Consider the following 47857-nt stretch of genomic DNA (forward strand, 5'->3'; position numbering starts at 1 on the left):
GCCGAGGGCGGGGGGGAGGGCCGGCAGCCGGTGGGCGAGCGGGTGGAGGCCGTCGGCGACGCGGCGGGCGCCGGCGGCCAGCTCCTGCGTCCCGTCGGCGGCCGCGGCGGCGCCGTCGGCGGCGTCCCGCAGCCCACCCGGCAGCGGCTGCACGCGGGTGGCGAGCTCGGCCGCACCGTCGGACAGGTCGGCGGCCCCGGCCGCGAGCGGCGCGGTGCCCTCCTCGGCGAGCCGGTCGTAGCCGGCGGCGACGCCCGTGGCGAGGGTGGCGAGGTCGGCGAGGTCGGAGCAGTCGGCGGCCGGGTCGAGGCCGCACTGCTCGAGCGCACCGGCCAGGCCGGCGTCGAGCCGCCCGAGGTTCGCGTTGAGCTCGCGCAGGCCCGCGTCCACCTCGGTCGCGCCGTCGGCGACCTGGGCGGCGCCGTCGGCGAGCGCCCCGGTCCCGCCGGGCAGGCCGGCCGCGCCGGTGGCCGCCTCGTCGACGCCGTCCGCCAGCTGCCCGAGGCGCCCGGCGAGCTCCTCGGTGCCGTCGGCCACCTGGTCGGCACCGTCCGCGAGGGCGCGCGTGTCCCGCGGCAGCGTGGCCGCACCGGCCGCGAGCCGCTGCGTCCCGTCGGCGAGCTGCCGGGCGCCGTCGGCGCTCGCACCCGCGCCGTCGGCGAGCCGACCCGTCCCGCCCGCGAGCTCCTGCGAGCCGTCCGCGAGCTGCTGCGTGCCGTCGGCGAGCTGCCGGGCGCCGTCGGCGCTCGCACCCGCGCCGTCGGCGAGCCGACCCGTCCCGCCCGCGAGCTCCTGCGAGCCGTCCGCGAGCTGCTGCGTGCCGTCGGCGAGCTGCCGGGCGCCGTCGGCGCTCGCACCCGCGCCGTCGGCGAGCCGACCCGTCCCGCCGGCGAGCTCCTCGGTGCCGTCGGCGAGCTGCTCGACGCCGTCGGCGAGCTGCCGGGCCCCGTCGTCGGTCTGCGAGAGGCCGTCGGCGAGCTGTTCCGTCCCGTCGCCGAGCTGCCCCGCGCCGTCGGCGGCCTCCGTCAGCGCGCCGCCGAGGGTGTCGAGGCCGAGGTAGACGTTCTCCACGACCGTGCTCGACAGCTCCTCGGCGAGCGCGGCGGCGACGACGTCGCCCACGAGCCCGGCGAGCGCGCTGTCGGCGACCGGGCCCTCCTCGGCGGTCTGCAGGTCGATGACGGCCCGGCGGGCCTCGTCGGGGTCGTCCGAGCCGACGCTGGTGGCCGCGGCCGAGAAGTCCTCGGGGATCGTGGCCACGGCGGCCCAGCGCCCGCTCGCGAGGCCGGCCTCGGCGCCGTCGGTGTCGGTGAGCACCCACGTGAGGTTCGTGCCGGTCGCGGCGAGGTCGAGCGGCTCGCCGTCGACCCCGACCCCGGCGGTGAGGGCGGCCACGACCTGCCGGCCGAGCGGCGTGTACTGCCCGTCGACCGTCACGGGCTCGTCGAGGTTGACCACGGCCGCCTCGATCCGGTCCAGCCGGCCGACCGGGTCGTACAGGCCCCACGTGAGGCCGCCGGCGACGACGGCCGGCACCAGGGCGAGGCCGAGGAGGCGCAGCAGGCGGGTGCGTCGGCGGGGACGCGCGACGTGCGCGCCGGCCGGGGTGTCGGGGTGGCTCATGCGGGGTCTCCAGCGGGCAGCGCGGCCACGGGGGCGGCGGCGTGGCGGGGGTCGGCGGGGGTGTCGGGGCGGTCGAGCGAGACCGTCGTGGTGGGCGCGTGCACCGGCAGCCGCAGCGCGGCGGCGGCCTCCCGGCCGGCCGTCACGACGACGGCCGTGCCGCCGGCGGCGGCCACGCCGAGGCGGTCGAGGACGAGCTGGCGCTCGCGCGGGTCGGCGAGGCGCTCGAGGTTCTCCACCACGACGACCACCGGGGGCCGGCGCGAGGCGAGGGCGGCGTCGACGGCGCCGAGCAGCGCGTGGCCGTCGCGGTGCTCGACCGCCCGGAGCAGCGCCGTGCGGCGGCGGGCGGCGGCCGACTGCTGCGGCAGGACCGCGCCGGCGACCTTGACGTCCCCGCCGTCGGGGCGGGTGCGGCCGGTGAGGGCCATGGCGAGCGCGGTGCGGGCGACCCGCTCGCCGCCCTCGACGAGCAGCAGCCCGCCCGGGTCGACGGCCAGGTCCACGGGGCCGAGCAGCACGCGCTCGCCGTCGCGGACCTCGAGGCCGCGGGCGTGCACGCCGGGGCCCGCGTCGGGCCCCGGCCAGTCCGCGAGGCGGAGCTGGTGCGCGATGCCCTCGCCCTCGACGTCGAAGGACGGCAGCGCCCGGTCCAGCCAGCGGGGCAGGTACCACGCGCGCTCGCCGAGCAGCGTCATGACGGCCGGCACGAGGGACATGCGCACGACGAAGGCGTCGACGAAGACCCCGACCGCGAGACCGAGCGCGATGGGCTGCAGGGTCGCGTCGCCCTCGGGCACGAAGGCCGCGAAGACGGCGAACATGATGACGGCGGCCGCGGCGACGACCTTCGCGGCCGAGGCGAATCCGGTCCGGACCGCGGTCCGGGCGTCCTCGCCGTGGACGTGGTGCTCGCGCATCCGCGAGACGAGGAACACCTCGTAGTCCATCGCGAGGCCGAAGAGGATGCCGAGCAGCAGGATCGGCATGAAGCTGATGACGGGACCGGTCGACACGGTGTGCAGCGGGCCCTCGAGCCAGCCCCACTGGTACACCGCGACCACGGCGCCGAGGGCGGCCCCGATCGACAGCAGGTAGCCGAGGGCGGCCTTGACCGGCACCCACACCGAGCGGAAGACCATCGCGAGCAGCACGAGCGACAGCCCGACCACGAGCAGCACGAAGGGCAGCAGCGCGCGCAGCAGCAGGTCGGAGATGTCGATGGCGACGGCGGTCGCGCCCGTCACGGCGATCTCGACGCCGTGCTCCGCCTCGATCTGCGGGCGCAGGTCGCGGATGTCCTGCACGAGCCGGCGCGTGGCGTCCGAGCTCGGTCCCCCCTCCGGCACGACCTGCACGACCATCGTGTCGGCGCCCGCGTTGGGCGTGGCGACGGGCACGGCCTCGACGCCGTCGAGCGCCTCGAGGTCGTCGGCGACGGCCTCGACGAGGCCGAGGGGGTCCGTGCTCGCGACGATGTCCCCGGTCACGACGAGCGGGCCGGAGAAGCCGGGGCCGAACTCGTCGGCGAGCAGGTCGTACGTCTCCCGGGCGGGGGTCCCCTGCGCGGCGCTGCCGGCGTCGGGCAGCGCGAGGCGGAGGTCGAGCGCCGGCACCGCGGCCACGAGCAGGCCGGCGGTGAGGAGGACGACGGTGACGAGCGGGCGCGCGGTGACGACCCGGACCCACCGCTGCCACACGGTGGTGCGGGGCCGCCGCGCCGCCCCGCCGCGGCGCGCACGGGGCGCCCGCGGCACGAGCCGGCGCCCCAGCATGCCCATGACCGCGGGGAGCAGCGTGAGGGCGACGACCACCGCGACGCCGACGGTGAGCGCCGCCGCGACGCCCATCACGGTGAGGAAGGGGATGCGCGCGACCGCGAGCCCGGCCAGCGCGATCATGACGGTGAGGCCGGCGAAGACGACGGCCGAGCCGGCGGTGGCGACGGCCCTGCCGGCGGACTCCTCCGGGTCCATGCCCTCGGCGAGCTGGTCGCGGTGGCGCGCGAGGACGAACAGCGCGTAGTCGATGCCGACCGCGATGCCGATCATGACGGCGAGCATCGGCGCGGTCGCCGACAGGTCGACGACGGCGGTGGCCGCGAAGACCGCGGCCATGGACACCCCGACGCCGACGAGCGCCGTGAGGATCGGCATGCCGGCGGCGAGCAGGCTGCCGAGGGTGAGCGTGAGCACGAGCAGGGCGACGGCGACCCCGACGAGCTCGGTGGCCCCCAGCGCCGGCGTGCCCGCGCCGAACGCGTCGCCGCCGACGGTCCACGTGACGGCGCCGTCGCTGCCGCGCTCGCCGACCGCGAGCAGCTCGTCCTGCAGCTCGGTGGTGACCTGGTCGCCGCCCACCTCCAGCTGGGCGCTCAGCAGCAGCGTGTCGCCGTCGGCGGACACCTGGGCGTCCTCGCCCAGCCCGCCGGTCCCGTCCAGTGGGGTGGCGACCGCGGCGACGCCGCCGAGGTCCTCGAGGTCGGCCACGACCCCCGCGACCGCGTCGAGCACGGCCGGGTCGCTCACGTCACCGCCCGCGGCCCGCGCGACGTACTGCACGGACGCGCCCGACACCTGCGGGAACGTGGCGTCGAGCCGGTCCAGCGCGCGCTGGGACTCCGTGCCGGGGATCGAGAACGAGGTCGTCGTCCCCTGCGACAGCGTGAGCGCGGCCGTGCCGACCAGCCCGACGACGAGCGCCCACACGAGCAGGACGAGGCGCCAGCGGCGGTGGGCGAGGCGCCCGAAGGAGTACAGGTGCGACGACATGAGCGGTCCTCGTGCGGTGTCGGGGCGTACGGGGCGGCGGGACGGAAGGGTCGGGGGGGTCTCAGGCGGGCGCGGGGCCCGCCCCGAGGACCGCGACGGCGGCCTCGACGGCGAGCTCCTGGACCTGGGCGGGCGGCAGGTCGCCGAGCGGCGCCTGCGGCTCGAGGGTGAGCAGCGCCGTGTTGGCGACCAGCTGCAGGGCCATCACGGCCCGCAGCCGGTCGTGCGGCTCGGCGAGGTCCTCGGTGAGCGCGGCGAGCAGGTCGTGGGCGAGGGCGTCGAGGCGGTCGGCGTGCGGCAGGTCCGCGCCCTCCTGCAGCGCCTCGATCATGAGCAGGACGACTCCGGGCCGGGCGAAGGCCGCGGCCGCCGCGGAGGCGAGGAAGCCGCGCCGGCGGGCCGGGCCCTGCCCCTCGAGCCGGCCGCGGAGGGCGCGGACCTCGGTCGTCACGTGCTCGACGGCCGCGTCGTACAGCGCCTGCTTGGACGGGAACCGCCGCAGCAGGCCCGTCTTGGAGTAGCCGACGGCGTCCGCGACCTGCTGCACGGAGGTGCCCGCGAAGCCGTGCCGGGCGAAGACCTCCGCCGCCGTGTCGAGGATGGCGGCGTCGATCTGCTCCGGGGACGGGCGGACGGGGGCGCGACGGGAGACGACCGGCGAGGTCGTGTGCATGACCATGGTGGTCCGATGGTGGACCGTTCTGGTCCGCCCGGTCAAACGCGTCACCCGGTCGCCCGCTCCGGCCCGCCGTCACGCGTGCCGACCCGTAGGAGGTGGACCGTGTTCTCGGCGTCCTGCTCGGCGCCGTCGCCCTCGGCGTCCTCGGGTACCCCTTCCTGCCCGTGGACGGCCGGGCCTCCGACGTCGCCTACCCCGCCCTGGCCGTCGGCTCCCTCCTCGTCGGCTGGACCGGGCTGGCGCTGCGGCGCCCGGTCCGGGTGCTGCCGTGGACCCTGCTGCTCGCGGGGTACTCCGCCTGGGTCGCGGGCGACCTGCTGTTCGTCCTGGAGACGGAGGTGTGGCGGCTCGGCTACTGGCCGGCCTGGTCCGACGTGCTCTACCTGTCCGGCTACGGCCTGCTCGCGCTCGGCGCCCTGCAGCTCGTGCGCTCGCGCCGGCAGCGCCGCGACGGCACCGCCCTGCTCGACGCCGCGATCGTCACCATCGGCGTCGCCGTGCCCACGGTCGCCTTCGTCGTCGTGCCGGCGGCCACCGACACGACCGCGAGCCTGCTCGGCAAGCTCGTGTCGTCCGCCTACCCCGCCGGGGACCTGTTCCTGCTCGCGATGCTCGCGCGGCTCGCCACCACACCGGGCGCCCGCACGCTGTCCTTCCGGCTGCTGGTCGCCTCCCTCGGGGTGACGCTCGTGACCGACGCGGCGTGGAACGTCGCCGCGGTGTCGACGGGCTACACCGACGTCAACCGCTGGATGGACCTCGGCTGGCTGGCCGGCTACGTGCTCATCGCCGGCGCCGCGCTGAGCCGGGACATGCGCGTGCTCACCGAGCGGCCGCCGGACCGCGAGCAGGCGCCCGGCCGGGTACGCCTGGCGATGCTCGCGGCCGCGCTCAGCCTGCCGGGGGCCACCCTCGTGGCCGACGGGGTGCAGGACGGCGACGTCGCGTGGGCGACGATCGGCGTCGGCGCCATCGTGCTGTCGCTGCTCGTGCTCGTCCGCATGGCCGGGCTGCTGGACCAGGTGCGGGTGCAGGCGGTCCAGCTGGCCGCGGTCGCGCGGCTCGACCCGCTCACGGGCACGCCGAACCGGCGCACGTGGGACCTCGAGCTGTCCCGGGCGGTGCACGACGCCGACGCGTCCGGCGAGCCGCTGTGCGTGGCGATGCTCGACGTCGACCACTTCAAGCGCTGGAACGACACCCACGGGCACCAGCGGGGCGACGAGCTCCTGCGCGAGGCCGCGACCGCGTGGACGGCGGGCCTCGGCGAGGGCCGGCTGCTCGCCCGCTACGGCGGGGAGGAGTTCGCGGTCCTGCTGCCGGGGTCGGACCTTGTGGCCGCGCGGCACGCCGTCGACCGGCTGCGCGCGCTCACCCCGCACGGGCAGACCTTCTCCGCCGGCGTCGCCCGCTGGCAGCCGGGCACCGAGCCCGGCGCCGCCGTCGCCGCCGCCGACCAGGCGCTGTACCAGGCCAAGCGGCGGGGACGCGACCGCGTCGCGGTGCACGGCGAGAGCTCCGCCCGCCTGCTGCCCACCTGGGTCGACCACGTGGCGGTGGCCGTGCAGCCGGTCGTCGACCTGGCGACGGGGGCGGTCGTGGCGCACGAGGCGCTCGCGCGCTTCCCCCACTCCGGCGACGTGACGGGCGTGTTCGAGGCCGCGTGGGCCGAGGGCTTCGGCGACCTGCTCGAGCTCGAGACCGTCGGTCGCGCCCTCACCCTGCCCGGGCGACCGCCCGGCACGGCGCTGCACGTCAACGTGTCCGGCGCGGCGCTGGCGAGCGAGCGCTTCTGGTCCGGGCTGCCCGCGCGCCTCGACGACGTCGTCGTCGAGCTGGGCGAGGACCACCGGGTGCCGGACTGGGCCGTGCACGCCGACGCGGTCCGGGCGCTGCGCGAGCGGGGCGCACGCGTGGCCGTCGACGACCTCGGTGCGGGCGCGGGCGACCTCGCGCGCGTCCTCGCGATCCGGCCCGACCTCATCACGCTGGACCGCGGCGTCGTCACCGGCTGCGGCACCGACCCGGCCCGGGAGGGCCTCGTCCGCGCCCTGCTGCAGCTCGCGCGCTCCGACGGCGCGCGCGTGTGCGCCGAGGGGGTGGAGACCGAGGCCGACCTCGACGTGCTCCGGGCGCTCGGGGTCGACCTCGTCCAGGGGTTCCTGCTCGGCCGGCCGCGCCCGGCCTGGTGCGCCGACGCCGACCTGCCGCACGTCGCGCGGCCGGGCTCCCTCAGCCCGTCATGAAGCGTTTTGCATGACTCTGCATAGTCATGCAAGACTCGCGTCGTGTCCAAGGTCCTCATGCAGCTGCCCGTCGGCGAGCGGGTCGGCATCGCGTTCTCCGGTGGTCTCGACACGTCCGTCGCCGTGGCGTGGATGCGGGAGAAGGGCGCGGTGCCGTGCACGTACACCGCCGACCTCGGCCAGGCCGACGAGCCGGACATCGCCTCGGTCCCGACCCGCGCGCACGACTACGGCGCCGAGGTCGCGCGCCTGGTCGACTGCCGCGAGGCCCTCGTCGAGGAGGGTCTCGCCGCGCTGACCTGCGGTGCCTTCCACATCCGCTCCGGCGGCCGGCCGTACTTCAACACCACGCCGCTCGGCCGGGCCGTGACCGGGACGCTCCTGGTCCGGGCGATGCTCGCCGACGACGTGCAGGTCTGGGGTGACGGCAGCACGTACAAGGGCAACGACATCGAGCGGTTCTACCGCTACGGCCTGCTCGCGAACCCGTCGCTGCGCATCTACAAGCCGTGGCTCGACCCGGCCTTCGTCCACGAGCTCGGCGGGCGCACCGAGATGTCGCAGTGGCTGCAGGCCCGCGACCTGCCGTACCGGGCGAGCACCGAGAAGGCGTACTCGACCGACGCCAACATCTGGGGCGCCACCCACGAGGCGAAGGCGCTCGAGCACCTCGACAACGGCATCGAGCTCGTCGAGCCGATCATGGGCGTGCGGTTCTGGGACCCCGCGGTCGACGTCGACCCGGAGGACGTGACCGTCACCTTCGAGCAGGGCCGTCCCGTCGCCATCGACGGGCAGCACTTCGACTCCCCCGTCGACCTCGTGCTCGCGGCCAACGCGGTCGGCGGCCGGCACGGGCTCGGCATGTCCGACCAGATCGAGAACCGCATCATCGAAGCGAAGAGCCGGGGCATCTACGAGGCGCCCGGCATGGCGCTCCTGCACGCGGCCTACGAGCGGCTCGTCAACGCCGTCCACAACGAGGACACCCTCGCCACGTACCACTCCGAGGGCCGCCGGCTCGGCCGGCTGCTGTACGAGGGCCGCTGGCTGGACCCGCAGGCGCTCATGCTCCGCGAGTCGCTGCAGCGCTGGGTCGGCACGGCCGTCACCGGCTCGGTGACGCTGCGGCTGCGCCGCGGCGAGGACTACTCGGTGCTCGACACCCAGGGACCGGCCTTCAGCTACCACCCCGACAAGCTGTCGATGGAGCGGACCGTCGACTCGGCGTTCGGCCCGGTCGACCGGATCGGGCAGCTGACGATGCGCAACCTCGACATCGCCGACTCCCGCGCCCGCCTCGAGCAGTACGCCTCCCTCGGCATGGTCGGCGACGGCCACGCCGCCCTCATCGGCGCCTCGGCGGGCCCCGGCTCGCTCATCGGCGACCTGGAGTCCGGCGGCGCCGAGGCCATCGCCTCGCGCGGCCGGGTGAGCGAGGGCGACGCCCTGCTCGACCGGGCGGCGATGGAGGCCGGCACCGACTGACGCGCGCCCCCTCGGCGCCCGCGGCGCACCGCCTGGACCTCAGCGCGCCGCCTCCGGGGCCGCGAGCGGGAGCCGCACGACGAAGGCCGCGCCGTGCCCGCGCCGCGGGCACTCCACGGTCCCGCCGTGCGCCCCGACGACGGCCGCGACGATCGACAGGCCGAGGCCGGTGCTGCCGGACTCGCGGGACCGGGAGCTGTCCGCGCGCGTGAAGCGCTCGAAGACCGTCGCCCGCAGCTCCTCGGGCACCCCGGGGCCGTCGTCGGCCACGACGAGGACCGCCTCGCCCGCCTCGCGTGCGAGCGACGACCTGACGGTGGTCCCGGGCGGGGTGTGGACGCGGGCGTTGCCGAGCAGGTTGGCGACGACCTGCTGCAGCCGGGCCTCGTCGCCGGTCACCACGACCGGCTCGTCGCCGGCAGCGTCGAGGTCGAGGAGCCAGCGGTGCGCGGGCGAGGCGGCGTGGGCGTCGGAGACCGCGCTCACGACGAGCGGGACGAGGTCGACGGGCTCGCGCGCGAGCGGGCGGCCGGAGTCGAGCCGGGCGAGCAGCAGCAGGTCGTCGACGAGCACCCCCATCCGGCGCGCCTCGGACTCGACCCGGGCCATCGCCGCGGCGACGTCGTCGGCGACGGGCTCGGGACGGCGGCGGACCAGCTCGGCGTAGCCGCGGATGGACGCCAGCGGCGTCCGGAGCTCGTGGCTGGCGTCGGCCACGAGCCGGCGCATCCGCGTCTCGCTGCGGTGCCGCTCCCCCAGCGCCGCCTCCACGTGGTCGAGCAGCCGGTTGAGGGCGGAGGCGACCTCGCCCACCTCGTCGTCGGTCGCCGCGACGTGCCCGGGCACCCGGTCGGGCACGGCGACCTCGCCGTTGGCGAGGTCCAGCGCTCGCACGCGCGTGGCGGTGCGGGTCACCTCCCGCAGCGGCCGCAGCGCCCGGTGCAGGACGGCGCCGCCGAGGACGACCACGACGAGGACCCCGACCGCGGTCGCCGTCACGCTGATGAGCAGCAGGCTGGACGAGGTGCCCCTGACCGCGGCCAGCGGCAGACCGGTGACGAGCGTGCTGCCGTCCGGGGTCGTCGTCGCCACCACGCGGTAGCGACCGAGCCCCCGCAGCAGCACGGTGCGGGGCGGCGCGCCCGGCTCGACGGCGGCCACCACCTTCCCGGCCGGCTCGGGCAGCCCGCGGGCGCGGCCGCGGCCGTCCAGGACGGCCGCCGCGGTGACCTCGCCGTCGTCGACCTCGGCCCCGAGCGTCCCCTCCGCCTGCCCGGGGACCAGGAGGAAGCCCGGGCCACCGGGCCCGGGGCCCGGTCTCCCCTGCTCGTCGGCGTCGTCGGCGCCCGGGCCGGACCGCGGCGGTCCGAGCTCGCGGGCGGTGCTCGCCCGCTGCACGGCGGCGGCGAGCTGGTCGTCGAGGCGGCCGACGAGGAAGGCCTGCAGGAGGGCGACGCTCACGGCCCCGACGGTCAGGGACACGACGGCGGTGACGGCCACGAGGGTGAGCAGGAGCCGACGCCGCAGGGTGAGCCGGCGCGGGCGCACCGCCCCGCCCGTGGGCGCGGTCACCTCACCCGGCCGCAGCGGGCTTGAGCACGTACCCGGCGCCGCGCAGCGTGTGGATCATCGGCGCCCGGCCGGCGTCGACCTTCTTGCGCAGGTACGACACGTACAGCTCGACGACGTTCGCCTGGCCGCCGAAGTCGTAGTGCCACACGCGGTCGAGGATCTGCGCCTTGCTCAGCACCCGGCGCGGGTTGCGCATGAGGAAGCGCAGCAGCTCGAACTCCGTCGCGGTGAGCGTCAGCTCGTCGCCTGCGCGCGTCACCTCGTGCGAGTCCTCGTCGAGCACGAGGTCGCCGACCACGAGCCGCGCGTCGGCCTTCGCCGACGCGGCCCCGCTGCGCCGGACGAGGCCCCGCAGGCGGGCCACCACCTCCTCGAGGCTGAAGGGCTTGGTGACGTAGTCGTCGCCGCCGGCCGTCAGCCCCACGACGCGGTCCTCGACTGCGTCCTTGGCCGTGAGGAACAGGACGGGCACGTCGTCACCGCTGCCCCGCAGCCGCCGCAGCACCTCCAGCCCGTCGATGTCCGGCAGCATGACGTCGAGCACGACGGCGTCGGGGCGGAACTCCCTGGCCGTGCGGACGGCGGGGACGCCCGCGTCCGCGGTCCGCACCTCCCAGCCCTCGTAGCGCAGGGCCATGGCGAGCAGCTCGGTCAGCGACCGCTCGTCGTCGACCACGAGGACCCGGACGGGCGAGCCGTCCGGCCGCTGCAGCGGGGCGGGCGCGGCTGCCCGGGCGGGGGACGTCATGCGCCCAGCATGCTCGTCCCCGCTGTGCGACGGGGGTCGGTTGCCTGTGAGCCGGCTGTGCGACACGCACGTCGACAGGAACGCAGACGGACGCCGCGTCCGTCGACACGAACGCAGACGGACGCCCCGCCCCTCGACACGGACGCGGACGGACGGGGCCCCGGCGTGGCGGGCGCGCCGCCACGCCGGGGAAGCCGGTCAGACGTCGAGCGTGCTCGTCGTGCTGCCGTCGGTGCTGCCGTCGGTGCTGCCGTCGGTGCTGCCGTCGGTGCTGGCCTCGGGCATGTCGCCCAAGCCGCCGAACCGGCCCGGGCCGCGGTCGGGCAGCTCGGCGTCGAGGAGCTCGTCGACGCGCGTGCTGATCTCCTCGGCGAGGGCGTCGGCGCGCTCCTGCGTGAGGTCGCCCTCGTCGACCTCCTCCGCGAGCCGCTCCTCGGCGTGGGCGACGAGCGCGTCGACGAGCTCCTGCCGCTCGACGCCCTGCTCGGCCGCGACGCCGGCGAGCGTGGCGCCGTCCGCCTGCAGGGCCGTCCACAGCTCGGGCACGGTGAGGCCGAGCGTGTCGGCGGCAGTGTCGAGGGCGAGCAGCCGGCCACCCGGCCCGAGCCCGCCGGGTCCGCCGAACCCGCCGGGTCCGCCGTGACCGCCCGGGCCGTGCCCGCCCGGCCCGGGTCCGTGCAGGGCGTCGGCGTCCGCGAGCGTCTCGGCGACCGCGTCGGCCTGCTCGGCGTCGATGGTGCCGTCGTCGACGAGGCCGCTCAGCGCGTCCGCGATGGCCTCCACGCGCTCGGCGACGCGGTCGGCGACCGAGCCGGTGGCGCCCTCCTCGTCGGTGGCCGTCGTGGCGGCCGCGGCCCCCACCCCGAGCAGGGCGGCGGCCACCGCGCCGGTGACCCCGACGACGGCGATGGTGGTGGTGCGACGGGACATGACGACCTCCTGGTCTGCGAGGCGGGACCGTCCCGCTCGTGACCCGAGGTTCGACGCGGTGCCTGTCAGGACCCTGTGGTGGGCACAGGGCCCCGCTGTGACCCGTTCGCCGCCCGGCGGCTAGGCCGCGGCGCGCTCGGCGAGCTCGCGCGACAGCAGGTCGACGAGGGCCTCCAGCTGGACGTCCACGGCCCCGGTCACCTCGTCGTCGGACCCGTCGAGGGCCCGGGCCGCGAGACCGGCCTTGCTGTCGATGAGCTCGGCGACCCGCGTGTCGACGGTCTGCGAGGCGATGACGCGCCACGCGGTGACCGGCCGGTCCTGCCCGATGCGGTGGACGCGGTCGATCGCCTGCGTCTGCTCGGCCGCGGTCCACGACAGCTCGGCGAGGACCACGTCGGAGGCGACCTGCAGGTTGAGGCCGACCCCGGCCGCGGTCAGCGAGCAGACCGCCACGGCGACCTCGGGGTCCTGCACGAACGCGTCGACGTTCTCCTGGCGCGCGGTCCGCGTCTGGTCCCCGCGCACCGAGGCGTAGCGGATGCCGCGCCGCGCGAAGGTCTCCTCCGCGGCGTCCATGACGTCGACGTGCTTCGCGAAGAACACGACCTTGCCGACGTTGTGCGACAGCTGCGCGGCGTAGTCCGCGGCCAGCCCCGACTTGGCCCGGCCGATCCGGCGCATGAGGGCGAAGACGTTCTCCCCCGCCGCCTCCTCGCCGCCCTCGCGCTCCCACTCGGCGACCTGCCGCACGAGCGCGGTGTCGGCGGGCAGCCGCGCGACGTCCGCGCCCTCGCCGAGGCGCGCGAGCAGCGCGGCGTCGTAGCGGCGCACGAGCCGGCGCGCGAGCCGCCGCTCCGCGGCGCGGATGTCGCGGCTCGCCTCGTCGTCCAGCTCCACGGGCAGGTCGGCGACGCGGCGGGCGGGGATGTCGGCCGCGACGTCGACCTTGCGCCGACGCACGATGCCGAGGTCGACGACCGCCTGCCGCGCGGCCGGGTAGAAGGCCCGGTCGGCCGGTGTCAGGCCGGTCTCCTCCAGCGCCCGCATGAGCGGGCCGAGGGGACGCTCCTCGTCGATCCAGCCGAGCAGCTCCCAGATGGCCTGGAAGTCCTCGATGTCGTTGATGAGGGGCGTGCCCGTCAGCGCCATCACGAGGGGGCGCATGATGCGGGCGCGCACGCGGTCGGCGAGGTGCAGCACGTTGCGCGAGCGCTGCGAGCCCTTGTTCTTGATGAAGTGCGCCTCGTCGACCACGATGCCGCGCAGCCCGAGGTCGGCGAGCCAGTCGACGTGCCGGTCGAGGATGTCGTAGTTGACGACGACGACGTCGGCGAAGCCGTCGACGTCCTCCCCGTCACCGTGGACGACGGTGACCTGCCGCTGCGGCGTCCACAGCCGTGCCTCCCGGGCCCAGCTCGTCTTGACGACGTTGGGGACCACCGCGAGCAGCGGGTACGCGTCGGCAGCCTGCGCCGCGAGCAGCGCCTGGGCGGTCTTGCCGAGGCCCGGCTCGTCGGCGAGCAGGAACTCGCGGTGCCCGGCGCGCGCCGCGGCGACGACGCGGGCCTGGTGCGGCATGAGCTCCAGGGAGTCCGGCAGCGCGACGGGCGCCGGCTCCGGCAGCTCCATGCACGAGGACCCGCCGCCCTCCTCGAAGGCCCGGAACAGCGGCTCGAGCAGCTCCCAGCTGCTGAGGCGCCCGAGCACCGGACGCCGGCGCTCCGCGGCCTCGTGGTCCGGCAGCAGGAAGGGGTTGGCGAGCTGGCGCGCGACGACCGACGGCGGGACCGTGCGACGCTCCTGGGGCTCCTCGGCGCCGTCGGCACCCGGCCGCTCCGGGCGGCGGTCGGTGCGCCGGTCGCCCCGCCGGTCGCCGGGCAGGGGCGTCGCCTGCAGCCCGGCCGCCTCGTACATCTCGCGGCGCTGGATGCGGGCGTCCTCGCTCACCTCGGCGTCGTCGCCGAGCAGCTGGATGACGGAGGTGTCGAGCGCCGCGGTCTTCGCCAGGATCGTCGCGACCCCGTCGAGGCGCTTCAGCTGCTCGGTCCGCCAGGCCTCGCCGAGCTCGGTGTCGGCCTTGACCCTCGCCCGCTCCTCGCGGACGAGCAGCGCGACGACCTGGAACGTCGTCCGCGCCGAGGGGCGTAGCCGCCCGCGCCGCGCGGCGCCCTCGACCTCGCGGACCGCCTTGGCCAGCTGGGGGATGATCCCCTCCTGGTCGCGGTCCCGGCGGCGCTCGCGCACGGCCGTCCCGCCGCGCGCGCCGCCGCGCTGGGGCTGCTGGGCTCGTCCGGCCAACTCGTCAACTCCTCCGGTGCACCGCACCGCCGCCCGCCGCGGCGGGCAGCCCGGGGACGGCCGTTGCCGTCCCCTCCGACTGCGGCGCACGGACCGGGTCATCGCCTGGGCAGGCGGTCCCGGCCGGTGCGCCTCGGCCAGTGTAGGCGCCCGCGGGGTGCGCCGTAGGCGACGTCGGCTACGTGGCGAGCCCGTTGCGCAGTCGGCGCGTGCGGCCCCGGCCGGCGGGGACCGGAGGGCCCAGCTCCAGCACGCGGACCGGGTCGGCCACGAGCCGCGCCGCGAGGTCGCGCACCTTGACGTTGTGGTCGCGGCTGTGCCGCACGAGGCGACGGAAGGCCTGCTCGGCGTCGCACACGTCGTGCCCCATGACGATCCCCTTGGCCTGGTCGATGACCGGCCGGGACCGAAGCGCCTCGCGCAGCTGCTCGCCGGTCTCCTCCAGCTCGGTCCGCTCGTGCAGCACGCCGAGCAGGGCACCCAGGGCACCTGCGAGCACCTGGGCCGTGCACACGGACTCCGCGCCGACCGCCGCGCCGGCCTGCCCGTACACGTTCAGGACCCCGACGACACGCTCGTGCACGAGGACCGGGGTCGCCACGACACCTACCAGTCCGACACCGGGGGCCCTGGCGGCGAGGACAGGCCAACGACCGTCGCGGCGGACGTCGCCGGACAGCACCGGTGCGCCGTGACGGTAGGCCTCCACGCACGGCCCCTCGAGGCGGAGGACCTCGAGGCCGTCGACACGCTGGCTGAACTCGCTGTCGCCCAGCTGCAGCCGGGGGGCAGCGGGGTCGCCGAGCGTGAGGCCGCTGCCCGCGGCGCCCGGCACGACCGGCGTCACGAACGACACGGCCGATCGCAGGACGGCGCGCGTCCGTCCGGTCGGGTACGCCTGCGACAGGGCGGCCGTGTGCGCGACCGCCTCGGCGACGGCGAGCGCGCGCTCCGGGTGGGCGGTCGCAGCGTCGTGGGTCAGGAGGAACCAGCGGGTCCGCTGCTCGCCCGCCCCCCGCTCGGGCAGGCCGACGAGGGTCGCCCGGTGCTCCTCGCCGTCGCGGCTGCGGAGCCGCACCTCCTGGCGCCGGGTGTCGGCGTCCCGACGCCGCGGGGAGCGGACGAGGCGATCCTGGTCGGCCGGCGACACGAAGGCGCCCATCGGGGCGCCGAGCAGCCGGTGCAGCGGCACGGCGAGCAGCGCCGAGGAGCGGGCGTTCGCCTCCACGACCCGGCCGCCGGCGTCCGTCACGACCGCGGGGAGGGGCAGGCCCGCCGTCAGCCTCTCGACCCACGACCGGGGCCCCGCCCGGTCCGAGGACAGCTCCGCGGCCGTGCGGCCCCGCCCCGCCGGCTCGTCGACCGCGGCGCGCAGCTCCTCGTAGACGACGTCCCCGTCCGCGGGGTCGACGAGCAGCGTGAGCGTCTCCTGACCAGCGGTCGTGAGCCGGATCAGCTGCTGTTCGCGGCGCTCCTCGCGGCCCGACATGCGGCGCCCTCCCGTCGTCTGCTGCCATCGTGTTGTCCGCCCGTACCCGTGTCACGACCCGGCACGCACGGCCGGACCCGATCGCGGGCGCGCGGCCCGCGCAGCGCCGCAGGTCGTCCGTGGCTGGTGGCTGGTGGCTGGTGGCTCGTGGCACGCCGCCGCCGTCGCGTGACCGCGCCGCGGGCACCGCGCCGCGGCGGCTCCGTGGACCGACCGGCCGTGGGGGCGGCTCAGCCGGCCGGCGCGGGTGCGGCGGCCAGCAGGAGCACGGCCACGTCGTCGTCGAGCGGCCCGCCGTGCCACTCGCGGGCCACCCGCTCCAGCAGCGGCGGGACGGCGTCGAGGTCGGCCGGGTCGCAGCCCGCGAGGGCCTCGGCCAGCCGCTGCGCCCCCAGCTCGGCCCCGCCCGGGTCCCGGGCCTCGACGAGGCCGTCGGTGAACAGGCACAGCAGCTCGCCGTCGCCGAGGTCGACCCGCCGCTGCGCCAGCTCCGGGTCCGGCACGAGACCGAGCGCCGTGCCCGGCTCCCCGACGGTCTCCACGCGGCCGTCGCGCCGGCGCACCAGGGGCTGCAGGTGGCCCGCGAGGACGACGTCGACCGCGGCGCCGAGCGGGCCCGGGCGCACGAGCAGGTGCGCGAGGGTGCAGAAGCGCTCGTCGTCGCCGACCGCGGTGAGGGCGGCGTTGACGCCGCGGAGGAGCTCCGGGGCCTGCGCGGCGCCGGTCGACAGCGCCCGCAGGGTGAAGCGCACGCGTGCGGTGACCGCAGCCGCCTCCGCACCCTTGCCCGCGACGTCGCCGAGGACCGCGCACCAGCGCCCGTCCGGCACCGGGAACACCTCGTAGAAGTCGCCGCCGATCTCGCGCCCGTGTCCGGCGGGGCGGTACAGGGCCGCGAGGCGGAGCCCCGGCACCTGCGGCAGGACCGCCGGCAGCAGCGCGGTCTGCAGCGCGGCGGCCACCCGGGTCCGCTCCTGCAGGAGCCGGTCGATGCGGGCCTCGGCGAGCAGCCGCTCCGTCACGTCGCGCAGCAGCAGCGCCTCGCCGGCGTCAGCGCCCGCGCGGTCCAGCAGCGGGTACCGGCGCACCTCCAGGACCCTCGGTCCGGCGGGGCCCTCGACGCGCACGAGCGCGGCCGGGTGCAGGGGCAGCAGGTCGGTGACGAGGGTCCCGACCGGGGACGCCCCGTCGCTCAGGAGGCGCGCGGCGGCGGGGTTGGCCTCCACGACGCGGCCGAGCGGGTCGACGACGAGCACGCCGTCGGACAGCGAGTCCAGCACGACGTCGCGCCCGACGCGCGCGAGGACGAGCAGGCGGCCCTGCCACAGGCCGACGACGAGGACGGCGCCGGTGAGGACGAAGAGGAACGGCGTGAGGTCGAGCCGCGCGAACGGCCCCACCTGCAGGTTGAACAGGACGTTCGCCGACCACGGCAGCAGCGCGGCGACGAGCAGCGCGACCGACAGCGGACGGTAGGCGCGGCTCGCGCGCAGCAGCGCCCGCACGAAGGTCGCCGTCGCCACGACCACCAGCAGGTAGCCGTAGGCGGCGTGGACCCAGAACAGCGGACCTGTCGCCACGACGGGGAACGCCTCACCGGCCTCGTCGGCCGGCAGGTACCGGAAGAGGTCGTGCGTGCCCGGGAGCGCGAGCACCAGCACGACGAGGAGCGGCTCGACGGCGAGCAGCGCGAGGCGCCGCCGCGTCACCCAGGCGCGCCGCCCGGTGAACATGAGGACGAACACGAGCCACGCGGGCGGGACGACGACGATGCCGACGTACTTGAGGTCCCCCCACAGGACCACGCGCTGCGGGTCGTCGACCGCGAGCTCGACCGCTCCGGCGAGCCCCCACCACGCCGCCGCGACGAGCAGGACCGCCAGCGGTCGGCCGGCGTGGGCGCCGCGCCGGCGCGCCACCCAGAGGGCCAGCCCCGCCAGCACCACACCGGCGACGACCAGCAGCCCCGCGACCCACCGCGCCGTCACGACCACATGGTGACGTGTCCCGTGCACGCCGCGTAGCCCATTCACCCCTGCGCGCCACGGGGACGCCCTGCGCGGGGCGCCGGTCCCGCCGCCCGGGCCGGGAATGCGCGGCGGGACGGGCGAGTTGGCCGCTTCCGTGCCCACCTCCTCCGTGCCCGCGCGCCTGGGCAACGTGTGGCACCTCAGCGAGCGCCTGCACGTGGACCTGCTCCGCGTGACGACGTGCGGCTGTCGGGACGCCTAGGACCGCCGGTCCTGCACGACCCGTCCCGCTCGACCAGCCCGCACAGGAGACACCCATGTCCGCACGCACCGCCGCGCCGTCCGGCGCCGCTCCGACCGCCCCGGCGCGCCGCCGGTCGCGCTTCCCCTTCGCCGCCCAGGTCCTCGCGGCGCTCGTCGTCGGCGTCCTGCTCGGCGTCGTCGCCCGCGAGCTCGGACCGGGCAGCCCGCCCGACAACTGGCTCGCCACCCTGCTCGCGACCGTCGGCTCCACGTTCGTCGCGCTGCTGCGCGCCATCGTGCCGCCGCTGGTCTTCCTCGCGATCGTCGCGAGCATCGCGAACCTCCGGCAGGTCGCCAACGCCGCGAGGCTCGCGGGCCAGACCCTGCTGTGGTTCGCGATCACCGCGCTGGTGTCCGTCGGCATCGGCATCGGCCTCGGCCTGCTCACGCAGCCCGGGCGCGCCACGAGCGTCGACGCGGCCGCGGCGGCCGAGCCGTCCAGCACCGGGTCGTGGCTGGACTTCCTCACCGGCCTCGTGCCCGCCAACGTCCTCGGCCTGCAGGCGTCGACCTCCCAGGCGGACGACGGCGCGCTGTCGACCGGGCTCAGCTTCAACGTGCTGCAGATCATCGTCGTCGCGATCGCCGTGGGCGTCGCGGTGCTGCGGACCGGTGCGGCCGCCGAGCCGTTCCTCGCCTTCTCCCGCTCGGCGCTCGCGGTCGTGCAGAAGGTGCTGTGGTGGGTCATCCGGCTCTCGCCGATCGGCACCGTCGGCCTGCTGGGCAACGCCGTCGCGCAGTACGGCTGGGACGCGATCGCCCCGCTCGGCACCTTCGTGGGCGCGGTGTACGCGGGGCTCGCCCTCGTGCTCCTCGTGCTGTACCCCGTGCTGCTGCGCGCCCACGGCCTGAGCCCGCTGCGGTACTTCGCCGGGGCGTGGCCCGCCATCCAGCTCGCCTTCGTGTCCCGCTCCAGCGTCGGCACCCTGCCGGTCACCGAGCGCGTGACGGTGCGCAACCTCGGCGTGCCGCGCTCGTACGCCTCCTTCGCGGTGCCGCTGGGCGCCACGACGAAGATGGACGGCTGCGCCGCGATCTACCCGGCGCTCGCCGCGATCTTCGTCGCGCAGTTCTTCGGCGTGGAGCTCGGCCTCACCGACTACCTGCTCATCGCCTTCGTGTCGGTGGTCGGCTCGGCGGCCACCGCGGGACTCACCGGGGCCGTCGTCATGCTGACGCTCACCCTGTCGACGCTCGGCCTTCCGCTGGAGGGCGTCGGGCTGCTGCTGGCGGTCGACCCGATCCTCGACATGGGCCGTACGGCGGTGAACGTCGCCGGCCAGGCGCTCGTCCCGACGATCGTCGCGAAGCGTGAGGGCCTGCTCGACGAGCGGCGCTACGCCGCCGCGAACGCGGCGGACCCCTTCGCCGACGACGCCGACACGGACGACGAGCCGGTCGCCGCGACCAGCCCGGACGGCCCGGACGGCCCGGACGGCCGGGTCGGCGCGGCCGGCACCGGCGGGCACGAGGGCGACCCGGCCGTCGACGTCCGGGAGGGCGAGCCGGCCCGCGTCTGAGACGCGTCGTCCGGGCCCGGCCGTCGGGCCCGGGCGGGCAGGTGGCCCCCGCGCCCCTGCCCGTCCGGGCCCCTCCGTGTCCCCAGCCGGGCTCGTGAGCCCCCCGTCACGCCCTGGCCGGCGTGCCGGCCCGGCTGAGGAAGTCGGTGAGCAGCCGCCGGGTCTCGGTCGGCTGCTCCACCACCGGCGCGTGCCCGCAGCGACCGAGCACGTGCAGGCGCGCGTCCGGCAGCGCCTCCAGCAGCGGCAGCGCCGTCTCGCGCACCGGGGTGACCCGGTCCTGCGCGCCGCTGACGAGCAGCACCGGGGCGCGGACGGCCGCGAGCGCGGCCGGGGTGAGCGCGAGGTCGTCGTTCCAGCGCTGCCGCGGCGGGGGGAACAGGCGGGCGAACTGCTCGGACCCCGCCTCCATCGCCCGGGCCCGGGCTGCAACCGCCTCGTCGGTGACCAGGGCGTCGTCGAGCACGAGCCGCCGCAGCATGTCGCGGGCGCCCTCCGGTCCCGGCGGCGCCGCCCACAGGGCGTCGAGGTCGGGCGACAGCGGCGCACCCGGCGCCCCCATGGCGGAGACCCCGACCACGTGCGTGACCCGGTCGGGGTGCGCGGCGGCGACGGCCAGCGCCACGGCGCCTCCCATCGAGTGCCCGACGACCGCGTACCGGTCGAGGCCGAGCGCGGCCATGAGCCCGGCGGCGGACTCCGTCCACGCCGCGAGGCCGCCCCGGCTCCCCGGGGCCAGCGGCGTCCCGCCGAAGCCGGCCTGGTCGGGCGCGACGAGCCGGAACCGGTCCGCGAGGGCCTCGACCGTCGTGCCCCACGACCCGGCCCCGGTCGTGCCGGGGCCGGAGCCGTGGAGCAGCAGCACCGCCGGCCCGTCGCCTGCGTCGAGGTGGCGGACCGGGAGGGAGCCGACGGACGTCGTGCGAACGTCCGTCACCGGGCCGGCGGCTGCGTGCTCACGCCGGGACGGGCGCGGCCGCGCGGTCGAAGACCTCCATGAGGACCCGGCCGAACTGCGGCATGTCCGGCCAGCCCCGGCACGAGACGAGGTTGCGGTCGACGACGTCGGGGGCGTCGACGACCGTCGCGCCGGCGTTCTCCATGTCGCCCGCGATGGGCGGGAAGCACGCGGTGCGGCGGCCCTTGAGCAGGCCGTACACGGCGGGGACCTGCGCGCCGTGGCAGATGAGCGCGATGGGCAGGTCGCGGGCGAAGAAGTGCTCGGTGATCCGGCGCACGTCCGCGTCGACGCGGATCCACTCCGGCGCCCGCCCGCCCGGGATGATGAGGGCGTCGTAGCGCTCGAGGTCGACCTCGCTCCACGGCACGTCGACGGGCAGCTTGCGCCCGTTCTTCTCGACGTAGGCGTCGCTGTTCGGGTCGAACTCGTGGATGACGAGCTGGACGTCGCGCAGGGTGCGCGAGGCCACGTCGACGTCCCAGCCGCCCTCCTGCACGCGGTAGTAGGGGTACATCGTGTCGAGCTCCTCGGCGGCGTCGCCGGTCAGGAGCAGCGCTCTGGGCACCTGCGTCTCCTCGCACTCGTCCTCGGGGCGGGATCCGATCCGATCTGATCGGATGCGAGGGCAAGAGTGGCCCGGCTCGCGCCGCGCGTCAAGGCCGTGTCCGCGACCGGCCCGGGGCCGGCCGGACGTCGGCCGGACCCTCAGGCCGCGCCGTCCGGGGCCGGGGTCCCCTCGGCCGCGTCGAACAGCCGGGCGAAGCGCTCGCCCGACAGCAGGATGTGGCGCCGCATGGCGTAGGCGGCCCCGTCGGGGTCGCGTCCGGCGACCGCGGCGAGCACCTGCTCGTGCTCGCCCATGGCGAGCGAGGTGGCCTGCGTGTCGTGGTGCAGCCGGAACAGGTGCACGTGCGTGTGCAGGCGCGCGAGCGCCTCCCGCACCAGCTGGTTGCCCGCCCCCAGGGCCACGAGGTCGTGGAAGGCCGCGTCGCGCCGGCCGAAGGCCCCGTAGGCCAGCGTCCCCTCGCCCTGGGCGAGCCGCGCCATGTCCACGAGCACCTCGCGCATGCCCCTGACCTGCTCCGACGTCGCGCGCTCCGCCGCCCGGCGGGCCGCGGGCGGCTCGAGCAGCAGACGGAGCTCGAGCATCTCCTCGAAGCGGGAGCGGGTGATCTGCGGCGGGATCCGGTAGCCGGCGTGGTGCACGCGCACGACGAGGCCCTCGGCCTCCATCCGGTTGAGGGCGTCCCGGATCGGCGTCTGCGAGACCCCGAGCTCGCGGGCGAGGGCGTCGATGGTGACGCGGGAGCCCGGCACGATCCGCAGCGACATCAGCTGCGCGAGCAGCGTGTCGTACACCTCGTCGGCGAGGCGCTTGCGCGGTCTCGGGTCGCCGCCGGCCGGGCCGCGCGCACGGGACGGGGTGGGCGCGGGCGCGAGGTCGGGCACGGCGGTGGGGACGAGCAGCCTGTCGATGTCCACCGCGGGGTCCTCCAATTCGGTCACGCCCCCGCCTATTGACAGGCGGTCAGGGGCTGCCCCATGCTCTGGCCGCTGGATCGTATAGGAAACGACCGGAGCGGTCACCGCCCACGACGGCGTGGGTGGCGGCTCCGGGTCGGAGCCTCACCTCCTACCCCTGGAGCTCACTGATGAGCATGCTCGGTGTCCTGCGCTCGCCGCGACAGGTGCTGCTCGGTGCCGGTCACCGGCACTCCCTCGGCACCGTCACCGCGGCGCTCGGCCGCCGTGCGCTGGTGTGCACCGACGCGCGCTTCGGCGCGACCGAGGAGTTCGCCGAGCTCGTCGCCTCGCTCGAGGCGGCCGGCGTGACGGTGACGGCGTTCACCGAGGTGCTCCCGGACGTGCCCGTCGAGCAGGTCGTCCGGTGCGCCGAGCTCGCGGCGGCCGCCCAGCCGGACGTCGTCGTCGGCATGGGCGGCGGCAGCTGCCTCGACCTCGCGAAGGCGGTCGCCGTCCTCCTCACCCACGGCGGTGAGCCCTCGGACTACTACGGCGAGCTGCGGGTCCCCGGGCCGGTGCTGCCGCTGGTCGCCCTGCCCACGACGGCCGGGACCGGCTCGGAGGTCACGCCTGTGGCGGTCCTCACCGACCCCGCCCGGACGAGCAAGGTCGGCATCTCCAGCCCGCACCTCGTCCCGCACACCGCGCTGTGCGACCCCGAGCTCACCCACGGCTGCCCGCCCGGGCTGACCGCGAGCGCGGGGGCCGACGCGCTGTCGCACGCCGTCGAGGCCTTCACCGCCGTCCGGCGCGACCCGGCGCCGACGCTGCCCGGCGAGCGGGTGTTCGTCGGCAAGAACGCCCTCGCCGACACGTGGGCGCTGCTGGGCGTCCGGCTCATCGGCGCGCACCTGCACCGGGCCTGGTCCGACCCGGGCGACGCCGCGGCCCGCGAGGCCATGATGCTCGGCGCGACCGCCGGGGGCTTCGCCCTCGGCACCGCGGGCACCGCGGCCGCGCACGCCATCCAGTACCCGGTGGGCGCGCTCACGCACACGCCGCACGGGGTCGGCGTGGGTGCGCTCCTGCCCTACGTCATGGAGTTCAACCGCCCCGTCCGCGTCCCGGAGCTCGCCGCGCTCGCGCTGGAGCTCGGGGCGGCCCCCGGGGCCTCCCCGGAGGACCTCGCCGACGAGGCCATCGAGCGCGTCGCCTCGCTGCTCGCCTCGGTCGGCATCCCCCGCACGCTCGCCGAGCTCGGGCTGCCCGCGGACCGGCTGCGCTGGACCGCCGAGCAGTCGACGAATGCGGCCCGCCTGGTGGAGAACAACCCGCGCCCGCTCGACGTCGACGCGCTCGAGCGCATCGTCCGGGCGGCGCACGCCGGGGACCGCGGGGCGCTCCGCGACGAGGTGGCCTCCCCCGACGTCGATCTCGCGGCGTCCGCAGCGGCTGCCGTCCCCGCGGGAGGTGCGCGGTGACCGTGCTCGACCACGCCCTCGCCCCCCTCGTCGACACCCTCGCGGTCCCGACCGACCTCCTCGTCGGTGGCTCGTGGCGGCCGGCCACCGGCGCCCGCCGGCTCGAGGTGGCCGACCCCGCCACCGGGACCGTCCTCGCGAGCGTCGCCGACGCCGACGTCGAGGACGCCCGGCACGCCCTCGACGCCGCCGCAGCCGCAGCCCCCGGCTGGGCCGCGACGTCCCCGCGCGAGCGCTCGGAGGTCCTCCTGCGTCTCTTCGAGGCCGTCCGGGAGCACAGCGAGGAGCTCGCGCTGCTCATCTGCCGCGAGAACGGCAAGGCGCTCGGTGACGCCCGCGGCGAGGTCGCCTACGCCGCGGAGTTCTTCCGCTGGTACGCCGAGGAGGCCGTCCGGCTGCGCGGCCACCTGGGCCACGCACCCAGCGGCGCGAACCGGATCCTCGTCGGGTACCAGCCCGTCGGGGTCAGCGTGCTCGTGACGCCGTGGAACTTCCCGGCCGCCATGGCCACCCGCAAGCTCGCGCCGGCGCTCGCCGCGGGCTGCACCGTCGTGCTCAAGCCCGCCGCCGAGACCCCGCTGACGGCGCTCGCCGTCGCGGCGCTCGCCGAGGAGGCCGGCGTGCCGCCCGGCGTCGTCAACGTGCTCACCACGTCGCAGCCGGGTCCGGTCGTCGGGGCCCTGCTCGCCGACCGGCGCACGCGGATGCTGTCGTTCACCGGCTCCACCGAGGTGGGGCGCGTGCTGCTGCGCGCCGCCGCGGACAACGTCCTCAAGTGCGGCATGGAGCTCGGCGGCAACGCCCCCTTCGTCGTGCTGGACGACGCCGACGTGACGGACGCCCTCGACGGGGCGATGGTCGCCAAGATGCGCAACGGCGGCCAGGCGTGCACCGCCGCGAACCGCTTCTACGTCCACACCGACGTCCACGACGAGTTCGTCGCCGGCCTCGCGACCCGCATGGGCGCGCTCCGGGTGGGGCCCGGGGCGGACCCCTCGACCGGCTGCGGGCCGCTCATCAACGCCGCCGCCGTCGCCAAGGTCGACGGGCTCGTGCAGGACGCGCTGCGTCGTGGCGCGCGGGCCCTGGTCGGCGGCAGCGCCCCCGACGGCCCCGGCTCCTTCTACCCCCCGACCGTCCTCGTGGACGTCCCCCACGACGCAGCCCTGCTGCGGGAGGAGGTCTTCGGCCCGGTCGCGCCCGTCGTCCGCTTCGACGACGTCGAGGACGTGCTCACTCACGTCAACGACACCGAGCACGGTCTCGTCGGCTACCTCTACACCGGCGACCTCGCCCGCGGCCTGCGCCTGGCGGAGCGGTTCGAGAGCGGCATGGTCGGGCTCAACCGCGGCCTCGTCTCCGACCCGGCGGCGCCCTTCGGCGGCACCAAGCAGTCCGGCCTCGGCCGCGAGGGCGGCACCGAGGGGCTCCTGGAGTTCCTCGAGACCCAGTACGTGGCGACGTCGTGGTGAGCGACGGCACGCCCCGGCACGCACCCACCCGCACGTCCCGCACCACCGGCTCCCGCACCACCGGCTCCACCTGCTCCCGCACCACCGGCTCCCGCACCACCGGCTCCCGCACGACAACCCCGACCGCACCATCCGAACCTGACCCAGGAGGCACCATGCCGACACCCACCCGACCCCGACGGGCCGCGCGCCGCCTGCGCGGCCTGCGCGCCTCGGCCACGGCCGCGCTGGTGGTGACGGCGCTGGCCGCGTGCGGGGCGGGCGGCGGGGACACCGCCGCCGCCCCCGCCGAGATCCCGGAGCTCACCGACGAGCCCGTCACCCTCAGCTTCATCTGGTTCGAGTGGCCGCCGGCGCAGCTGCTCGAGGACTTCGCCAACGAGAACTACGGCGCGGAGCGGCCCAACGTCACCATCGAGGTCAACACCGTGCCGAACGCCAACTGGCACGACGCGATGTTCACGCAGTTCGCCGCGCGCGAGACCGACTTCGACATCGCCATCCTCGACTCCCAGCACATCGGTGAGGCGGTGACCAACGGCAACATCGTCGACCTCACGGACTTCATCGAGAACAACATCGAGACCGACGCCTACGACCCCTACCTGCTCGCCGCGTACGGGCAGTACCCGCAGGCGGAGACCGGCCAGCGCGACGAGGACGCGAGCCTGTACGGCCTGCCGCTGCTCGGCGACACCTGGACGATGATCTACCGCAAGGACCTCATCGGCGACGAGCCGCCGCAGACCTGGGACGAGATGATCGAGGTCGCGGGCCAGTGCCAGGAGGACAACCCCGGCGTCAGCGGGCTCGCGTTCCACCAGTCCAACGGCTCCGACGCCGCGGCCGTCACGTACAACACCGTCAACTGGGTGTACGGCGGCGAGCTGTGGAACCCCGACGAGGGCCAGATCGAGGGCGTCATCAACGACGAGGCCGGCCAGAAGGCGATGGACGTCCTCGTCAACGAGATGAAGCCGCTCACCGCCCAGGGCTCCGGCAACTGGTTCATCGACGAGGTGAACGCCGCGGTCGCGCAGGGCCAGGCGTGCATCGCCTTCCAGTGGATCGCCGCCAGCGGCGGCCTGCTCGACCCCGCGCAGTCCACGCTCGGCGAGACGCGCGAGGAGATCGAGGAGGTGCTCGGCTTCGCGCCGCTGCCCAGCCAGGAGACCGACGTCGTCCCGCTCGGCGGCATGGGCATGCACCTGTCGGCCTACGCCCCCGAGGCCGACCAGGCCGAGGCGCTCAACTTCATGCGCTGGTTCGAGCAGGCCGACGTGCAGCGTGCGTGGGCGGCCGCGGGCGGCGTCCCCGCCCGGACCGACGCCCTGGAGTCGCCGGAGTTCCTCGAGGCGGCGCCGTTCAACCCGGTGTTCGCGGAGTCGGTGTCCCGGATGCGCGACATGTGGAACGTGCCGGAGTACGCGCAGCTCATCGACATCGAGAACACGAACGTCAACGCGGCCCTCAACGGCGCGAAGTCGCCCGAGCAGGCGATCGACGACATCGCGCGCCAGCAGCAGGAGGTCCTCGACAACAGCGGTGGGCTGGGCTGAGACCGGTGGCCACCACGACGGACGCCCCGGTGCGGGCGGCGGCAGCGTCGCCGTCGCCCGCCCCGGGGCGTCCCCCTCGCCTCACCGACCGCCGGCTCGCGGTCGCGTTCATCTCCCCGGCGATGCTGCTCCTGCTGACGATGTCGGTGTTCCCGCTGCTGTGGGCGCTGTACCTGTCGTTCACGGAGTACTCGGTCACCCGCGACGTCCCGCCCGCGTGGGTCGGATTCGCCAACTACGCCGACGTCGTCACGAGCTCGGAGGTGCACGGCCGCGCCCTCACGACCCTGCTGTACGTCGTGTGCGCGGTCGGGCTGCAGACGGTGCTCGGCTTCACGATCGCCTACCTGATCTCGCGGCGGAAGCGGGGCCAGGGGCTCCTCACGCTGCTGTTCCTCGTGCCGATGATGCTGTCGCCGGTCGTGGTCGGGCTGTTCTGGCGCTTCATGCTCGACACCCAGTTCGGCGTGGTCAACAGCCTGCTCGACTCCGCAGGGCTCGGTCGCGTCGAGTGGCTCACGCAGCAGCGCACCGCCCTGCTCTCGCTCATCGTCGTCGACACGTGGCAGTGGACGCCGTTCATCATGCTCATCGCGCTCGCAGGCCTCACTGCGGTGCCGAAGTACCTCTACGAGGCGGCGTCCATCGACCGGGCCTCGGAGTGGTTCCGCTTCCGCAGCATCACGCTGCCGCTGGTGTGGCCCCTGCTGCTCATCGCCGTCATGTTCCGCGCGATCGAGGCCTTCCGGCAGTTCGACCTCGTCTTCATCCTCACCAACGGCGGCCCGGGGGTGTCGACCGAGACGCTGTCCTTCCACGTCTACAAGGTCGCCTTCCTCGGCTTCGACACCGGCACCGCGTCGGCCTACGGGATCCTCATGGTCGTCGTGGTGATCATCCTCGCGCAGTTCTACCTGCGCTACCTCGACCGGATCAAGGAGCGCTGAGCGCCGTGGCCACCACCGTCGCCGAGGCCGTCCCCGCGGACGGCGCCGGCTCCCGCCCCCGCCGCTCCCGGCCCGCCCGGCCCGCCGGCGCGCGCGTGCGCGGCGCCGTGGAGATCGTCCTGCTGCTCGTGCTCGCCGTCGTCATGGTCTTCCCCGTCGTGTGGATGATCGAGACCTCCATCAAGGAGGGGCGCGACGTGTACGCGGTGCCCGCCCAGTTCTGGGGCTTCGACGTGACCCTCGAGCACTACCGCGACGTGTTCGTGCAGCGCGGCGGCACCGGCGCCTCCGACCTCGCCGTCGCCTTCCGCAACTCGATCCTCGTCGCGGGCGCCTCGACGCTGCTCGCCACCGCGCTGGGGGTCCCGGCCGCGTGGGCGTACTCGCGCTTCGACGTCAAGGGCAAGAAGGACCAGCTGTTCTTCATCCTGTCGACGCGCTTCATGCCGCCGATCGTCGTCGTCATCCCGATCTTCCTCATGTACCGCGAGCTCGGCCTCATCAACACCCAGCTCGGGCTCATCCTCATCTACGCGGCCTTCAACGTGCCCTTCACCATCTGGATGATGAAGGGCTTCGTCGACGAGGTGCCGGCGGAGTACGAGGACGCCGCCATGCTCGACGGGTACACCCGCCTGCAGGCGTTCTGGAAGTTCACCCTGCCGCTGCTCGTGCCCGGCATCGCCGCCACGGCGGTCTTCGCCCTCATCTTCTCGTGGAACGAGTTCGTGTTCGCCATCTTCCTCACCTCCAGCGGCGACGTCCGCACCGCGCCGCCCGCCATCGCGGGCCTCATCGGCGGCACGACCGTCGACTGGGGCCTCATCGCGGCCTCCGCCGTCGTCTTCGCCGCGCCCGTGCTGCTGTTCGCCTACCTCGTGCGCCGGCACCTCGTCGCCGGCGTCACGCTCGGGGCGGTGCGTCGCTGATGGCCGGCATCGAGATCACCGAGCTGCACAAGCGCTACCCCGACGGCACCGTCGCGGTCGAGCGCGTCGACCTCTCGATCGGCGACGGCGAGCTGTTCGTCATGCTCGGGCCGTCCGGCTGCGGCAAGACGACGACGCTGCGGGCGATCGCGGGGCTCGAGCGGCAGACCTCCGGCGACATCCGCATCGGCGACACGCTCGTCAACGACCTGCCGCCCGCCGAGCGCGACATCGCGATGGTCTTCCAGTTCTACGCGCTGTACCCGCACCTGCGGACCCGCGACAACCTCGCGTTCCCGCTGCGGGCGGAGGGGCTGCCGGAGAAGGAGGTCCGCGCCCGTGTCGAGGAGGGTGCCCGCATGCTCCGCCTCGAGGAGCTGCTCGACCGTCGCCCGTCCCGGCTGTCCGGCGGTGAGCAGCAGCGCGTGGCGCTCGCCCGCGCGCTCGTGCGGCGTCCCCGGGCGTTCCTCATGGACGAGCCGCTCACCAACCTCGACGCCGAGCTGCGCGCCGACATGCGCACCGAGATCAAGCACCTGCAGGCCCAGCTCGGCACGACGATGGTCCACGTCACCCACGACCAGGTCGAGGCGATGTCGCTCGGGCACCGCATCGCGATCCTCAACAAGGGCCGCGTCGAGCAGGTCGGCACCCCGCTGGAGGTGTACGACCGTCCGGCGAGCCTGTTCTGCGCGGCGTTCATCGGCTCCCCGCCCATGAACCTCCTCGAGGTGGAGGTCGCCGAGGGCGCCCTGCAGGCCCCCGGTGGTCTCTCGCTCGTGCCGCCGGCCGACACCCCCCGGGGCCGCCCGCTGGTGGCGGGCGTGCGGCCGGAGTCGCTCGAGGTCGTGCCGCCGGGCGCCGAGCGCTCGGTCGACGGCCGCGTGGTCTCCGCCGAGGCGCTCGGCGACGAGATCATCTACGTGGTGAGCAGCGGCGGGCGGGACCTGCGGGTCCGGATGCCGCCGACGGCCCGCTTCGCCCCCGACGCCCTGGTGGGCGTGCGCCACACCGGCAGCGCCCCGCCCGTGTACGACCCGACGACCGAGGAGCTGGTGGCCTGATGGGGACCGTGAGGGCCGAGGGCCTGCGCAAGGCGTTCGGCGACGTGCAGGCGATGGACGGGGTCGACCTCGACGTGCCCGACGGCTCGTTCTTCGTCGTGCTCGGACCGTCCGGGGCCGGCAAGACGACGACGCTGCGGGCGCTCGCGGGCCTCGAGCAGCTCGACGCCGGCGCGGTCCACCTCGACGGGCGCGACGCGACCGGCGACACCCCCGCGGCACGCGACCTCGCGATGGTGTTCCAGAGCTACGCGCTGTACCCGCGCAAGACCGCGTACGAGAACATCGCGTCGCCGCTGCGCGCGCGCAAGGCGTCGGCCGGCGACATCCAGTCGGCCGTCGAGCGCGTGTCGGGGCTGCTCCACATCGAGCGGCTCCTGCAGCGCCGGCCCGCCCAGATGTCCGGCGGCGAGCAGCAGCGGGTGGCGCTGGCCCGGGCGCTCGTCCGCACCCCGCGCGCGTTCCTCATGGACGAGCCGCTCACCAACCTCGACCTCAAGCTGCGGGTGGAGATGCGGACCGAGCTCACCCGCATCCACCGCAGCCTCGGCGCGACCTTCGTGTACGTGACGAACGACCAGGTCGAGGCCCTGTCGATGGCCGACCGGATCGCCGTCCTGCGCGAGGGCAAGGTGCAGCAGGTCGGCACGCCGACCGAGGTGTACGAGCGTCCGGCCAACCGCTGGGTCGCCGGGTTCGTCGGCAGCCCGCGGATCAGCCTGCTGCCGTGCCGCCCGGAGGGCGACCGCCTCGTCGGCTCCGACGGCTGGTCGCTGCCGCGCCCGCGCTGGGCGACCGCGGAGGAGGGCCGGCCGCTGCTGCTCGGCCTGCGCGCGGAGGACCTCTCGGTCGAGCGGCGCAGCGAGGCGAGCCTGCCGGGGCGGCTGTACGGCCTGGAGCCGCTCGGCGACCGGACCATCGTCGACGTCGAGGTCGGCGGCGAGGTGCTCAAGGTCAAGGCGCGCCCGACCGTCACCGGGACGCCGGGTGAGTCGGTGTCCGTCGCCGTCGACCTCGACCGTGCCCACCTGTTCGACGCCGGCACCGGGGAGGCGCTCGCGACGACCCGGTGACGGGCGGCCTCAGCGGGGCGACCTCAGCGGGGCTCGGCCTCAGCGGGGCTCGGCCTCAGCGGGGCGACCTCAGCGGGCGACCTCAGCGGGGCTCGGCGGCGCGGCGGAGCCGGTCCATGACGGCGCGGCCGACGCCGTCCTCCGGCACGGCCTCGACGACGACCGCGTCGACCCCGACGTCCTCGGCCTCCCGCAGCAGGGCGTAGAGCCGGCGGCCGAGGTCCTCGGCGCCGTCGACGGAGGCGAGGTGCTCGACCCCGTGCGGGGCCTCCGGCGGTCCGACGAGGGCGACCCGGCGGCCCTGGGCGACCAGCGCCGCGGCCGTGGCCGCCCCCTCGCGGGGGTCGGCCACGACGACCTCGCAGCGCGGCGCGTAGTGCCGGTGCCGGGTGCCCGGCGACGCCCCCAGCTGCGGCCCGGCGCCGGCGACGGCCCCCAGCTCCTCGGCGCCCACGCTGCCCTGGCGCAGCACGACCGGGACCTCGCCCCGGGCGTCGACCACCGTCGACTCGAGCCCCACGGTGCACGGCCCGCCGTCGAGCACCGGCACCGTGTCCCCGAGGTCGGCCCGCACGTGCGCGGCGGTCGTCGGCGAGGGGCGGCCCGACCGGTTCGCGCTCGGCGCCGCCAGGGGCAGCCCGGAGCGCCGCAGCAGCTCCAGCGCGAGCGGGTGCGCGGGGACCCGCACGGCGACGGTGCCGAGCCCGCCGCGGGTCACGGCGGGGACGACGACCCGGGCGTCCAGCACGACGGTGAGCGGCCCGGGCCAGTACCGCCCGCCCAGCCGGCGGGCGAGCGGCGTGGGGACGGCCACGCGGTCGACCTCGTCGAGGGACGCGACGTGGACGATGAGGGGGTTGTCCGCCGGCCGCCCCTTGACCTCGAACACGCGGCGGACGGCCCGCTCGTCGAGGGCGTGCGCGCCCAGGCCGTACACCGTCTCGGTGGGGAAGGCGACGAGACCACCGGCCCGTAGCACGCCGGCTGCCGCGTCCACGTCGAGGTCCACGCGCCCGACGCTATCGGGGGCGCTCGTACGCCCTCCGCCCCGCCGGACGCTACGGGACGGGGCTGGGGTCGGCGTCCCGCTCCCCCGCCGTCCGGCGGGCGGTGCGGGTGCTGTCGCCGTCGTGGTCGCGGACGAGCGACGCCCCCTCCACGTCGACGTCCGGCAGCAGCCGCCCCAGCGGCCGCGGCAGCCACCACGCGCTCCGACCCAGCAGGTGCATGACCGCGGGCACGATGAGCAGCCGGACGAGGAAGGCGTCGGCCAGCACGCCGAAGGCGAGCGCGAAGCCGAACGACCGGATGATGACCGCCTCGGAGCTGATGAAGCCCGCGAACACGGCGATCATGATGATCGCCGCGGCCACGACCACCCGACGACCGGCCCTCACGCCCGCGGTGACCGCGGACCGGGCTTCGAGCCCGTGCGTGTACGCCTCGCGCATGCCGGACACCAGGAAGAGCTGGTAGTCCATCGCGAGCCCGAACATGATGCCGACCAGGATCGTGGGCAGGAAGCTGAGCACCGGTCCGGGAGTGGTGACGCCGAAGACCGACGACAGCCAGCCCCACTGGAACACCGCGGTGATCGCACCCAGGGTCGCGAAGAAGGACAGCACGAAGCCGGCGGTCGCGGTGAGCGGCACCATCAGCGACCGGAAGACGACGACAAGGATGAGCAGCGACAGCCCGACCACGACGGCGAGGTAGCCCGGCAGCGCGTCGGCGAGCTGCTGCGAGACGTCGATGTTGCCGCTCGCGCTCCCGGCGACCCCGAAGCCCTCGGCCCGCAGGTCCCGGACGAGCTGCTCGGTGGACTCGCTGGTGGGTCCCTCGACGGGGACGACCTGGAAGGCCGCGACGGTGCCGTCGTCCGACACGCCGATCGGCGCGAGGGCGGCGACGTCCTCCTCCGCCGCCAGCTGCTCGGCCAGACGTACCTGCTCGGCGAGCCGCTCCTCCTCCGGCACGGCCGGCTCGAGGTCCTCGACGACGAGCAGGGGGCCGTTCACCCCGGCACCGAAGGACTGCTCGGTGAGGACGTAGGCCTGGTACTGGGTCGAGTCGACGGCCTCCGACGACCCGTCCGGCAGGCCGAGCCGCAGCGAGGCGGCGGGCACCGCCAGCAGCCCGAGCAGCCCCACGCCGAGCACGAGGGTGAGGACCGCGCGCCACGTCGGCATCGGGCGCGGTTGCGTTCCGTGCCGCCCCCGGGCCCCGGCGTCGCCGCCCCCGGCGGCTGCGGTCGTGGTGGCCGGGGCGGCGTGGCGCCCGTGCGGTCGTCGCTCGCCGCGCCGCAGCGCGCGCGTCCCGAGGAGCGCGAGCACCGCCGGCGTGAAGGTGACGGCCATGGCCATGGCCACGAGGACGCACAGGGCACCGACCGTGCCCATGAGGCCGAGGAAGCCGATGCCGGTGACGTTGAGCGCGGCGAGCGCGATGACGACGGTGAGCCCGGCGAAGACGACCGCGTTGCCCGCCGTGCCGGTGGCCAGGGCGATGGACCCGGCGACGGGCATGCCGTCGAGGAGCTGGCGGCGGTGCCGGTTGAGGAGGAACAGGGAGTAGTCGATACCGACCGCGAGGCCGAGCATGACGCCGAGGACCGGCGTGACCGAGAGCATGTCGACCACCCCCGACAGCGACAGCGCGGCGGTCACGCCGACGGCGACGCCGACCACCGCCGAGACGATCGGGACGGCGGCCGCGAGCGCGGTCCCCAGGACGACGAGCAGCGTGATGCCGGCGATCACGAGCCCGACCGCCTCGCCGGGACCGAAGATCGCGGGGACCTCCTGGACGAGCTCCTGGCTCAGCTCGACCTGCAGCCCCGGCACGTCCGCGTCCTGCAGCACCGCGGCGACGGCCTCCTTGGTCTCCGCGGGCACCTCGAGCAGCGGCTCGGGGAACTGGACGACGCCCAGGGCGGTGCCGCCGTCCTCGGACACCTGGCGGACCCCCTCGGACACCGCGAGCAGGCGGGCGCCCAGGTCGGCCTGGCGGGCCTGGGCCTCCAGCTCCGCCCGACCGGCGTCGAGCTGGGCCTGCTGCTCGTCCAGGGCGGCCAGCCGGCCGGCCACCTCCGGGTCCTGCTGGGCCTCCGGCGGCAGGGCCGCCAGCTGCTCGCGGGCGGTGTCGAGCTGCTGCTGCCCGGCGTCCAGCTCCGCCCGCGCCCCCGCCAGCTGCTCCTCACCGGCCGCCAGCTCGTCGACCTGCTGCTGCCGCTGCGCGGTCGTCGCGAAGGGGTCGACGGTGCCGCTGACGCCGTCGAGCCCGCCGACCTCGTCCAGGAGGGCGGAGACCTCCGCCCGCTGCTCCTCGGTGAGCGCCTCGCCGTCCTCGGCGTGGAAGACGACCGTGCCGCTGCCGCCGCTGGCGTCGGGGAACTCCTCCGCGAGCTGGTCGACGACCTGGGCGGTGGGGGTCCCGGGCAGGGTCACCTGGCTGGAGAGGGTCCCGCCGAAGGCGAGGAAGGCCGACACGCCGAGCGCGAGGAGAACGGCCCAGACGGCGAGCACGGTGCGGGGACGGCGGACGGCGAGGGCGCCGAGCGCGAACAGCCTGCGGGCCACGGTCAGCGCCCTTTCTGGGAGGGGGAGGAGGCGGCGGTCGTCCGGGGGCGGTCGGTGCCGAAGCCGTGCCGGACGAAGCCGAGGTGGGTGGTCATGAGCTCGTGGAACCGCGCGCGGCTCGCCGGGTCGAGGACCCCGCCGGTCTCCCGCAGCCAGGTCGACGCGACGACGTCCGCCCCGCCCATGACGGAGGTGGTGAGGAGGTCGAGGTCGACGACCGGCGTGGCCGGGTAGCGCTCACGCAGCCGCTGGACCGCCGCCGTACCGAACTCCCGCATCGCCTGCCGCCGGATGCGCTCGGCCACCTCCTCGCGCCCCGGGGCCGCGAAGACGCGACCGAGCCGGCTGATGACGTCGGCGACGTCGGGGGCCGTGAGGAGCGCCTCGAGGTCGTCGAGGGGGTGCACGTGCGCCCCGGCCGCGACGCCGAGGTCGCGTCCGGCGGCGAGCACGACGGCCTCGAGCTCGGCCTCGGCGCACGCCACCACGACGTCCTCGAGGTGGGCGAAGTGGTTGAAGACGGTCCTGCGTGACAGACCCGCGCGGACGGCGAGGTCGTCGGTGGTGAAGCCGGCCGGCCCCCGCTCGGCGATCATCTCGCGGGCGGCCGCGAGGAGCGCCGCCCGGTGCCGCGCCTTGCGCACCGGTGGCGCCGACGGCCCCGTCGGCGCCGTTCCGGCCGGCGCTCCGGCCGGCTGGGGCGCCACGGGCGGTACGGGGGTCGGGCGCACAGGCACGACACCATGATTGCACTCAGTGCAGTTCTGCCGACGCATCGCCCCCGGGGCCGGACCGACCCGGGCGCGCGCACGGCTCCCAGCCACCCCCGGCAGGTGTGAGGCGTGGCACGAGCGAAGTCGACCGCACACGACGAGCGAGCGAAGCAGCCGGCCCGCGCGACGAGGGCCCGGGCACGACGAAGGCCCGGACCATCCGGTCCGGGCCTTCGCCTCACTGAGTAGCGGGGGCAGGATTTGAACCTGCGACCTCTGGGTTATGAGCCCAGCGAGCTACCGAGCTGCTCCACCCCGCGGTGATGTGTCGAGGTTAGCGACCCGGCGGACGAGGACCAAATCGGCTGCCCGACGGGCCACCGACCCGGCCCTCGCGCGCCGGTCAGCGACCGCCCTCCAGGACGGCCTCCGCGGCGATCGCCCGCTCGATGGCCTGCTCGAGGCGGTCCTGCGCCTCGCCGTAGGCGGCGAAGTCACCGTCGGCGAGCGCCGCCTGGGAGTCGGTGATCGCCTGCCTGGCCGCCTGCAGCGCCTGGTCGAGCTGCTGCTGGGCCGCGGCCGGGTCGACCGGCCCCACGGTGGGGGCGGGCTCCTGGGTCGGCGCGCCGCCCTCGTCGTCGGGCGTGGGCGTCGGGGACACCGCGGGGACCGGGTCCTCGATCCCGCCGCCGTCGCCGACGTCGGGCACCGGCTGCTCGACCTCGCCCGTGTCGGGCAGCGCCCCCGCGTCGGCGTCCGGCGCGTCGGCGCCCGCGTCGCCTCCGAACAGGTCGTCGAGGGCCTCGTCGAGCGTCTCGCCGAAGCCGAGCTCGTCTCCGAAGGCGACGAGCACCCGCTGCAGCAGCGGGTACGACGTGTTGCCCGAGGACTGGATGTAGACCGGCTGTACGTACAGCAGCCCCCCGCCGATCGGCAGCGTCAGCAGGTTGCCGCTGCGCAGGTCCGACTGCCCGAGCGTGAGGATGTTGAGCTGCTCGTTGATGAGCGGGTCGGCGTTGAAGTCGTTCTGGACCTGGCCCGGTCCGGGCACCGTCTCGTCGTTGCGGATCTGCAGCAGCCGCAGCTGGCCGTAGCCCTCCCGCGGGCTGCCCTCCTCGTCGCCGGCGTCCGCGTCCACGGCGAGGAAGCCCGTCAGCACGTTGCGGACCTCGCCCCCGCCCTGGTTGGTCGGGATGAACGTCGAGCTGAGGCTGAACGACGGCTCCTCCTGCCCGGGCATCTGCAGCGACAGGTAGTACGGCGGCTGCAGCGCCTGGACCTCGTCGAGCGTCGGGTCGTCCGGCACGGACCAGAAGTCGGTGCCGTTGAAGAACGACGCCGGGTCGGTGACGTGGTAGCGCTCGAGCACCTCGCGCTGGACCTTGAAGATGTCCTGCGGGTAACGCACGTGCGCCATGAGCTCGCCGGAGATCTCGTCGACGTCCCGCACCGCGTCGGGGAAGACCCCGCGCCAGGCCTGCAGCACCGGGTCCTCGGTGTCCCACGCGTAGAGGGTGACCTCGCCGTCGTAGGCGTCGACCGTGGCCTTGACGGAGTTGCGGACGTAGTTCACGCGCTCCGGCAGCAGCGCGGTCACGTTGTCGGCGGTCGCCGTGGTCGAGGTCGCCGTCGCCTCGTCGAGCACGGTGCTGTTGGAGTACGGGTAGCGGTTGCTCGTCGTGTAGCCGTCGATGACCCACAGCACGCGGTCGCCGACGACGGCCGGGTACGGGTCGCCGTCCAGCTGCAGCCACGGTGCGACCTTCTCCACGCGCTCGCGGGGGTTGCGGTCGAACATGACCTGCGACTCGGGGTTGACCGCGTCGGACAGGATGATCTCCTCCGAGCGGAACTTGATGGCGAACAGCAGCTGGGTGAAGAAGTCGCCCATCGGCACGCCGCCGTCACCGTCGTACGTGACGTTCTGCTGCCCGGAGTCGACCGTGGAGTCGGGGTAGTCGAGCTCCTGCGGCGCCACGCCCTCCGGCCCGCCGACGATGCTGTAGTTGGGGCTGAACTCGCCGAAGTAGATCCGCTGCTGGAACTGCCCGAGGTCGGTCTCGGTGACGACCTCCTCCTCGGCGTTCGGCGCGACGATGCCGGACTGGAAGAACACCGGCTCACCGCCGGCGGTGCGCTGGTTGCCGTACGCCGCGACGACGCCGTACCCGTGCGTGTAGACGGTGTGGTCGTTGATCCAGTTGCGCTGCGCGGGCGGGAGGCCGTTGAGGTTGAGCTCGCGAACGGCGAGGACGGTGTCGCGCAGCTCGCCCTCGACCGAGTACTGCCCGACGTCGAGCGGGTCGGGGAAGGCGTAGAACTGCCGGATCTGCTGCAGCTGCTGGTACGTCGGGGAGACGAGCCCCGGGTCGAGCAGGCGGATGCCGGGGATGGTGCGGGCGTCCTGCGCGAGCGCGCCCCGCTCCGCCGACAGCTCCGCGTCGTAGTCGGTGACCTCGATCTCGTCGAGGCCGTACGCCGCGCGCGTCGCCGCGATGTTGTTGCTGATGTAGGGCGTCTGCAGGGACAGCTCGTTCGGCTGCACCTGGAAGCGCTGGATGACCTGCGGCCAGATGCCGCCCGCGGCGACGGCGACGAGGACGAGCAGACCGACGCCCAGGGCGGGCACGCGCCAGTTGCCGCGGATCGCGGTGAAGACGAACGTGAGCGCCACGAGCACGGAGACGACCGCGAGCAGCGTCCGCGCCGGGATGACGGCGTTGACGTCGGTGTAGAGCGGACCGGTGATGTCGCTGCTCTCCGACGTGGTGAGCGCGTAGCGCTCGAGCCAGTAGCTCGCGGCGCGCAGCAGCAGGAACAGCGCGCCGAGGACGGCGAGCTGTACCCGGGCGGCGCGGGTCGTCCGCTCCCCCGGTCCGCTCAGCCGGAGCCCGCCGTACAGGTAGTGGGTGAGCAGCGCCGCGAGCCCCGCGAGGAGGACGACCGCGGTGAGGAAGCCGACGAGGAACTGCAGGACCGGCAGGGTGAAGACGTAGAAGCCGACGTCGAGGCCGAACACGGGGTCGGTCTCGTCGAAGCTCTGCCGGTTGAGCCACAGCTGGACGTTGCGCCACTGCGCGGCCGCGGCGGAGCCCGCGAACAGCGCGAGCACGAGCGGGACGGCGATCCCGACGAGCCGGCGCAGCGGCTCCAGCTGCTCGCGGTAGCGGTCGAGCGCCTCCTGGCCGGGGGTCGACGGCGCGTAGATCGGCCGGCCGCGGAACGCGACGGTGAGGCTCGCCCACACGGCCACGCCCATGAGCACCGCGGCGGCCAGGAACAGCAGGGACTGGGTGACCAGTCGGGTGCGGAGCACGTCGAGGAAGCCGAGCTGCCGGAACCACAGCACCTCGGTCCACAGCTCGGCGAAGAGCACGAGCAGGAACACGAGCACGCCGAGCACGGCGATGGTCGGCGCCAGGGCGCCCCGGCGGCGGCGCGGCCGCGGACCCTGGGGTCCGCGCGGCGCGCGCGGCCCGGTCGGGCCCTCCGGTCCGTCGCTGGGCGGGCCGGGCGGGAAGGGGGCGCTCACCCTGCAGACGGTAACCCAGCGTGCTGGTCGCCGATCACCCGGACCGGGCCCGCCGCGGGCCGTCGAGCCGCTCCGTTACGGGGTCGTGACCTGCAGCGGGACCCCGCTGGGACCTGTCTGCACGCCGGCTGGGCGCGGGCCGTGCACGGTCCGGCGGCGGGCCGGGTCGGGGGCGCGCCGCGAGGCGGGGAGGATGGGCCCCATGACGGCAGGTGCGGACGGCCCGGACGGCAGCGACGAACCCGACGGCACGCGCGGGCCCGACGGGCCGGGCGGGCCGGGCGGGCCGCACGCTCGGGGCGCAGCGCTGCAGCGGGCAGTGGTGGAGGCGGAGTCGCACGTGCACCGCTTCGGCTGGGACGGACCGGTGCGGGTGTTCGCCCTCGTGCGGACCGCGGACGCGCTGGGTCGCGAGCCGGGGCTGGCCGCGGAGCTGCCGTCGGAGGACGCGGCCGCGGCCGACGCGGACCCCGACCACCTGCTCCTCGTCGAGCAGGACGGCCTCGACGAGCTCGCCGACCCCGCCGACCTCGAGGCGCTCCTGACGCGGCTCGCGTGGCCACCGGACGTGGACGGCGTCGCGGTCACCGTCGAGCGTGTCGTGGTGCCGCCGGAGGTGGAGGCCGAGGCGCCCGCGCAAGAGGAGGCGGCCCTGCGCTGGCTGGCCGAGCACCCGCGGCGGCGCGACGTGCGGCTCGCCGCGGGGGTGCTCCGCGACGGCAGCCGGGCGTGCGCGGTCCGCGCCCGTCCGGCCGCCGAGGTGGCGCCGGGCGGGGAGCGCGACGGCGCCGCGGGCGCCGTCGCGGACGGCGCGGCGGGCACGGGCGACGGCGACGTGGTCACCGGGCCGGACCTGCTGCCGGGCCTCACCCGCGCCCTGGCGGCGACGCTGGAGGAGTGAGGGGTCGCCGGCGCGACGGCTCCGGCTCCTGGCCGCGCCGTCAGCTGCCGGCGAGCACGTCCTCGCAGGTGGGCAGGTCGGCGGTGTCGTCCGCCGCGACGGCCTCGACGGCCGACACGGCCTCCTGCAGCGTGGCGACCGCGGTCACCTGCAGGTCGCCCGGCACGGCACCCACGACGTCACCGCAGTTCCCGGCGGGCGCGAGGAACCACGCGGCCCCCACCCCGTCGGCGCCGACCATCTTCTGCTGGATGCCGTCGATGGGACCGACGCGCCCGTCGTCGGTCATCGTCCCGGTGCCCGCGAGGTGGGCCCCGCCGGTGAGGGCGCCCGGCGTCAGCTTGTCGTAGATGCCGAGGGAGAACATGAGCCCGGCGCTCGGCCCGCCGATGCCCCCGACGTCGTACGCCACCTCGTAGGGCAGCTCGTACTCCGGCGCGAGCAGCACGCCGAGGATGACGGCACCGTCGTCGGCGGCGCCGAGCTCGACGGCCTCGGTCCGCTCCTCGCCGTCCCGCTGCAACGCCACCTCGACGGTGTCGCCCGGCTCGTATGTCTGCAGCAGGTCGATGAGCTCGCCGCTGCCCGCGACGCGCGTGCCGTCGACCCCGAGGACCACGTCCCCCTCCTCCAGGACGGCCTCGGCGGCCGGGTTCCCGCCGAAGCCGTTGACGACGAGGCTCACCGGGACGTCCTCACCCAGCTCCGACAGCGCCGCGACGGCCGCGCTCTGCTGGGCCGCGGTCATCTGCGCGGCGGAGGCCTCGCGGGCCTCCTCCCGGGTCTCCTCCGGCGGGTACACGGTCTCGACCGGGCGCAGGGACCTGGTCGGGTCGAGGTAGGCCTGGACGGCGTCGAGGACGCTGACGTCGTTGAGCGGTCCTCCCGCCACGCGGATGGTCGTGAGGTCCAGCTGACCCTCCGTCGGGTACGTCTCCGTCCCCTCGACGACGATGAGGTCCTGCCCGTCCGCGTTCGTCCCGAGCGTGTCCCGCACCGGGCCCGGGGAGAACACGACGTACGGCACGGGCGTCGCGGCGATGACGCCGGCGAGGACGACCGCGGCCATGCCGGCGACCACGAGCAGGACGGTCCGCGCGGACAGGTGCCAGCGCCGGTCGGGGGGTGCCGCACCGGCGTGCTGCTGCGCGGGCGGTGCTGTCGTCATGCGAGCTGCTCCACTCTCGGACGGGCCGACGGGGCGGCGGCTCGACCGTTCCAGGGTAGGTCGGCTCCGCGGTGGGCGAACGCCGGACCCCGCAGGGGAACTGCGCGGGCGCGGTGGTGGTTCCCTTGTCGACGCAGGAGGCTGGTGACATGAGCGACGACGACCGCCGCATGGGTTTCGGACCGGGCAACGGACCGGGTGAGCGACCCGGGGACGGCACGGGCGGACCCGGCCGCCCCGAGGGTCCCGGCGGGCCGGGCGGCTCGGGGGGCGGCTCCGGGGGCGCGGGCGGCTTCGGCGGGTCCGGCGGCTTCGGTGGGCTGCCCGGCTTCGGGGCCGGCGGCCCGGGTGGGTTCGACCCGTCGATGTTCGACCCGTCGCGGCTCGGCGCGGTGTTCGGGCAGCTGCAGCGGATCTTCTCCAGCCAGGCCGACGGACCCGTCGACTGGGACCTCGCCCGCCAGTCGGCCCGCGAGGCGGTCGCCGGCGACGACCCGACGCCGTCGTGGGGCGAGCGCTCCGCGGTGGAGCAGGCGGGTCGGCTCGCCGAGGTCTGGCTCGACGCGGTGACGACCCTGCCGGGCACCGGCGCGGCCGCGGAGGCGTGGTCCCGGGCCCAGTGGGTCGAGGCGAGCCTGCCGACGTGGCGCTCGCTCGTCACCCCCGTCGCGGAGAAGATGACGCGCTCGATGGGCTCGGCCCTCGAGGGCGGCACCGGCGACCTGCCGCCCGGGCTGCCGCCGGAGATGGCGGGGCTGCTCGCGAACGCGGGCCCGATGATGCAGCGCCTCGGCGGCGGCATGCTCGGCATGCAGCTGGGGCAGGCCCTCGGTCGCCTGGCCGGCGAGGCCGTGTCCGCGACCGACGTCGGCCTGCCCCTGCACCCGGGAGGCATGGCGCTCGTCCCCGTCAACATCCGGGCCGCGGCCGAGGGGCTCGGGGTGTCGCTGGACGACGTGCGGCTCTTCCTCGCGCTCCGCGAGGCCGCCCACGCGCGGCTGTTCGCCCACGTGCCGTGGCTCGCGCCGCGGCTCCTGGGAGCCGTGGAGGAGTACGCGGCTGGTATCGACGTGGACCCGGGCCGGATCCAGGAGATGCTGTCCGGCATCGACCCCAGCGACCCCGCCGCCCTGCAGGAGGCGCTGTCGTCCGGGGTGCTCGCCCCGGCGGAGAGCGACGCCCAGCTCGCGGCCAAGGCCCGGCTGGAGAACCTGCTCGCGCTCGTCGAGGGGTGGGTCGACACGGTCGTGGCGGAGGCGGCGCAGGGCCGTCTCGGACCGGTCGCCGCGCTGCGGGAGTCGGTGCGGCGCCGTCGCGCGGCGGGCGGCCCGGCGGAGCAGACGTTCGCGACGCTCGTCGGTCTGGAGCTGCGGCCGCGCCGCATGCGCGAGGCCGCCGCGTGGTGGGTCGCGCGGGGCGAGGCGGACGGCGACACCCGTGACGACGTGTGGCAGCACCCGGACCTGCTGCCCGACCTCGACGGGACCGGGGACGCGGCGTCCGCCGAGGCGCCGGCCGTCGGGACCGAGGGAACGGGCAGCGGGCCGGAGGCCGCCGGCGACGACATGGACGCCGAGCTGCGGCGGCTGCTCGAGGACGCCGAACGACAGGGCGGCACCGACGACGAGCCCGACGGGGAGCAGCGCGACTAGTCCGTGCCGTCGCGCTCCGGGTCAGCGTCGTCCTGGTCCGCGTCGTCCTGGTCCGCGTCGTCCTGGTCCGCGTCGTCCTGGTCCGCGTCGTCCTGGTCAGCACCGTCGGCTGCGCCACCGTCCCGCAGGGCGGTGTCGTAGCCCTCGAGGAAGCCGCGGGCCCGCTCGGTGCGGGGGTAGGGCGCGAGCAGCTGCCAGAAGCCCGGCCCGTGGGAGGGCTCCAGCAGGTGCGCGAGCTCGTGCAGCAGCACGTAGTCCAGCACCCAGGCCGGCAGCCCCTTCGCGCGCTCGGAGATGCGGATCGTGCCGTCGGAGGGGGTGCACGAGCCCCAGCGCTGTCCCTGCCGGCCGGACCAGCGCACGCTCGTCGGCAGGGCCCGGCCCTCCAGGTAGCGGCGGGAGAGCTCGGCGGCCCGCACGACGAGCTCGGAGTCCGACGGGCGGCGGCGCCTCTCGGACGCGCCGAGCCGCGTCACCATCCTGTCGACCCAGCGGCGCTCCTCCGCGGCGCTGAGCCGGGCGGGCACGAGCACGACGACGCGGTCGCCCTCGCGGTGCGCGCTCACCGTCCGCCGGCGCCGGTGGGAGCGGCGGACCTCGACCACCGGGGCGTCCGGGCGGGAGCCCGGCTCGTCGCCCGCGCCCACCATGGCCGCGACGCTACCCGCGCCTCACCGGCCGGTGAAGACCGGCGCGCGGCGCCCGGCCGCGGCCTCGAGGCCCGCCGCGGCGTCCGCGGTGGCGAGGGTCCTCGCCTGGGCGAGGGCCTCCCGGCGGAGGGCGTCGCGCAACCGGGCGCGCACGGGCGCCCGCAGGGTCGCCGTGGTGAGCCGTGTGGCGAGCGGAGCGCGGGCGGCCACCGTCCGGGCACGGTCGAGCGCGGCCGTGAGGAGCCCGTCGTCGTCGTGGACCTCCGAGGCGAGGCCGTGCCGGGCGGCCTCCTCGGCCCCGATGCGCCGGCCGGTGAGCAGCAGGTCGGCGGCGACGGTGGGTCCGGCGAGCTCGGGGAGCCGGCTCGTGAGGCCCATGCCGGGGTGCAGTCCGAGCGCGGTGAAGGGCACGGCCAGGTACGCCGAGCGCGCGAGGAGCCGGAGGTCGCACGCGAGGAGGAGACCGGCCCCCGCGCCCACGGCCGGGCCCGGCGCCGCCGCCACCACGGGGACGGGCACGTCGAGCAGCGACAGCCAGTCGTCGTAGTAGCGCGCCATGCGCTCGCGGAGCCGGCCGACGTCGGCGCCGGCCCCCGCGCCGTCCCGCAGCCACGCGAGGTCCCCGCCGGAGCTGAAGGCGGACCCTGTCGCGGTGAGAACGAGCGCCCGCAGCGTCGTGTCCCGGCTCAGGGCGGCCACGACGCGACGCCACGACGCCGTCATCTCCGTGCCCATGGCGTTGCGCCGCGCCGGGTCGGCGAGCGCGACGACGACGACCGACGGGTCCTCGTCGTCGCGGCGCAGGACCAGCCGGGGCGGCGGCGTCGCGAGCAGTCCCTCGAGGTCCTCCGGCGGCGCCACCCGTCCATCCTGGCCCACCGCTCCCCCCGGCGGGCGACCCACGCGGCCGACCCTGTGGACGGTCGACGTGACCGCCGGGCCTGTGGACGACGGCGCACGACGCGTGGCGCGTCGTACGACGCTGGGACGCGTGGCAGGACAGGCGCAGGAACCGCGTGCACCCGGACCGGACGGTGCCCTTCGCTGGGCGCCCGGGACCTCCCGGGCGGTCCGCGGCCCGCACGCGCTGCAGGTCGGCTCCGGCGTCGGGGCGGTGGTGCTCGAGCACCTCACCGCGGCCGACTGGACCGTCGTGGCGCGGCTGGACCGCGGGGAGCTGCGGGTGAGCGGGGCACGGGAGCGCGCGCTCGTCGACCCGCTGCGCACCCGGGGACTCGTGGTGCCCGCCGCGGGGACGGCGCCCGGGCCGGTCGCGGCGAACCCGCGCACCGGGCCCGCGGTCGCCGTGGTCGGCGGTCGTGGTCTCGGGGTGCTGCTGTGCGCGGCGCTCGCGGGGGCCGGCGCGGGGACCGCCGCCCTCGTCGACGACTCCACCGTGGGACCGGCCGACGTCCTGCCCGGTGGGGCGACCGCAGCCGACGTCGGACGCCGCGCCGTCCACGCGGCGGCCGAGGCGGTGCACCGGGTGTCGCCCGACGCACGCACCGCCTGCCCGACGGTGCCGGACCTCGTCGTGCTCGTCGCCGACGGCGCCCACGACGCGCCCGCCGGCTCACCGCTCGTGCAGGCCGGCACCGTGCACCTGCCGGTCCTGCGTCGCGACGACGGGGTCCGCGTCGGTCCGCTCGTCGTACCGGGTCTCGGTCCCTGCCTGCACTGCCTCGACCTGCTGCACCGCGACGTCGACCCGGGCTGGCCCGCGGTCGTCCGGGCCCTGCTGCACGACGCCCGCAGCACCGCGACCGCGCCGCCACCTCCGGCGACGAGCCTGGCCGTGGCCGCCGCGGCCCTCACCCTCGCCCTGCGGACCGACCTCGGCCGCTCACGGTCGGCGGGCGCCGTCGCGGGGGCGGCGGCCGTCGTCGACCGCTGGGGCGACCTCACCTGGCAGCGCTGGCCGTCGCACCCCGACTGCGGGTGCACCGGCCTGCCGGACACCGACCCGTGGGACGGCGCGTGAGGGTCCGGCCGCGGGGCGGCGCCGCCCGCCGACGTGGTGCCGTGGTGCGCGCACCGGGCTCACCCGACCGGGTGGCGGGCCGGCCGCGGCGGGGGCCGCTGCGCACGCCGTCACCGCCGGTGCGACGATGGCCGGGTGAGCGACCTCCCCCGCAGGACAGTCGCGCGGACGGCCCGGCTGGCGGCGCTGCCGCTGGGCATCGCGGGCCGAGCGGCCCTCGGGATCGGCAAGCGCGTCGGGGGCCGTTCCGCGGAGGCCGTCGCCGCCGAGATGCAGGCGCGCACGGCCGAGCAGGTGTTCCGCACGCTCGGCGAGCTCAAGGGCGGGGCCATGAAGTTCGGCCAGGCCATGAGCATCTTCGAGGCCGGGCTGCCCGAGGAGCTGGCCGCGCCCTACCGCGCGACGCTCACCAAGCTGCAGAACGCCGCCCCGCCCATGCCCAGCAGCACCGTGCACGCCCAGCTCGCCGCCGAGCTAGGACCGCGCTGGCGCTCGGACTTCGCCGACTTCGACGACCGCCCCGCCGCGGCCGCGTCCATCGGGCAGGTGCACCGGGCGGTGTGGCGCGACGGCACCCCGGTCGCGGTCAAGGTCCAGTACCCGGGTGCCGGCGAGGCCCTCATCAACGACCTCGACCAGATCACGCGCGCGGGGCGCCTCGGCGCCTCGTGGATCCCGGGCCTCGACATCAACCCGATCCTCGACGAGCTCCGCTCGCGCATGGCCGAGGAGCTCGACTACGGGCTCGAGGCGACCAACCAGCAGCAGTTCGCGGAGGCGTTCGCCGACCACCCCGTCTTCGCGGTCCCGCGGGTGCTCGCCCACGGCGAGCGCGTCATCGTCAGCGAGTGGCTCGACGGCACGGGCATGGCGGCCGTCATCGCCGCCGGTGACACCGGGCAGCGGGACCAGGTGGCGCGCCACTACGCCGAGCTGCTGCTCGCGGGGCCGCGCGACGCGGGCCTGCTGCACGCCGACCCGCACCCCGGCAACTTCATGCTCACCGACGACGGCCGCTTCGGGGTGCTCGACTTCGGCGCGGTCAAGCAGCTGCCGGACGGCATGCCGGCGGAGATCCCCGAGCTGCTTCACCTCGCCCTGGCCGGCGACGGCGAGGGAGTCCTCGCGGGGCTGCGGGGGGCGGGCTTCGTCAAGCCGGAGATCGACATCGACCCCGACTCGCTGCTGGAGTACCTCGAGCCGTTCCTCGCGCCCGCGCGCACCGAGGAGTTCCGCTTCAGCCGCCAGTGGCTGCGCGACCTCGTCGCCCACATCAACGACCCGCGGCGTCCCACGTGGTCGGTGGGGCTGCGGCTCAACCTGCCCCCGGAGTACCTGCTCATCCACCGCGTGTGGCTCGGCGGCATCGGCGTGCTGTGCCAGGTCGGCGGCTCCGTGCCGGTCCTCGACGTCCTCGAGGAGTGGCTGCCGGGGTTCGTGCGTCCCTGACCCGAGCCGGGTCCGGGGTGCGGGGGCCGGCACACCCGCGCGTGCGACGGCCCTGAGCGACTCCCCCGCGGAGGGGTCGCTCAGGGCCGGTGGACGGGTCCGGGCGCCGACGTCACCGCGCGACGCCGAGGGCGCCGGACCACGCGCTGGCCTCGCTGCGCTGGGCGGCGAGGGAGGCGAGCCGGAGCTGGCGGCGGGCGCGCTCCTGGGAGCGCTCCGTCGCCCGGCGCCGGCGCAGGGCGTGGACGAGCCGGGCGTCGTGCGCCGCGGCCAGGTCCCGGGTCCGCGCCTCGCGGACCAGGTCGTTCATGAGCATGTTCACTGCGTTCTCCTCGGGGTGGGCCACGCTCGCCAGGAGCGGCGCGGCGGTGTCCTGATGCACGTGCTGTCGGTGCGTGGTGCTCGTGGCCGGGCCCCTCAGGCCACGGCGTGCTTGCGGGGGCGGCCCCGCGGCCGCTTCCGCGGCACGACGACGCCCGCGAGGACGAGCTGGCCGCCCCAGACGCCCCACGGCTCACGCCGCTGCAGGGCGCCGTCGAGGCACGCGTCGACGAGCGGGCAGCCGGCGCACAGCGCCTTCGCGAGCTCGACGTCGGCCGGGGACTCGGCGAACCAGAGCTCGGCGTCGTGGACCCGGCAGGGCAGGTCCTGGTCGTCGGGGGCGAGGGTCGTCGGGTCGAGCAGGTCGGTGACGGTCACCGTCGGGTCCTCTCCGGGTGCGGCGTCCGGTCGGGTGGACCGGACGGTTCTCGGTGCGGGCCGGCTCGTGGCCGGGGAGGGGGCTCCGTTGCCCTGTCCCGCACCGGGTGCTACCCGGGAGACGAGAAGAGCCGCGGACCCCGATGGGTCCGCGGCTCCGACGTGGTCGGCTGGTGAGCCGTCAGTCGGTCGGTGGACCCGAGGGGGCGAAGGTGGGGGCGAGGCCGCCGGTGGCGATCCCGCCGCCGACGAACCGGTCGGCGACGGCACGGTCGCTGACGATCAGCCGGTCGGACTGGAGGCACACTCCACCCGTGGCACGGAGCGGCGACGTGGCCGCGTGGACACGGCTGTTGACGGTCGTGTACCGCGTGCGGGCGGCCGGACCGGTCGACATGTCGGTCGTCGTCTTCATGGGGAGCGCACCTCCTCTCGTCCCGTGGCGCGCAGGTCCTACCCCTGCGCTCGCGTGTGTCGAAGGGTAGGGGCGTCGCCGCGGCGCGCGCCACCTTATTTTTCGGGACCGGTTCCCGCCGGGTCCCTCAGTCGCCCCTCAGGCCGGCCGCGTCCCGCTCAGCCGACGCCGGCCGCGCCCGCGGCGGCGGTCACGGCCGCGACGACGCCGGCCCCGTAGCGGTCGAGCTTGACCGCACCGACGCCCGGGATGCCGGCGAGCTCGGCCACCGCCCGGGGGCGCCGCTCCGCGAGCACCTCCAGGGTCGCGTCGGTGAAGACGACGTACGCCGGCACCTGCGCCTGCTGGGCGGTGCGGCGACGCCAGTCCTGCAGGGCCTCGAACACCGCCGGGTCGTAGCGGGGCGGGCAGCCGGGGCAGCGCGCGGCCGTGCGCTGCGCCGCGGTCGTGAGCGGCACGCCGCAGCCGCGGCACAGCGCCGGCCGCGACGCGCGGGGGCCGCTCGGGCGCGACACCGGCCGGGCGCTCC

Annotated in this window: 36 protein-coding genes, 1 tRNA gene and 1 pseudogene; 14 read left to right on the forward strand and 24 right to left on the reverse strand. The window is 76.0% G+C overall.

The window, feature by feature from the left end:
• From WAA21_RS15700 to WAA21_RS15710, 3 genes and pseudogenes are all read right to left on the reverse strand, one after another.
• Window positions 1-1623 (reverse strand): annotated as a pseudogene (locus WAA21_RS15700) (YhgE/Pip domain-containing protein); the annotation flags it as partial.
• Complete coding sequence (locus tag WAA21_RS15705; protein WP_336923776.1) at window positions 1620-4394, reverse strand: MMPL family transporter; 2775 nt, start codon at window positions 4392-4394, stop codon at window positions 1620-1622. The gene WAA21_RS15705 and the pseudogene WAA21_RS15700, both read right to left, overlap by 4 nt.
• A gap of 61 nt (window positions 4395-4455) precedes the next feature.
• The gene (locus WAA21_RS15710; RefSeq protein WP_336923777.1) at window positions 4456-5073 is read right to left on the reverse strand and encodes a TetR/AcrR family transcriptional regulator; all 618 of its coding nucleotides are present in this window, start codon (window positions 5071-5073) and stop codon (window positions 4456-4458) included.
• A gap of 95 nt (window positions 5074-5168) precedes the next feature.
• Here WAA21_RS15710 and WAA21_RS15715 point away from each other — a divergent pair, with 95 nt between their 5' ends.
• Both WAA21_RS15715 and argG read left to right on the forward strand, forming a co-directional pair.
• Window positions 5169-7319, forward strand: a complete 2151-nt coding sequence (locus tag WAA21_RS15715; protein ID WP_336923778.1) for a bifunctional diguanylate cyclase/phosphodiesterase — start codon at window positions 5169-5171, stop codon at window positions 7317-7319.
• A gap of 42 nt (window positions 7320-7361) precedes the next feature.
• Window positions 7362-8807: an argininosuccinate synthase gene (gene argG, locus WAA21_RS15720; protein ID WP_336923779.1), complete on the forward strand. Its 1446-nt coding sequence runs from the start codon at window positions 7362-7364 to the stop codon at window positions 8805-8807.
• Window positions 8808-8846: 39 nt separating this feature from the next.
• Here the strand turns inward: argG and WAA21_RS15725 are convergent, their stop codons facing one another.
• The 6 genes from WAA21_RS15725 to WAA21_RS15750 form a co-directional block, all read right to left on the reverse strand.
• Window positions 8847-10379 (reverse strand): sensor histidine kinase, encoded by a 1533-nt coding sequence (locus WAA21_RS15725; RefSeq protein WP_336923780.1) that lies wholly within the window; start codon window positions 10377-10379, stop codon window positions 8847-8849.
• A gap of 1 nt (window position 10380) precedes the next feature.
• Window positions 10381-11127 (reverse strand): response regulator transcription factor, encoded by a 747-nt coding sequence (locus tag WAA21_RS15730; protein ID WP_336923781.1) that lies wholly within the window; start codon window positions 11125-11127, stop codon window positions 10381-10383.
• Between the two features lie 198 nt (window positions 11128-11325).
• Window positions 11326-12057 (reverse strand): hypothetical protein, encoded by a 732-nt coding sequence (locus WAA21_RS15735; protein WP_336923782.1) that lies wholly within the window; start codon window positions 12055-12057, stop codon window positions 11326-11328.
• A gap of 120 nt (window positions 12058-12177) precedes the next feature.
• A complete protein-coding gene (locus tag WAA21_RS15740; protein WP_336923783.1) occupies window positions 12178-14358 on the reverse strand; it encodes a DEAD/DEAH box helicase in 2181 nt (726 codons plus the stop codon).
• Between the two features lie 178 nt (window positions 14359-14536).
• Complete coding sequence (locus tag WAA21_RS15745) at window positions 14537-15847, reverse strand: ANTAR domain-containing protein (RefSeq protein ID WP_336923784.1); 1311 nt, start codon at window positions 15845-15847, stop codon at window positions 14537-14539.
• A 230-nt stretch (window positions 15848-16077) separates the two neighbouring features.
• Entirely contained in the window at window positions 16078-17835 is a 1758-nt protein-coding gene (locus WAA21_RS15750) for a histidine kinase N-terminal 7TM domain-containing protein (RefSeq protein ID WP_336923785.1), read from the reverse strand.
• Between the two features lie 299 nt (window positions 17836-18134).
• Here WAA21_RS15750 and WAA21_RS15755 point away from each other — a divergent pair, with 299 nt between their 5' ends.
• Window positions 18135-19640, forward strand: a complete 1506-nt coding sequence (locus WAA21_RS15755; RefSeq protein ID WP_336923786.1) for a dicarboxylate/amino acid:cation symporter — start codon at window positions 18135-18137, stop codon at window positions 19638-19640.
• Window positions 19641-19746: 106 nt separating this feature from the next.
• Here the strand turns inward: WAA21_RS15755 and WAA21_RS15760 are convergent, their stop codons facing one another.
• The 3 genes from WAA21_RS15760 to WAA21_RS15770 all read right to left on the reverse strand — a co-directional run bounded on the left by WAA21_RS15760 (window position 19747) and on the right by WAA21_RS15770 (window position 22107).
• The gene (locus tag WAA21_RS15760) at window positions 19747-20505 is read right to left on the reverse strand and encodes an alpha/beta fold hydrolase (RefSeq protein WP_336923787.1); all 759 of its coding nucleotides are present in this window, start codon (window positions 20503-20505) and stop codon (window positions 19747-19749) included.
• A gap of 91 nt (window positions 20506-20596) precedes the next feature.
• Complete coding sequence (locus tag WAA21_RS15765) at window positions 20597-21166, reverse strand: DJ-1/PfpI family protein (RefSeq protein WP_336923788.1); 570 nt, start codon at window positions 21164-21166, stop codon at window positions 20597-20599.
• Between the two features lie 140 nt (window positions 21167-21306).
• Window positions 21307-22107 (reverse strand): GntR family transcriptional regulator, encoded by an 801-nt coding sequence (locus WAA21_RS15770; RefSeq protein WP_336923789.1) that lies wholly within the window; start codon window positions 22105-22107, stop codon window positions 21307-21309.
• A gap of 146 nt (window positions 22108-22253) precedes the next feature.
• Between WAA21_RS15770 and WAA21_RS15775 the strand changes: the two genes are divergently transcribed.
• The 7 genes from WAA21_RS15775 to WAA21_RS15805 all read left to right on the forward strand — a co-directional run bounded on the left by WAA21_RS15775 (window position 22254) and on the right by WAA21_RS15805 (window position 30590).
• The gene (locus WAA21_RS15775; RefSeq protein ID WP_336923790.1) at window positions 22254-23546 is read left to right on the forward strand and encodes an iron-containing alcohol dehydrogenase; all 1293 of its coding nucleotides are present in this window, start codon (window positions 22254-22256) and stop codon (window positions 23544-23546) included.
• The gene (locus WAA21_RS15780; protein ID WP_336923791.1) at window positions 23543-25018 is read left to right on the forward strand and encodes an NAD-dependent succinate-semialdehyde dehydrogenase; all 1476 of its coding nucleotides are present in this window, start codon (window positions 23543-23545) and stop codon (window positions 25016-25018) included. The genes WAA21_RS15775 and WAA21_RS15780 overlap by 4 nt, the downstream gene beginning before the upstream one ends.
• A gap of 155 nt (window positions 25019-25173) precedes the next feature.
• Window positions 25174-26577, forward strand: coding sequence for an extracellular solute-binding protein (locus WAA21_RS15785; RefSeq protein WP_336923792.1), 1404 nt, complete (start codon window positions 25174-25176; stop codon window positions 26575-26577).
• 5 nt (window positions 26578-26582) lie between these two features.
• Window positions 26583-27524, forward strand: a complete 942-nt coding sequence (locus tag WAA21_RS15790; RefSeq protein ID WP_336923793.1) for a carbohydrate ABC transporter permease — start codon at window positions 26583-26585, stop codon at window positions 27522-27524.
• Between the two features lie 5 nt (window positions 27525-27529).
• Window positions 27530-28453 (forward strand): carbohydrate ABC transporter permease, encoded by a 924-nt coding sequence (locus tag WAA21_RS15795; protein ID WP_336923794.1) that lies wholly within the window; start codon window positions 27530-27532, stop codon window positions 28451-28453.
• A complete protein-coding gene (locus WAA21_RS15800) occupies window positions 28453-29517 on the forward strand; it encodes an ABC transporter ATP-binding protein (protein ID WP_336923795.1) in 1065 nt (354 codons plus the stop codon). The genes WAA21_RS15795 and WAA21_RS15800 overlap by 1 nt, the downstream gene beginning before the upstream one ends.
• Entirely contained in the window at window positions 29517-30590 is a 1074-nt protein-coding gene (locus WAA21_RS15805) for an ABC transporter ATP-binding protein (RefSeq protein ID WP_336923796.1), read from the forward strand. The genes WAA21_RS15800 and WAA21_RS15805 overlap by 1 nt, the downstream gene beginning before the upstream one ends.
• 82 nt (window positions 30591-30672) lie before the next feature.
• Here the strand turns inward: WAA21_RS15805 and WAA21_RS15810 are convergent, their stop codons facing one another.
• The 5 genes from WAA21_RS15810 to WAA21_RS15830 all read right to left on the reverse strand — a co-directional run bounded on the left by WAA21_RS15810 (window position 30673) and on the right by WAA21_RS15830 (window position 38413).
• Window positions 30673-31599, reverse strand: a complete 927-nt coding sequence (locus WAA21_RS15810) for an L-threonylcarbamoyladenylate synthase (protein WP_336923797.1) — start codon at window positions 31597-31599, stop codon at window positions 30673-30675.
• A 49-nt stretch (window positions 31600-31648) separates the two neighbouring features.
• Window positions 31649-34168 (reverse strand): MMPL family transporter, encoded by a 2520-nt coding sequence (locus WAA21_RS15815; RefSeq protein WP_336923798.1) that lies wholly within the window; start codon window positions 34166-34168, stop codon window positions 31649-31651.
• A 2-nt stretch (window positions 34169-34170) separates the two neighbouring features.
• Complete coding sequence (locus WAA21_RS15820) at window positions 34171-34812, reverse strand: TetR/AcrR family transcriptional regulator (protein WP_336923799.1); 642 nt, start codon at window positions 34810-34812, stop codon at window positions 34171-34173.
• A gap of 315 nt (window positions 34813-35127) precedes the next feature.
• Window positions 35128-35201, reverse strand: a tRNA-Met gene (locus tag WAA21_RS15825).
• An 83-nt stretch (window positions 35202-35284) separates the two neighbouring features.
• Window positions 35285-38413 carry a UPF0182 family membrane protein gene (locus tag WAA21_RS15830; protein WP_336923800.1) on the reverse strand — a complete coding sequence of 1043 codons (3129 nt, stop codon included), beginning with the start codon at window positions 38411-38413 and terminating at the stop codon, window positions 35285-35287.
• A 202-nt stretch (window positions 38414-38615) separates the two neighbouring features.
• On the opposite strand from WAA21_RS15830, the gene WAA21_RS15835 reads away from it, so the two are divergent.
• Window positions 38616-39314 (forward strand): PPA1309 family protein, encoded by a 699-nt coding sequence (locus WAA21_RS15835; RefSeq protein WP_336923801.1) that lies wholly within the window; start codon window positions 38616-38618, stop codon window positions 39312-39314.
• A 40-nt stretch (window positions 39315-39354) separates the two neighbouring features.
• On the opposite strand, the gene WAA21_RS15840 is transcribed toward WAA21_RS15835, so the two are convergent.
• On the reverse strand, window positions 39355-40482 hold the full coding sequence (locus WAA21_RS15840; RefSeq protein ID WP_336923802.1) for a YlbL family protein: 1128 nt from the start codon (window positions 40480-40482) through the stop codon (window positions 39355-39357).
• A 149-nt stretch (window positions 40483-40631) separates the two neighbouring features.
• Between WAA21_RS15840 and WAA21_RS15845 the strand changes: the two genes are divergently transcribed.
• A complete protein-coding gene (locus WAA21_RS15845) occupies window positions 40632-42134 on the forward strand; it encodes a zinc-dependent metalloprotease (RefSeq protein ID WP_336923803.1) in 1503 nt (500 codons plus the stop codon).
• On the opposite strand, the gene WAA21_RS15850 is transcribed toward WAA21_RS15845, so the two are convergent.
• Both WAA21_RS15850 and WAA21_RS15855 read right to left on the reverse strand, forming a co-directional pair.
• On the reverse strand, window positions 42131-42784 hold the full coding sequence (locus tag WAA21_RS15850) for a YgjP-like metallopeptidase domain-containing protein (RefSeq protein ID WP_336923804.1): 654 nt from the start codon (window positions 42782-42784) through the stop codon (window positions 42131-42133). The genes WAA21_RS15845 and WAA21_RS15850 overlap by 4 nt on opposite strands.
• A 21-nt stretch (window positions 42785-42805) precedes the next feature.
• A complete protein-coding gene (locus WAA21_RS15855; RefSeq protein ID WP_336923805.1) occupies window positions 42806-43645 on the reverse strand; it encodes an enoyl-CoA hydratase/isomerase family protein in 840 nt (279 codons plus the stop codon).
• Window positions 43646-43775: 130 nt separating this feature from the next.
• Here WAA21_RS15855 and WAA21_RS15860 point away from each other — a divergent pair, with 130 nt between their 5' ends.
• Together WAA21_RS15860 and WAA21_RS15865 are read left to right on the forward strand one after the other, a co-directional pair.
• Window positions 43776-44765, forward strand: a complete 990-nt coding sequence (locus WAA21_RS15860) for a ThiF family adenylyltransferase (RefSeq protein WP_336923806.1) — start codon at window positions 43776-43778, stop codon at window positions 44763-44765.
• Window positions 44766-44900: 135 nt separating this feature from the next.
• On the forward strand, window positions 44901-46214 hold the full coding sequence (locus tag WAA21_RS15865) for an ABC1 kinase family protein (protein ID WP_336923807.1): 1314 nt from the start codon (window positions 44901-44903) through the stop codon (window positions 46212-46214).
• A gap of 112 nt (window positions 46215-46326) precedes the next feature.
• On the opposite strand, the gene WAA21_RS15870 is transcribed toward WAA21_RS15865, so the two are convergent.
• The 4 genes from WAA21_RS15870 to WAA21_RS15885 all read right to left on the reverse strand — a co-directional run.
• The gene (locus WAA21_RS15870) at window positions 46327-46596 is read right to left on the reverse strand and encodes a hypothetical protein (RefSeq protein ID WP_336923808.1); all 270 of its coding nucleotides are present in this window, start codon (window positions 46594-46596) and stop codon (window positions 46327-46329) included.
• Between the two features lie 35 nt (window positions 46597-46631).
• On the reverse strand, window positions 46632-46913 hold the full coding sequence (locus tag WAA21_RS15875) for a WhiB family transcriptional regulator (protein WP_336923809.1): 282 nt from the start codon (window positions 46911-46913) through the stop codon (window positions 46632-46634).
• Between the two features lie 181 nt (window positions 46914-47094).
• Complete coding sequence (locus WAA21_RS15880; protein WP_336923810.1) at window positions 47095-47328, reverse strand: hypothetical protein; 234 nt, start codon at window positions 47326-47328, stop codon at window positions 47095-47097.
• Window positions 47329-47486: 158 nt separating this feature from the next.
• Window positions 47487-47857: HRDC domain-containing protein (locus WAA21_RS15885; RefSeq protein WP_336923811.1), on the reverse strand; the 371-nt coding region annotated here is incomplete at its 5' end.

The sequence above is a fragment of the Aquipuribacter sp. SD81 genome (genome assembly GCF_037153975.1).
GTDB lineage: Bacteria > Actinomycetota > Actinomycetes > Actinomycetales > JBBAYJ01 > Aquipuribacter.

Bases quoted from the DNA above. Each gene is read 5' to 3' on its own strand.
- WAA21_RS15835 (WP_336923801.1), top strand. From the start codon at position 38,616: ATGACGGCAGGTGCGGACGGCCCGGACGGCAGCGACGAACCCGACGGC.
- WAA21_RS15755 (WP_336923786.1), top strand. From the start codon at position 18,135: ATGTCCGCACGCACCGCCGCGCCGTCCGGCGCCGCTCCGACCGCCCCG.
- WAA21_RS15845 (WP_336923803.1), top strand. From the start codon at position 40,632: ATGAGCGACGACGACCGCCGCATGGGTTTCGGACCGGGCAACGGACCG.
- WAA21_RS15705 (WP_336923776.1), bottom strand. From the start codon at position 4,394: ATGTCGTCGCACCTGTACTCCTTCGGGCGCCTCGCCCACCGCCGCTGG.
- WAA21_RS15775 (WP_336923790.1), top strand. From the start codon at position 22,254: ATGAGCATGCTCGGTGTCCTGCGCTCGCCGCGACAGGTGCTGCTCGGT.
- WAA21_RS15850 (WP_336923804.1), bottom strand. From the start codon at position 42,784: ATGGTGGGCGCGGGCGACGAGCCGGGCTCCCGCCCGGACGCCCCGGTG.
- WAA21_RS15785 (WP_336923792.1), top strand. From the start codon at position 25,174: ATGCCGACACCCACCCGACCCCGACGGGCCGCGCGCCGCCTGCGCGGC.
- WAA21_RS15880 (WP_336923810.1), bottom strand. From the start codon at position 47,328: ATGAAGACGACGACCGACATGTCGACCGGTCCGGCCGCCCGCACGCGG.
- WAA21_RS15840 (WP_336923802.1), bottom strand. From the start codon at position 40,482: ATGACGACAGCACCGCCCGCGCAGCAGCACGCCGGTGCGGCACCCCCC.
- WAA21_RS15800 (WP_336923795.1), top strand. From the start codon at position 28,453: ATGGCCGGCATCGAGATCACCGAGCTGCACAAGCGCTACCCCGACGGC.
- WAA21_RS15805 (WP_336923796.1), top strand. From the start codon at position 29,517: ATGGGGACCGTGAGGGCCGAGGGCCTGCGCAAGGCGTTCGGCGACGTG.
- WAA21_RS15745 (WP_336923784.1), bottom strand. From the start codon at position 15,847: ATGTCGGGCCGCGAGGAGCGCCGCGAACAGCAGCTGATCCGGCTCACG.
- WAA21_RS15710 (WP_336923777.1), bottom strand. From the start codon at position 5,073: ATGGTCATGCACACGACCTCGCCGGTCGTCTCCCGTCGCGCCCCCGTC.
- WAA21_RS15730 (WP_336923781.1), bottom strand. From the start codon at position 11,127: ATGACGTCCCCCGCCCGGGCAGCCGCGCCCGCCCCGCTGCAGCGGCCG.
- WAA21_RS15735 (WP_336923782.1), bottom strand. From the start codon at position 12,057: ATGTCCCGTCGCACCACCACCATCGCCGTCGTCGGGGTCACCGGCGCG.